The sequence below is a fragment of the Rhodococcus sp. P-2 genome (assembly GCF_016598535.1).
Taxonomy (GTDB): Bacteria; Actinomycetota; Actinomycetes; order Mycobacteriales; family Mycobacteriaceae; genus Rhodococcus_F; species Rhodococcus_F baikonurensis.
Window position 1 is genome coordinate 2,920,738 of record NZ_CP066779.1, and the last position, 57,671, is coordinate 2,978,408.

Genomic DNA, 57,671 nt, shown 5'->3' on the forward strand with positions numbered 1-57,671 from the left:
TGTCCGGCCAACGACCGGAAATGACGAACCCCTGCAACGATCCGGCTGCCTGGAACGGAGAAATGCCTATTGCTTCGTTTCTGTTCATTTCTGTTCCTCCCTCGGTGCTGGGGCAAATCTCGGGCAGACGCGCATGCGTCGGTCCGGCACACCTCGTTGGGTAATCGAAATATGCACCCATTCGGTACTGGCACACAAGACAGGGAGAGTGCCAGCCAGGTTTGCGCTGGTGAGGGCGGTGGTATGCGCAGGCATGACTCTGTCGAAGAACCGTTCTCGGCTGGAAGACCTGGCGACGCAGGCGTGGATCTTCGGATATCCACTGTTGATTGCGGCAGTATCGCGGGATGTCATGACGGCGGTGCCTTCGCCGGTGGCGATGAAAGCCCCGCTCAACCAGTTCGCTTACGCGCGAACGACGCCGGATGCGTCCTTCACCGACGTCGTCTCACCCAATGCGGACACTCTCTATTCGTCGGGCTGGTTGGACGTGTCGACGGAACCACAGGTGCTCTCACTGCCGGACTTCGGCACGCGGTACTGGCTTGTACCCATCCTCGACGCATGGAGCGACGTGTTCACGGTGCCGGGATCTCGGACGGTGGGGCGGACCGGAGGACCGTATCTGGTAGCCGGGCCGGATTGGAAAGGCAACGTGCCCAAGGGTTTGACGCTGCTGCGTTCTCCGACGGCGATGAACTGGATAGTCGCTCGCTACGCGACCTCAGGGGGAACGGATCTGGCAGAAGTGCACAGCCTGCAGGACCGGACGCGACTTACTCCTCTGTCGGAGTGGACGGGTGACCCACAGGACTACACGCCCGGGGAAGTGCCGGTGAACCCTGCCGTCGACACGCGCACACCGCCGGTGGACCAGGTGGCCGCAATGGACGGCGAGGCCTTCTTCACCACTTTCGATGCACTTCTCGACGACAATCCTCCGCGTCCGGAGGACACCGAGATGATGAAACAGCTCTCCGACATAGGAATCGGCTCCTCGTTGCCCTGGAAGTCGCGTCCGCAAGAGGTGCGTGATGCGCTCGACCGAGCGGCGCGAACCGGGATGGACGTGCTCAGTGAGATCGCCACAGAGGCCGAGGGCACTCCGAAGAACGGGTGGACGATGCACCGCGGCTTGGGGCACTACGGAACTCATTACGCTCAGCGTGCTCTGATCGTCTGGCTCGGTTTCGGGGCCAACCTCGACGCTGATGCCGTGTACCCGCACGCCACCACAGACGTCGACGGGAAGCCGCTGACCGGCACGAAGAAGTACGTACTGCATTTCGAGAAGGACGAGCTGCCGCCGGTCGAGGGATTCTGGTCGCTCACCATGATGAACGAGCGACAGTTCTTCGTGGACAACCCGATCGACCGATACGCCATCGGCGATCGAAGCGATCTGGTGTTTGCCGACGACGGTTCCCTGGACATCTACCTCCAGCACGAATCACCTGGTGGCGAGAAGGAGCGGAACTGGCTGCCGGCCCCGTCCGGTGACTTCAACGTTTTTCTGCGCCTGTACTGGCCGAAGGCTGCAGTCCTCTCGGGATCGTGGACCGCGCCCGGTATTCGGGAAGCAAATATCCGGGAAGCAGGCTGAAGGTCCTCTCGCTTCGTACCCGAAGAGCACAACTCGGTATCAGCCGCGCGTTTCGACGGGCGGAAAGGTCACGCTCGCCCTACGATCTGTCGGTATTGCCCTGTTTGAAGAGCTGTTGAATCGGTCAGAGACACCCGCTTGCTTCGGAGGCTACTGATGGTCACGCAGAACCCGTTCGTGCAGTACGGCAAAGAGATCTGGTGGATGATCCTGATCCGCGGAATCTTCGGCGTGATCTTCGGAATCATCGCACTCGTGTGGCCGGGAATCACCGTGGTGGCCTTGGTTTTCCTGTTCGGCATCTACTCCGTTGCCGACGGCTTGATCACGATCGTTCGGGCCATCAGGGACCGTGAACACCTGAGTTCGTGGGGATGGTGGGTATTCACCGGCGTCGTTTCGGTGGGCGCCGGTATCGTCGCGCTGGTCTGGCCCGGCATCACTGCGCTGGTCCTGCTGTACATAATTGCCTTCTACGCCATCATGTTCGGAATCTTCGGAATTGTCGGCGCCTTCAAGATGAAGGCGCTGCCCGGATCCAGTTGGGGTTGGTTGCTCGCCGCATCGGTGCTCGCGGTCATTTTCGGCATCATTCTCCTCATCGCGCCAGGCGAGGGCATCATCAGCCTCATCTGGTTGTTGGGTTGGTACGCAATCTTGTTCGGCCTCTTCATGATCGTGGGTGCATTCCAGATCAGGAGCCGGGCAAAGGAAGCCGGTGTTCTCTAAGAAGGGAAAGCCGGCCGTCGCGGCTCCCGCTCCGATCCCCACGCTGTCCGGCAGTGAGAACTGGTCGATCCCTCGTGGTTTGATCGTCCTCCTGGGTCTCGCGGCCACCGTGGTCACCGTCGGCGGAATGAAGGTGTTCGGTGGCATCCTCGGACCGGTGTTCCTTGCGCTGGTGCTGACGATTGCCGTTCAGCCCATTCAGGATTGGTCGCAGCGACGTGGGTGGCCCAAGTGGGTCGGAATGCTCGGCTCACTGGTCACCGTGTACCTGATTCTGCTCGGGTTGGCGGCGTCGTTGATCGTGTCGACAGCCCAGTTGGCGACGATCCTGCCGCAGTACTCCGAGGAGATGACCAACCTCCTCAACGAGGGCCGCGACAAGTTGGCCGACTTCGGAGTGAGCACCGAACAGATCCAAAGCACGCTCAGCAGTATCGATCTCACGAAGGTGGTGGGCGTACTCGAAAGCGGACTGGAGGGCCTGCTCGGCATTCTGTCGGATCTGGTGTTCATCCTCGCGCTGTTGCTGTTCATGGCCTTCGACGGCATGAGCATCCGCTCGCGCTTGCACGTGCTGTCCGAGCAACGTCCCGAAATCTCCTACGCGCTCTCCACCTTTGCCGCCGGAACCCGCAAGTACCTGGTTGTCTCGACGGTATTCGGCCTCATCGTTGCGGTACTCGACGGTGGCGCGCTGTGGCTCATGGGCATTCAGCTACCCGTTCTGTGGGCATTGCTGTCCTTCATCACCAACTACATCCCTAACATCGGGTTCGTCATCGGTGTGATTCCGCCGGCGCTACTGGGGCTCCTTCAGGGCGGGCCGTGGCTGATGCTGTGGGTGATCGTCGTCTACTCCGTCATCAACTTCGTCATCCAGTCCATCATTCAGCCCAAGTTCGTCGGTGACGCCGTCGGGCTGTCGGTGACGATGACGTTCCTCTCACTTGTCTTCTGGTCGTGGGTTCTCGGGGCGCTCGGAGCGCTGCTGGCGATCCCGCTCTCGTTGTTGGTGAAGGCCGTCCTGCTCGACATCGACCCGGCCACACGCTGGGCGGATATTCTGATCAGTGGGCCTCGGGACATGCCGAAGGAGGAACCCGAGGAGCCCGAAAAGCCGGCAACGCCCGCACACTAGGGCTCTCAGTGTTTCTACAAGTTGTTGCTTTATCGTCTCGCCCATGAGCGCCGAGAACACCACCGAAAACTCCCACCGCCGGCCGTCACGCCTCGGTCGACGGCTGGCGGTGGGCGGTGTGGCCGCGATCGTCGCGGCTGCGGTGGCGGGGATCGGGTTCGTGATCTTCGCGGGCGGTGGCGACACCTCGAACACCGTCGCGATCGTGAACGCCGACGCCGGAACCACTCTCGACGGCAAGGAACTTCGGGCGGGCGAGACGCTGGTGGACACCCTGGGCAAGAACGAAGATTTCGACTTCCAGGTGGTCGACAACCCCGGCGGCAACTACTTCGCGACGTTGACGGTGCCGGAGGACTTCAGCGAAACCGTCGCGTCGATGTTCGGCATGGATCCACGGCAGGCGAGCGTCGACCTCGAGGTGAAGGGCTCGGATTCGGAGAAGTCAGCCGAGCTGACTCGGGCCGTATCGGCGCAGGTCGGCGCGGACGGCATCAAGGGGTTGCTGGCTCAGACGTCGGCGGCCCGACGCTCGATCGATCAAAACCTCACCACCGCACAGATTCTGGTCGCCGGAACCAACGAGGCCGGAAAGTCCATCGATCAGGTGAAGGCGGGCGCAGGCACTCTGCTGCCTTACCTCGAGACCGCCCGCTCCGGGGCTCTGGAATTGATGAGCGTCGCGGATCAGGTGTCCGGTGTTGTCGATCAGGCGTCGGGATCGGCGGAAGAGCTGGCCACGCGCGCGGACTCACTGGGCCTGACGCTGGGGGAGGCGTCGTCGCAAACCGCGGAACTGAAGACACGAATCGACACGCTGCAGACTGCGCTGAACGGCCTTCCGATCCCGCCTGACGTGACAACGCAACTGGCCGGAGTGAGTTCGGATCTCGGTGCGCTGAATGCGCAATTGGGCACCGTTCCGGCGCTGTTGGGTGGCTCGGTCGGGCCCGACACGGAGCTCGGTGATCTAGTCCGCACCGCTGTCGGGCAGCTGCAAGGCGCGAGCGATCAACTGAGCAGTGCTGCCGGACAGTTGAACGACGGCCTCATCCCGATCGCCGATCAGGCGCCGCAGATGCTCGGTGACGTGACCGATCAGATCACCCAGGGATTCACGACGCTGCAAGGGATCGCCAAGTCATTGGTCACGGGCCTCGACGGGGCGAAATCCGGTATTCCCGCGATGACCACTCCGCAGCAGGTTCAGCTGACCTCGGTGCTGTCGGATCCGGTGGCTGTGAATCAGACCAGCGCGAGCAGCGGTGACTCCGGAACTCGCACACTGGCATTGGTCTTCGGAGCGACGACGGTTCTGCTCGGTGGTGCTTTGCTGACACGAACGGCGGCGCCCCTGGTGAGGCGCCGCCGTTCGCAAGAAGAACGTGACTAGACGATCAGACCTGCGGTCTGGGTACGTGCACGGTCGAAGCGAGCCGAAACGTCGTTCCAGTTGACGATGTTCCAGAATGCCTTGACGTAGTCGCCCTTGACGTTCTGGTAATCGAGGTAGAAAGCGTGCTCCCACATGTCGAGGAGCAGCAGCGGCGTGAGGCCGATGGAGATGTTGCCCTGCTGATCGTAGAGCTGGACGATGATCAGACGCTGTCCGATCGAGTCCCACGCGAGGATGGACCAGCCGGAGCCCTGGATGGCGTTGGCGTTCGCGGAGAAGTGAGCGCGGAAGAGATCGAACGAACCGAAGTTGTCGTCGATCGCTGCGGCGAGTTCGCCTTCGGGCTTGTCGCCACCGTCAGCGCTGAGGTTGTTCCAGAAAACGGTGTGGTTGGTGTGGCCACCGAGGTGGAACGCCAGGTTCTTCTCGAGCAGGTTGGCCTGCGCTGCGATGGTGTCGTTCTCACGAGCCTCGGCCAGCTTCTCGAGTGCAGCGTTGGCTCCGGCAACGTAAGCCGCGTGGTGCTTGTCGTGATGCAGCTCCATGATCTTGCCCGAGATGTGCGGCTCGAGGGCTGCGTAGTCGTAGGGGAGTTCCGGCAGCGTGTAAACAGACACGAGGGTCCCTTCTTTGCGGGCTGGTGAGCCCTGGTGCTTTAGAGTGCGTCGATCACCGGTCACGGCGTGACGTCACTCGCGTATGTGCAAATCATTCTTCGGGTTTCCACCCAATAACATTCGTACACCGTCCGCAACAGTCCGGCTCAGGTAGTAATCACCAAAGAATAAAGTTCGGGAAACCGAACTCAGTCCGATCTAAGGGTAAGCTAATATGCGCAAATTCGTCGTAAAGGTGAACGGAACCTTAAACTTGCGCGATGCCCGCACCAGTTTTCCTCCCGGAATCACCAGAGGCGGCCGCGCCTCGGGTGAATCTTCCGGGCGCTGACCTGCTGCGAGCCCTGGCGGTTGCCGCCGTGATCTACTCCCACATCTCTTTCTACGTCATCGACGATCTCGGCTCGGGTTGGTGGGTGATCGACGTCGTCTACGGCGTTTTGATCGAGCCGGCCGAACTCAACCAACATCTCTCTTTTGTCGGCGTCGCGGTATTCATGATGCTCACAGGTGCTCTGGTGACGCGGTCCGCGATTCGCGACGGTCCCGGAAAGTTCTTGACCAACCGATTCAGTCGACTGCTGCCCGCATTCTGGGTGGCAACCGCGATTGCCATTCTTCTGGTCCGCCTCGGAATCAACGGAATGTTCAGCGGTCAGGAAGGTATTTCCGATACCGAAGCGTTGATGAGCTTTTTTCTCGGCGGATTCTTTCTCAAGCCCGAGGTGGCAGTTCTCGGAGTGACCTGGACGCTCACCGTCCAATTCCTCTTCTATCTCGCTTGCGTCGCGGCTCGACCGATACTGCGCCTGCGCCCGATCGTCATGCCGCTCGCCGGTGGTGCGCTCTGCTCACTGGTTCTGCTCTACAACGTCTACGCGCCGTTGCCGTACACCGTGCCGATGCTGTCCAAGATCGCCGCGACGCTGCCTGCCGTCTTCCTCGGCCAGATCATGTACCTCGCATGGGCGAAGCTCGCTCCCGGCCGCTGGCTGATCGTCGCCGTCCTCGTCCAGATGCACGTCATCATCGTGGCGACCCAGTTCCGCGTGTACTGGGCCGGCGAGCACTATCTGTGGACCATCTCGGTAGTCGCCGCAGCGGTTGTCCTCATCGGCCGCTACGACGGCGTCCCGACGCGTTGGCCGGTCGTGACGTGGCTCTCGACGCGCAGTTACGTCATCTATCTCGTGCACACGCTGATCCTGTACCGCGTCGTCGAGAACACTGTTCTACACGTCGGACCGACGCTGGCGTTTGCATTATTCCTTCTGGCCACGGCCGCGGTAGCAGAAATCGGCTACCGGTGGGTGGAACTGCCGGGCGCCCGCGCGATCACGGCGTGGCGAAACAGTCGCTCGCGCGTAGCATCGAAGCATGAGCTGGTACGACGACATTCTGGGACGAGCGTCCGCAAAATCCACGCTGATCGCGCCTGAGGACGCTCTCCCCGGGCGAGAGCAGAAAATGCCGGTACCTACCGCGCACTACGTCAACGGGCATCCGTTGACGCCGCCGTTTCCGGCCGAACTGCAGACCGTCGTCGTCGGCATGGGTTGTTTCTGGGGTGCCGAGAAGGAGTTCTGGCAGCTTCCCGGTGTGTACACGACAGCTGCGGGTTACGCGGGCGGCTTCACTCCCAATCCGACGTACGAAGAGACGTGCTCCGGCCGTACCGGTCACACCGAAGTGGTACTGGTGGTCTTCGATCCCGCAGTGATCTCGTACGAGCAGATCCTGGCGCACTTCTGGGAGAACCACGATCCGACGCAGGGGATGCGTCAGGGTAACGACCAGGGCTCGCAGTACCGGTCGGCAATCTTCACGACGTCCGCGGAGCAGGAAGAAATCGCTCATGCGTCGGCTGTCGCTTTCGGGGAACGACTTGCCGAAGCCGGATACGGCGCGATCACCACCGAAATAGGTCCGCTGCGCGACTTCTTCTACGCGGAGGATTACCACCAGCAATATCTGGCGAAGAATCCCGGCGGTTACTGCCCGGTGCATGCCACCGGCGTCAGTTGCCCGGTCGGATTGCTCCGTCAGGACCAGGTCCCGGCGCAGACGGACATCCTTCCGCCGAGCGAATAACTGGAACAGGTGTTGGAGGACACATGTGATTCAGCTCGTTAACACTTGCAACTAGATCGAAACAAAGGGAATCTCGATGTAAGAGTGTGTCGTCGAGAGAACTGAGCTCATAATGTCAGGTAGTACGCGAGGAACTGCGTCGCTGCTCCGACGCACCATTCATGTAGGCCACGATCCGATGGTTCGCCGCAGTGATCGGATCGAAGGATTCATGTCCTTCGGTCTGATCATTTTCGCGATTCTTCTGCTGCCTTTCGCAGTATGGGCGGGCACTGCGACGGCCTCGAGCCAGAACGCACTGATCGCCAAACAATCCGCCGAATTGCACAGCATCACGGCGACGACGACCGCAGATTCGACGCAGACCACCGCATCGACAGCCGATTACATTGCGCCGACCACCGAAATGGCCAGCGCGCAGTGGAACTGGAACGGTCAGGTTCACACGGGTGACATCACCGTCGACTCCACGACGCCGGCCGGTACCGAGATCTCTATCTACGTCAACGACAAGGGCGACAAGACCGTTGCGCCGATCACTCAGAGCGCTGCCGACGTCGCAGCCGTGGTGACCGGGGTTTTCACCTGGTTCAGCGTGATGTCCTTGCTGGTCATCGCATTCATGCTGGTGCGGGTTTTTCTCGACCGGTCCCGCTCGGCCCAGTGGGACCGAGACCTACGCGCGTTCCTCGACGCGAACGCGCTGTAGATCCCGGCCCGTTCTTTACTGCAGTTGGGGCATGACCTCGCTTGCGACGAGTTCGAGATGATCCAGGTCGGCGAGATCGAGAGTCTGTAGATACACACGCTGTGAACCGGCCTCGGCGAAAGTGCCGATCTTGTCGACCAGCTCCGAAGGCGTTCCGGCCAGACCGTTCTCACGTAGCTCGTCCACGTCGCGTCCGATAGCCTCGGCGCGCTTCTTGATCTCCGCCTCGTCGCGGCCACAGCACAGGACGAGAGCGTTGGAGTACACCAATTCGTTCGGATCACGCTCGATGTCGACGCAAGCCTGACGTACCCGCGCAAAGATGTCCATCGTTTCCTCGAGGGACTTGAACGGGATGTTGAACTCGTTCGCGAACCGAGCGGCGAGCGCCGGAGTCTTCTTCTTGCCCGTGCCACCGATCAGGATCGGCGGACCGTCGACCTGGTGCGGTTTGGGAAGCGCGGGAGAGTTCTTGATCTGCACGTGCTTACCGTCGTAATCGAACGTCTCGCCCACCGGCGTACGCCACAGGCCGGTCACGACGTCGAGAGTTTCCTCGAGCAGTTCGAAGCGATCCTTGAGCGCCGGGAACGGGATGCCGTACGCCTGGTGCTCTTCCTCGTACCAGCCGGCACCGATGCCGAGGTCCACGCGGCCACCACTCATCTGATCGACCTGTGCGACCGAGATGGCCAGCGGTCCGGCGTGACGGAACGTAGCCGACGTCACCAGAGTGCCGAGGCGGATGGTGGACGTTTCGCGGGCGATTCCGGCGAGCGTGATCCACGCGTCGGTGGGTCCGGGAAGGCCGTCGGAATTCATGGCGAGATAGTGGTCCGAGCGGAAAAATGCGCCGTAGCCGAGTTTTTCGGCGGTCTGGGCAACAGTCAGTAGTTGTTCGTAGGTAGCGCCCTGCTGGGGTTCGGTGAATATACGCAGCTCCATGACTTCTACTCTGCCACTATTTCACTGGGTCGGGACGACGGCACCGACTTGTCCGGCGCCGAAACACAGGGTCAGTCCCGGCGTTGTCGGCGTGATCTTCACGCTGTTTCCGTGGCCGACCAGGCGCACGAATGCCGAGTGCAAACCCTGCGTCACGGGGACGGATACTGCGTCGCCGGCTTCCAACGCAACATCGATCGTTCCGTCGGCGCTCGCGAGGTAATTGAGCTGAACCGTCCATTCCCAGCCGGCCAAGGGACCGTCGAGGGGTAGTTCGGTCGGGCCTTCGGCACGGGTGCCGCAGTTCGGTGTCGTCCCTTCGAGAATCCTTCTCGTCCAGGTCACTTCGGCATCGACGATCTGGCCACTGTCGTCGATGGTGCGCAGAATCGGAGTGCTGGAAGAGAATTCGGGGCGATCAGGCAGCGGCGCGAAAACGTTGCTTGCCAAATTGTTCGGAAAGGCGACGGGAAGGAGCACCTGGATCGCGACGGGTTGCTCGAGCAGTGGAGCATCCTGATTCTGTGACAACGACATTCGCGCATTCGCGAGGTAGTCGCGAGTCGGGTTCTCGCGCCAGATGTCGACGAACGTGACGGTCGAGACGAGCGAACTGACAACGAAGAGCGCCGACAACCCAGCGGCGACTGCGACGGGTATCCGAGACGGACGCCGCCGAGGCGCAGCGAGTATCAGGGCGGCGGCGAGGGCGAACACCGTCGCTGAATCCGTGAAGTAACGCAAGGTCTGCGCCAACTCGTAGGTGGTGTCGGCGTCGGATCGGGTCGCGGTCATCGCCACCACGGAGGCCAGGAAGTACAGAGTGGCGGCGGCCCAGATCCAGGCAGCGCCGCGTCGGGCACGCACTGTCATCACGACCGTCGTCAGCAGCAAGGCCCAGGCCGCGACTACCAAGGCCGTCGGTGGATCGGCCCAGGCGGGGCTGGGGATCCACCGCTCCCAGCGCCAGGGGCCGCCGAGAAGAGTGGGAAGCATCCCCAAAGACGTGCCGTGATGCAGCAGTTCGGTGGACATCGAACGGCCGTATCCGGTGATCGGTGATTCGACAGTGGTCAGATACACCGGAATCCAGATCGCGAGCACGGCGGCGCAGGCCGTCCACAGGCGTCGGCACTTCGTGATCGCACTTCGTATCGGCGTTCCTTCACCTTGTGTGCGTAAGTACAGCACCAGGAAAGCGAGTGCCACGAAGGGAACGAGCACCGCCTTCTCGAAGAACAGCAAGGAGACGACAAAAACCGCGGTGCCCGAGAACACGTAGCGCACATGCCCGGTGCGGTACAGCTTGATTGCGTCGCCGCATGCCCAGGCCAGCGCGATCTGGAGCGGCAACGCATTGAGCGCGGCTGCCCACCACGAGAACGCCGGAAGCGTCAGCGGGACGAAGAGATACAGCACCAGCGGAATCAACAGCGCCGGTCGCCAACCGAGGACCAACCGAAGAGTGCGCAGAAGCGCCAGCGACGCCGCGGCCTGACCGATGACGAGCAGTGCCGTCGACAGCGCCCAGTTGTACGGCGCGATGCGGGTGATCAACCCGGTGAAGAAGAAGGCCGCGGGCATGAAGTGACCGTCGTGGTCGTAGAGCAGGAGTTCGCTCGAGAAGAGAGGGAAGCGTCCTCCGCGGCCCATCAAGATGAGGTCGTCCCAGTAGAAGTAATTGCTCGCGGCAACCCAGGCACGAATGACGAGCTGACATCCGATCAACACGAACGCGAGTTGCGCGACCCGTTTCGGGGTGAACGTCAGAGTTGGCTCGGGCTGTGGAGAAGTCATCGACGGCCATGCTTCCAGGTGTGTCAAAACCGGTCTTCGACAAAAAGGGGATAACGGTCTTTTCTGTCTTTTCGGGAGCAATTTCTGAATGCATTGTGAACTTTGCCGGGATAAATGACGCCGACGCCCAAAAGTTCACTGACCTGCGGTGTCAAATTCATCCTCGAGCCTGTGCATCGTTCGCTAACACCTGTCAGCAAATTCTCAGGGTCTTGCCCGTGACCTGTGGATAAAGCCCGTTTCATTCATCCAGAACTGTGGATGAACCTGTGGAAACTGTGGATAACTCGAGTTTTTAAGTGGCGGAGGTCACATTATTCGAACAATGCAGGTGAACGGGGTGGAGGTTCGATCACAAATCGGGAGTGAATCCATTTGCTGCCGTTACCGATACGGCGTGACAGAATCGAAGTTGTGAGTGTCGTTCAGGTCTGCGCCCGATGCGCCGCGCGCTGGCCCGTCCTCGGCGGCCCGACGCAGTGGTGCCCGCGCTGCAGCGGCGTCCTGCTGATCCCCACCCGCACCGAGATCTACCAACCGCCCAACCGTCGTGGCTTCCGCTGGATCGCGCGCTCCCCGTCCGATCCACGCGGAGTAGGGGACGCACCAGTGCGTCGTAACCTCGCCACGCCGCGATACGACGCCGTCCCGCAGTGGGGACTCCACGACGTCGTCGACACCGCACCGGTGCCGCCCTCGCGTGCGGACCGCATGGCCGACCGAGTCGGGCCGCTGCTGACGCTCGCGACCATCTTCTACGGACTGGCTGTGTTCGCCGAACTGGGCAGATACGCGATCCTGGTGCGTAACCGCACCACGCTGATCCCGCAGTGGCTGCTCACGGTCTCCGACGCTGCCGTCTACTTCACTCAGCTGGGTGGACTGCTGATCTCCGTCTTCGCGGCAATCGCCGCTGTGTGCTGGCTGCTTCGTCGGCGTCGTGAACACTTCGCGGGTGCCCGTGAATCCGATCCACGCACAGCGTCGGAAGTGGTCGTCGGCTGCGCTGTGCCGATCCTCAACCTGGTGATGCCGGCCGTTTATGTCCTCGAGTTGGTCCGCCGCGATCCGCGCGGAACACTGCTGGTGAAGATCTGGTGGGGCTTCTGGGGATTCAGCGCTCTGTTGCTGGTGGTCAACGCGTACTGGCGATCACGTCCGGGTATTCAGGCAATGGCCGACGGGGTACTGCTGAACGCCTTCATCGCACTGGTCGCTGCCGTCACCGCGGCGTTGACGCTCGTCGTGATTCGCCGGATCGAGCGCAAGAGCTGGCGCGGCGAACCCGAATCGGAAACCCGATGGGTGCCAGTGCCGCGCTCGGTGCTGGAAGAGAAATCGGTGCTGGAAGAGAAGGAGACCGCTGCCCTGTGAGTCCAGATCGTCGCGGTCCACTCGTCGTTGCGCACCGAGGTGCGTCGGCTGCGCTGCCCGAGCACACCCTCGCCGCGTACGAATTGGCTCTGGAGGAGGGCGCCGACGGGCTCGAATGCGACGTCCGGCTCACCCGCGACGGACACCTGGTCTGCGTTCACGATCGCAAGGTCGACCGAACCTCCAGCGGCACGGGGATCGTCAGCGAGATGACGCTCGACTCGCTGAACGCTCTGGACTACGGGTCGACGAGCGAACCGGCCGAACTGCTGACTCTCTCCGACCTCATCACCCTCGCCTTGGATTTCGCGCGGCCGGTGAAGCTGTTCATCGAGACCAAGCACCCCGTACGGTTCGGCGGCCTGGTCGAAGCAAAACTTCTCGCGGAATTGCACCGCTTCGGGATCGCGTCGCCGCCGTCGGCCGACCACTCTCGCGCTGTCGTCATGTCTTTCTCGGCTACTGCCGTCTGGCGAGTGCGTCGTTCGGCGCCGCTGCTGCCGACGGTCCTGCTCGGTGACGCGTCGCGGTACCTCGGCGGTGGTGCGTCGACGGCTGTCGGCGCCACGGCGATCGGGCCGTCGATCAAGGCGCTGCGTGAACATCCCGATCTGGTCGATCGAGCTGCCGCGGCGGGGCGCGCGACGTACTGCTGGACCGTCGACGACAAGGCGGATGTGGACCTGTGTCGTGAGCTCGGGGTCAGTTGGGTCGCCACCAACCATCCCGGGCGCACGAAGCAATGGCTGGGCAGCGTGTAGATTTTGCCCTCGTGGCCAAGAAGAGCAAAAGAAACAGTGGACCGAAGCAGGGCAGCGCACGCGCAGAGAAGCTGGCGGCACGCCAAGCAGAGCGTGAAGCCGCTGCCGGCGCAGTGAACCGCCCGTTCGAGGGCCTTGCCGCCGAGTGCGATCTGGTCGCGCTGCGCGAATTCGTTCCGTCCGCCACGGCTCCGTTGCCGGTCATCGGCTCCGACCGTCCCGTCACGTTGGCGACGGTCCTCCCCGGCGCTGTTGCCGCACTCGTTCGCGACGAGGGCGAGACGGCCACCGGATTTGTCGGTGTGCAGGTTCAGGCGCACTCTGCCGACCTCGGCGCAGACCTCGCGGCTTCGGTGAACTGGATCAAGGACGCAGCCCCCGGCGACGCGCTGTCTGCCGCGAACCCCGATTCCGAGACACCCGCAGTCACCGAGGTTGTCGATCCCTCGGCTCTGCTCGACATCACGGTGCACCAGGACTTCAACTGGTGGATCCCCGAGGGCGTCGAAACCGATCCCGAGGTTGCCGCCACCGTGCAGCACGCCAACTCGGCGATCATGCCGTCTGCACGCCTCGAAGGTGACGGCCTCGTTGCCGCGTGGTGGGTCGACGCCGGCGAGAAGGCGCACCTGCGTTGGGTTCGCCCCGAGAGCGAAGACGATCTGATGCTCGCGCTGGCGCGCGTGCACGCGACCGGTGGGCTGCACCTGGGTGAGGGCTCGCGCTACGCAGGCTCGTTCCGTACCCACGGCCTGTTGGTCCCGGTCTTCGACCTTGACCGCGAAAAGCATGCAAACGAGTGGGTAGCGGCAACCGTCGAGCTCGGTGAGCGTCTTGCCGAGGCGCTGGCCGTCGACGCTCCGCTGAACTCGGCCGAGTTGCGCTCGCGCGACGGCCTGCGCGGACGACAGGTCACGCTGCGCTGATTTTTTCGCCAGAACTATAGGCGTTACGCAAAGTTACGGTTAATGTTGGCGGCATGACTTTGTCGCACGACATCTCCGGTAGCGGTCCCACGCTTGTGCTCGTCCATGGCATCGTCCATCGACGGCAGGCGTGGGATTCGCTTGTGGACCAGCTGACGCCGTACCGCCGCGTCGTCACCGTCGACCTGCCGGGTCACGGAGAGTCGCTGCTGCCCGAACTCGGCCCGGATGTCATGGGACAGCTGATCGACGATGTGAGCGAGTTCGTCAAGGAGGTGACTCCGGCGGGGGAGCGCGCCCACGTCGCCGGAAACTCACTCGGCGGATGGATTACACTCTCGCTGGCAGCGCGCGGTGACGTCGCGTCGGCTACAGCTCTTTCGCCGGCCGGGTTCTTTGTCAATCACCTCGATCAGGTGCGTGCGATCAACACGTTCCGTGCACTGCGCGGCACGGCCAAGCTCATGGGTGATGGTCTGCCACGCGCATTGCGGTACAAGCTGATTCGCTATCCGGCGCTCGCCGCATTCTTCGCTCATCCGAGTCACGTCGGTTATGCGGCGGCGTTGGCCGACTGCCGTTCGCTCGTGTCCAACGAACTCGTCGATCTCGGTCTCGAGATGGACTTCGTGCTGCCGCCCATCGTGGATCCCACTGTGCCGGTGACGGTTGCGTGGGGTCGACGCGATCTCATTCTGCCCGTGTATCAAGCGCAGCGCGTGAAAAAGCCGTTCCCGCAAGCGAAGTTGATGGTTTTGCCCGGCCTGGGGCACGTACCGATGACAGATGCCCCCGAGCTGATCAGTTCGATCCTGCTGGCAGGAAGCGAACCGTTCGGCTCGAGGGCGAAATCTGTGAGTGCTGCAGGCTAGATGGTTCCGCCCGCTGCGTTCGGCGCACCAGTGGTGTCACCGACGGTGCTCATCTCGCGGGAAACGAAATCTTCGAGGTCGAACAGGTTGGCGCCTGCGCGGTCCGCGATGGTGAGAAGTGTTGTCATGCTTGCAACTTCCTCGACCTGTTCCTTGAGGAACCACTGCATGAACTGCTCGCCGAGGTAGTCGCCTTCTTCGCGGGCGGTGCTCGCGAGCTGGACGATCTGCTCGGTGACCGTCTTCTCCTGCGTCAGCGCGAGAGCGATGGGCTCACGAGCATCCTTGAAGTCGGCCTTCGCAGCGTCGACGCCGGTGAGTTCGACGTTGATGTCGCGATCGAGGAAATACTGAACGATCATCATGGCGTGGTTACGCTCTTCTACAGCCTGCTTGTAGAAGTGCTTTGCCAGCTGTGGCAGATCAGCATTGTCGAAGAAAACCGCTGTCGCGATGTACTGATGCGAAGCGTTGAACTCGTTGCGAATCTGGTCTCGGAGTAGTGCGTGGAATTTGGTCATGTGAGTCTCCCCAGAAGTCATGAATTCCAAGATAGTGCAGGTCAGGGGCCCTGTCACCCCAGTCTGACCTTATTGTGGTAAGCGTTCCCAAACTAAAGAAGACCTAATTTTTCTTCGAATTCGGTGCGGTTATCCATTGGTGTGAAATCGAATGTTTCATTGAGAAATATCCTTTTCACCAGGCGAGTTCCGCGCATTTACCGTCACTTCCCTGTAGTTCCACCTGGACGGTGGCATGCCCCAGTTCGAAATCCTCGGCCAGCAAGGTTTGGGTGGCCGCGAGCACGGTAGTGGGATCGGCGTCACTGACCGCGGTGACGTGAACGGAAGCAACTTCCATCCCCGAGGTGAGTGTCCAGACGTGCAGATCGTGTGCGTCGAGGACTCCCGGGAGTGCGTTGATCTTCTCGATGATCGAGGTGACGTCGATGCGATCGGGAGCCTGCTGGAGCAAGATGCGGACGGCATGGCGGCCCAGGTTGAAGGCACGTGGCAAGACGAAAAGTCCGATGGCGACGCCGATGACGGGGTCGGCGTAGCGCCAACCGAACGCGAGCGTGACCAAGCCGCTGACCAGGACGCCGATGGATCCGACCATGTCTGCCATGACCTCGAGGTAGGCGCCGCGGATGTTGATGCTTTCCTTCGCACCGCTGCGGAGCATCAGGAAGGCGATGACGTTCATCGCCAAACCGACGACGGCGACTATCGCGACGGGCAGGCCGGGGACTTCGGGCGGATCCGAGAAGCGGCTGGCCGCCTCGTAGAGCACCCACCCGGCGACTGCGAAGAGCAGGATCGCATTGGCCAGTGCCGCAAACACTTCCGTGCGATACATGCCGAAAGTGCGGTCGGGGCGCCGAGCCGCACGCTGTGCGACGAGGATTGCGGCGAGCGCCATGAAGATGCCGAAGATGTCGGTGAAAACATGCGCCGAGTCCGAGAGCAGTGCCAGCGACGAGGTGAAGAGGCCGACCGTCACCTGCAGCACGAACGTCACCAACCCGAGGCCGGCGGCGATCCACAGTTTGTTGACATGCTTGCCGCTGTTGCTGGTCGCAGCTTCGGCGGGGGAGATTCCGTGCCCGTGTCCGTGTGACATCGAAGGTCCTTTCGTCGACGTCAGCCTAGACACATATGCATATATGCGCAATAGTGCATGTCTTAAAAACTATGCAACATAGTTGTAAGGTTGCGGCGTAGACCTTCATTTGCCATCGACGCGAGGACCGAGAAGTGGGAAGACATCGAAAATCCGAGCCGATCAGACCCGGCGGGCGCATGGCTGCGGTTTCCGTGGCGACGGGCGCAATCCTCGCGTCTGGCACATCGATCGGGCACGCGTCGCCGCCGCCGGTTGCAGTCGAGGATGCATCTGCGGTGTCGGTGCCGGAGATTCTCGACCTTGTCCGGACGACGGATCTTGCCGGGATAGCCGAACAACTCGGTAAGACGAGACAACTCGAACCCGAGCGGGCGGTGTTCGAGGCCGAAAAGCCACAGGTGATGGCCCCCGTCAGCGGGACGATGACGTCCAACTTCGGTCCACGCTGGGGAACTACCCACTACGGTCTCGACATCGCGAACGCGATCGGTACGCCCATCGTTTCGGCGACCGACGGTGTCGTGCTCGAATCCGGACCCGCCGCGGGGTTCGGGCTCTGGGTCCGCATCCAGCAGGACGACGGGACCGTCGGCGTCTACGGACATATCAACGAGGCGCTCGTGGTCGCCGGTCAGAAGGTGCGGGCGGGTGAACTGATCGCGACCGTCGGCAATCGTGGACAATCGACGGGACCACACCTGCACTACGAGGTGTGGCAATCTGACGGGCAGAAGACTGATCCGCTCGCGTATCTGAATTCCCGGGGCGTGTCGTTCGGGGAGAAGACCGCGGGCGACTGAAGTTCTGTCACGACGCGATGGAGGAGCAATGCAGGGGCTGGGCGGACTCGAAGCCGAGGTCATGGATGTGCTCTGGCAGTCCGACGACGCGCTCTCGGTCAAGGATCTGGTCGAGATCTTGGGTGAGCGCCGACAACTCGCGTACACCACCATCCTGACCGTCGTGACTCATCTCTACGACAAGGGGTGGGTGAGTCGTGAGAAGAAGAGTCGCGCCTACTTCTATCGGCCGAGTCGCAGTCGTGAAGAAGCCACGTCCAGGGCTTTGCGCGAATTGTTGGACAGCAGCTCCGATTCCGCTGCCGTGCTGCTGCACTTCGCCAAGACCATGACGGACGCCGAGAACGAGGCCCTTCGCCGGGGTCTTTCCGGGGAAGGTGCGCAATGACATTGGCGTTGCCGATGCTTCTCGGTGCGGTGTTCGTGGGATTCCTGGTTCCGAGAGTGTTGCGAGCGGTCTCCTCGGCGTTGTCGCCGACAGTGCTTCTCGCGGCGTGGCTCGGCAGTATGGCGTCGGCGCTGTATCTCGCTCTCTCCGCGGTCTTGGTCCTGGTGTGGCCGAGCCACGCGCCGGTCGAGGGTCTGGTCGACGGTATCGCTCTGTGTTTCAGCGCCTTCGCGCACGGCACGAGTGCATGGGTGAGTGAACTGATCACCGGCACAGCCGTTGCTGTGGTGGGTGTGATCGCCGTTCGGATCGTGCTCGCCGGTCGCAAGCAGGCACGTGAGCACGCGCGGGTCCGGGATTTCCATCGTGATGTTCTCTCGATCGTCGCGCGCCGCGACAACTCGGAGTCCGACGTGTTGTGGTTGGATCATCCGCTGCCGATGGCCTACAGTGTCGCCGGAAAGCCGGGATTCGTCGTTGCGACGCAAGGCTTGTCATCCGCTCTTACCGGGGGCGAGCGTGACGCGGTCCTCGCGCACGAGCGTGCGCACCTGAGCGGCGGTCATCACCGAATCGTCGGTGCGTGTGAAGTCTTGGCCGCTGTTCTGCCACGCGTGCCGTTGTTCGCGGCGGCGCCCGCTGCCGTCGGTGCGATCGTGGAACTGTCGGCCGACCGGCACGCTGCCCGCGTCACCAGTCCGGCTGCAGTGCGTTCCGCCCTTGCCGTGGTGTCGAAATCGCCGCTTCCTCAGCCGGACTGGAGTTTGGGCGATCGCGGCGGTGCGACCGCGGTGCGATTGCGTTCCCTCGACAACGGCGAGGTGGCGTCGCCCCGGCGACTGACCTGCGCCGTGGCGGCGTGTGTGCCGGCCGCTGTCACGACGGCCGTTGCCGCAGCCGTGACGGTGGCCGTCTCCGCGGGTATCTGCGCTGTTCTGACCTGATCATTCTCCCAAAGCCGAGTCGATCTGGGCTTTCAGATCTTCGTAGGTCGGCATCTGGTCCAGCTTCACGTCATTCAGAAAGAGGGTCGGCGTGCCCTGGACGCCGAGGCGTCGACCTTCCTCGAAGTCGCGCTCGACCCGCTCGCGGACTCCGCGGCTGCTGAGGTCGGATTCGAATCGGGTCATGTCCAGGCCGAGATCTTGTGCGTAGGAGCGGAACAGCGCCTCCTGCGATTCGGCGGATTCACCCCACTGCGACTGAGTCTCGTACATCCGTTGATACATCTCGACGAACTTGCCCTGGCGAGATGCGGATTCGACGACCTGCGCCGCGAGAGCGCTGTTGGTGTGACTCGGAATCGGAAAGTATCTGATGCCGAAGGTGATTCGATCCTCGTACTCGGCTCTGATTCGCTCCATCGTCGGGTACAGCGCGCGGCAGGCTTCGCATTCGAAGTCGAGGAACTCGACAAGATTCACCTTGCCGTCGGCGGCCGAGGTCAACCGGTACGCGTCGTCGGTGAGGACGGCGGTGGATTGTGCCGCCCGATCGGTGCTCTCGTTGTCCGCCCTGATCGGATCGATGGTGATGAACGTGATCAGTGCTACCGCGAACACCGCGATCAGGGCGGCGGATATCTTCATACTTCTGGACACTGCTGTGCACCTGGACCTTCCGTCGAATTCCTAAATACTATCCAACATAGTAGTTAGGTGTAGAGTCGACGGTACCCGCATGGAGACGAAGGAGGGCCCGCTGGTGAAGCGTTCGTGAATGACACGCCGCCGCCGTCGATCGGGCAGATGCTGGAGTGGGATACTTCGGCCCTCCCGCTTCTTCCTGTGCTGGGAGTTGTTCTTGCACTCTGGTATTGGATCGGGGCTCAGCGAGTTCGCGCGAGTGGGCGACCATGGCCGTGGCATCGGACAGCGTGTTTCCTGGGTGGATGCCTGCTGCTGATCGCGGTAACCGGACTGAAGGTCGAGAGCTACGGCTACGAACTCTTCAGCGTCTGGATGTTCCAACACCTGACGCTCTCGATGGCGATCCCGCCGCTCTGGGTACTGGGCTCGCCGGGACTGCTGCTACTGCGTTCGACGCCGCACCGAGGGATAGGGAGAGGCGTTCTTGCGCTTGCCCTCTCGGCATTGCGTAGCCCGCCGGCGCGGTGGATGCTGCACCCCGGGTTCACGATCCCGGTATTTCTGTTCAGTTACTACGGGATCTACCTGTCGCCGATCTTCGACACCGTCTCGGCGTTACCGGCCGGACACGTCTCGCTCGAGATCTTCTTTCTCGCCAGCGGTCTGCTCTTCATCATGCCGGTGCTCGCCACCGGCCCACTGCCGGTGCGACAGAGCTACCTCGGCCGGTGTTTCGACCTGTTCGTGGAGATGCCGCTGCACGTGTTCATCGGCGTCGTACTCATGATGGCGACAAAGCCGCTGCTGACCACGTTCGTGGATCCGCCTCCGGAGTGGGGCGTGGACGTGATGCAGGACCAGCAGTTGGCCGGAGCCCTCGCGTGGTCGTACGGTGAGCCCGTCGCGCTGGTGGTGGTCGTGATCTTCGCGATGCGCTGGAACCGCGACGACAAACGGATGAATGCCGCCTTGGACCGTCGCGCCGAGATCGACGGCGACAGTGATCTGGAGGCGTACAACAATTTCCTCAGATCACTGAGCGCCGTCGAGCGGCCAGAGACTCGGTAGCCCGGTGGTCCTCAGACGCCGACGCCACCGGCGGGCGTCGGCGCCATTGCGTCGGCAGCGGCCGGGGTGTTCATCTCGCGTGCGACAAACGTTTCGAGGTGGAAGAGGTTGTCGCCGGCGCGGTCGACGATGGTGAGAAGTGTTGTCATGCTTGCAACTTCCTCGACCTGCTCCTTGAGGAACCACTGCATGAACTGCTCACCCAGGTAGTCGCCGGTATCGCGCGCGGTGCGCGCCAACTGCGTGATCTGCTCGGTGACCGTCTTCTCCTGCTCGAGCGCCAGTTCGACCGGGGCCCGGACACTGTCGAACTTCGTCACGACGTCGTCGATGCCGGGCACGTCCACGTCGAGGTCGTTGTCGAGCAGGTACTGGATCATCATCATCGCGTGACCGCGCTCCTCGGTGGCCTGGCTGTAGAAGCGCGCGGCCATCTGCGGAAGATCGTGAGCATCGAAGTACACCGCTACCGCGATGTACTGCTGTGATGCAGTGAACTCGTTACGGATCTGCTGACGCAGCAGAGTGGTGAATTCGCTCGAGTTCTTCGCCTGTGTCATCCCAACAGGTTACTGGGTCGTCGCCGCTGAGCGGGAGCTACTTCTTGTCGAGCTGATCGATGATGAAGCCGAGAGTTTCCGGTCGGTACCCGTAGACGAACGAGTCCGTTTCGCCGACGTACCAGTCGCCGCACTGGAACGAGCTGCTCTTCTCGACCCCCGCCGGCCACCACTGTGCGGACAGCGACGCCGGACGAGCTTCGACAGCAGGTAGTGCTGTGCAGACGTTGTGATCTATCTCTGCGATGTTCGCAGTCATGCGCAGGATACGTTCGTTGCCGGTGGTGCGGATGACCTCGTCGATACCCATCGCGCCGGCGGGAACCCAACTCGGCAGTGTGTCGATTCCGTTGGATGTCCGTGCAAAAGAGAAGGTTTCGGTCTTCTTGTACGCCTTGGAATCGTCGAACTTGTCGAAGGTTCCGGAGCAGGACGTTGCCAGTAGTGCCGCTCCGGCCGAGGCGGCGATGACGGCGACAGTGCGGAATCGGCGGTGCGCTTTATTCATACCTTCACGGTATTTTTCGGCCGCCGCTTTCGCGTCCTGCCGGAAAGCGATTTGTTCGCTCGGCCCGTCCTCCCGGGGTACTACCGAGACTTAGGGCGATCACCCGGTGGTGATCAGATCCTGCGGAATCTGCTGATCGTCGGCCAGGGCGTCGAAGAACTGCGAAGCGCGCGCCTTGTCCCACAACAACACGTTGCCCGACCCGTCCACGTCCTCGAAACCGGCGACCGGAACCGTCGTGGTGGTCATCCCGCCGCGAAGCGCCCAGGCGAGTGAGGCCAGATTCCAGATGTGATCGCCCTCGTCGACCTGCAGGGACTTGGCGGTATCGGAGACGAGCGGCCACAACCGGAACGGATTGAGGAATGTACTCGGACTTGTCGCCTTCGACAGCAACGCCGACATGAACTGGCGCTGGTTGTTCATGCGGTCGAGGTCGGCGAGTGCCGTCGCGCGAGTTCGCACGAACCCGAGTGCGTCCGAACCCTTCAGGTCCTGGCATCCGGCGGGGAGGTTGATCCCGGCCAGCGGATCGTCGATCGGCTGTGCGAGGCACACGTTGACGCCACCGACGGCGTCGACGATGCCGGCGAACCCGCTGAATCCGATCTCGGCGTAGTGGTCGATGCGAAGTCCCGTTGCTTCCTCGACGGTCTGCACCAACAAGGGGGCACCACCGAAAGCGAAGGCGGCGTTGATCTTGTCGGAGCCGTAGCCGGGAATCGGAACGTACGAGTCGCGGGGGATGCTGACCATGGTCGTCTTCCCACTCTTGGGGACGTGGACCAGGATGATCGTGTCAGTGCGCTTGGGGCCGGTGTCACCGCCCGTCGCGAGAGCTTGCTCCTGCTCGGGGGTGAGCCCCTCCCGACTGTCGGAGCCGACGATCAACCAGTTCGTGCCCGGAGTATCGGCGACGCGTCCCGCGTAGTCGGGCAGCGCGTCGATTCGATTGAGCGAACTGTCGACGTAATAGACCGCACCGGCCAGTGCGAGCAGCAAGACCAACAGCGTGATGCCGATACGTTTACCCCAGTTACGACGCTTACGCGGGCGTCGCTGCTTCGGGGGTTCAGACGGGCGCGGCGGGGCATTCGGCGGGGTTCGGCGCGGCGGCGCGGGTGCGTACTTGGCCTGGCGCTGCGGATCCCGACGGCGGGGGTCGTCCTGGAACGGCTGCGGGCGTTGGGTCGGTGCCCAGTCCTCACGCCTGGGTTGCTGCGGCGCTTGTGGTGGGACCTGTGACCAGGCCTGATTGGCCGGATTCTGCTGCGGTGGACGTCCGTCGCGGCGAATGACCGTCGGCCCTTCCGGCGGCATCGGTGGACGTCGCTGCGGGGGTGGGCCCTGGCGGGGTGGATTCTGGCGGGGCGGGTTCTGCCTCGGCGGCATCGGTCCACGCGGAGGTGGCCCTGGCGGCTGGCGCCGCGGAGGGCGCTGAGGATATTCGGAGTCGCCGGTCACCAGTTCACGGTACCGGTCACGGCAGCCAGGAGACGTGATCGCGCAGGAGGGCGTAACCGATGAACGCCACCATGTCGATGAGCGCGTGGGCGATGATCAGCGGCCACAGCTTGCCGGTGCGCTGCCAGTATCGACCGAACACGAGCCCCATGATCACGTTTCCGACACCGCCACCGAAGCCCTGATAGAGGTGATAACTGCCCCGCAGAAGTGACGACGCGAGCAGTGACTTGTTCTCGCTCCAGCCGAGTGTCCGGAGGCGAGTGATCAGGTAGGCGACAACCAGTACCTCTTCGGCGCCGGAGTTCGCGATCGCGGACAGTACGAGGATCGGAACCCGCCACCAGTGGTCGTCGAGCGCGCTGGCCTGGACGGTGAGATTGACGCTGAGCGCCTGAGCGACGAGGTAGAACAGCAGACCGGGGAGACCGATCACGGCAGCCAAGCCGAATCCCGGAGCTATGTCGCGCCCGAATCGAGGTTTGGGAGTCAAGCCCGCGGCACGTGGACCGATCCCCGAGCGCCACAGTAGATAGAGTCCCAGCGCTGCCCACGCGAGAAGCTTTGCGACGCCCAGTAATTGGCGCGCCAGGTCGATCCAGTCGATGGCGGCCCGCGACGGGTTGAGCGCAACAGTCTGATCCGAGAGCGCAACCGGCGTCGCCAAGGATTCGGCGAGCGAGAGGATTCCGGACAATCCGCTGAGCCCGAAGGTGACCAGCAGAACGATGGTGATCTCGATCCGAATTCCGCGTCTGGCGGCGGGATCGAGTTCCGGGCCGGTTCGAACGGGAGACGGCGGCCGTAACCAGGTGCGGACGGTTTCGCGGGCATTCACCCGCGCAACGCTAGCCGTTTGCAGCGCCTCCCGATCGGAGGCCGTTGAGGAAAGGGCACCCGACCAGCATGCGGATGGCGCGGCTCAGCGCGGGAGCGTCGTCGACGGGGTTGGCGAACGGCATCCACACGTCGCGGTCACCGGTGTGATCCTCGACCCGCAGGCGCAGTCCGTAGCGGTCGATGCCGAGTGGGCGAACGCGTCCGGTGCGCATGTACGGGGGAAGTTTGCGCACGAGCAGGTCCACGAGATCGCGGTGGTCTTCGTCGAGATGCTGCAGCCACGCCGTCTCCATTTCCCAGAAGGGATCGGGGCTGGCGTTCAGCAGTTCGTCCACGGCGACAGGTTCTGCCCCCGTCGAGTCGGCGACGACGGCCGAGGCCAGGCTCAGGCGAAGGAGAACCGAGGTGTGGCCGATGTCGAGGAGACCCGGGTGGGGGTGCTCGGATGCGACGTCGTCGGCGAGGACACGCGCCTCGTAGTCGGGCACGGCGTGCAACGAGCCGCGAAGCCACACGAGGGAGCGCACGGGCTCACGCAGTCGCAGTGGTGCGTGATCGGTGATCTCGAGGACGGCAGGCAAGCCGCCGCCACCCGAGTTCCAGGCCAGGGCCGCAGCTGCGGAGGCATGTGGGACTGCAACGACGACGTCACCGTTCGAACGCAGGTGATGCACCGACGTGGCGGTGGGATCACTGCCTTCGATGGCGAGAACTGCGTCCTGTGCGCGCACACAGGCGCTGCGGACGCGTTCAGCGGTGGACGGGCCGGTGCTGGTCTTCGTTGCCATGCTGCCCCCTTGGCGGGTGTTCTCTCGAACTCCATCGGATGATGAGGTAACCCTAACCTAAGGTGCTTCGGTGTGAATCGCAAGACTTTTGCGCAACTCGCGTGGAATCCGTCGACTTCGCCGGGGTTACGGTCTATCTGTGGCCATTCCTCTCTCACTCGGGCTGCCCGCCCCGAGAAACTCGCGCGGACTCCTCGAAGCACTCTTTCTCCCGGTCGTGCCGGCGTCCGCCCTGATCGGTGCCGAAGCGGCCGGCCGGGTTGTCGTCCGCCTCGATATCGATCCGGAAGAACTGCGCGCGGACACGGATGCGTCGTACGAGGCCGTCCGTTTCGACGTCGACGTCACCACCGACCAGATCGACGACGCGATCGCGCTACGTCTGCCCGCTCCGCTCGCGGTGTACGTCGACGGCGGCGAAGAGGATCTGACGCCGGCCGAAGCGGCGCTGCGCCTGTGTGAAGGTGGGCGGATCCCCGGACTCGCCGCCGGTCGTACGCCCACCGAAGTGGCTGATTTCCTCGCGGTACTCGCGCACGAGTCCGTCGGTTTCGTAGCCCGCGCGGCTGACGGCGACGAGGTGATCGCTCTGCTGTGTGGCACCGTCGCTGCACTGCGCGGCGACGACGTGCGCGCTGCGATGGTCGATCCGAAGCCGGAAAAACTTGCCGCCCTGATCCCCGAAGCCGCGTCGGCCATGCGCGAGGTGCTGCTCACGATCGAGGTCGCGGATCTGCCGGCGGTGGAAACGGCCTTGCGTGCCGCGGGTTTGCAGTGACCGGCGTGGGTCGGTGCGTAATCTTTTAGGCGTGCCAAGAATCGCGTATTTCGGTCCGTCGGGAACGTTCACGGAGATAGCTCTCGCCCAGTTGGAGGCTGAGGGCGCGTTCGGCGAAACCGTCGAGCGAGTACCGGCAGGCAGTCCGCCGGCGACTCTCGACATGGTTCGGGACGGCTCCGTGGACGGGGCCGTGGTTCCCTTCGAGAACTCGGTGGAAGGCGGCGTCGCTCCGACGCTCGATTCACTGGCTCTCGGTTCGCCCCTGCAGATCGTTGCCGAAACCGACCTGGACGTGAGCTTCTCGATTCTGGTTCGGGCCGGGACCACCGCCGATCAGGTCCGCACGATCGGGGCCTATCCGCACGCGGGTGCGCAGGTCCGCGGCTGGATTTCCGAGAACCTGCCCCAGGCCGAGGTGGTGTTGGCCTCGTCCAACGCCGGTGCAGCGCTGGATGTGCAGGCCGGAACCGTCGACGCCGGTGTGTCCACGGCATTGGCAGGTCAGATGCTCGGACTCGACAGCCTGGCGGACAACGTCGCAGACGTGGGCGGCGCCCGCACACGTTTCGTGCTGGTCACCAAGCCGGCCCCGGTTCCGGCACGGACCGGTGCCGATCGCACCGCGTTGGTGCTTCACCTGGACAACGCTCCCGGCTCCCTGGTGCGCGCACTCTCCGAATTCGCCGCTCGCGGTATCGATCTGACTCGGATCGAATCACGTCCGATGCGAACGGAATTGGGCACCTACCGGTTCTTCGTGGACTGCGTCGGGCACGTCGAGGACTCGCTGGTGGCCGAGGCGATGCGCGCGCTGCATCGTAAATCCGGAGTCCGCTTCCTGGGGTCGTGGGCGACAGCGAATTCGACCGGGCCACAACCTCCTTCGGACGAAGAAGCGATTCGGTGGATCGACGAACTCAAGCGTGGAGGGGGAGAACGATGACCGGAAGGCTCATCCTCGTTCGGCACGGTCAGACGGAGGCGAATGTCGCCAAACGCCTCGACACCGCCCTACCCGGAGCAAAGCTCACGCCGGAAGGGTTGGCGCAGGCCGAGACGTTGGGCATCGGCCTTGCTTCGGCGCCGCCGCTGGCACTCGTATCGTCCTTGGCATTGCGCGCCCGGGAGACAGCAGGTTTCGTGGAGCAAGCCGCCGGCGTATCCCTGGACGTGCGGGACGGATTGCACGAGGTCCAGGCCGGTGACCTCGAGGATCGCACCGACGAGGCCGCGCACCGATTGTTCATGGAGACGTTCCATCACTGGCACACCGGCAACCTCGGCGCCCGCATTCCCGGCGGTGAAACGGGATACGACGTCCTGGAACGGTACGTCCCCGTCGTCAATGCGTTGCGCGAAGAATTTCTCGAAGGCTCACGCGACGGCGGCGACATCGTCGTGGTGAGTCATGGTGCCGCGATCCGTCTTGTCGCCGCCCAACTTGCCGGTGTCCCCGGTCTGTTCGCCGCCAACAACCACTTGGCCAACACCGAGACCGTCGAACTGTTGCCTTCGGTCGACGGCGGTTGGGAGTGCCTGCGTTGGGGAACCGTCAACCCGCCGTTCGAGCACCGGCTCATCCCCGGTGCCGACGACGTGATGGGCTGACGGCCGGCTTCACCACCAGCCGGTCTGGACGCTCAGTTGGCGCCCGAGTTCAGCGGACAGCGTGCTCACGTAGCTGGCTGTCAGGTGGTGGGAATCGTGATACACCAACACATTTCCCTCCACGACCCGGCACAGTTCCGGCCCGCACACGCCGTCGCTGAGGTCGAGTAGACGGACGTTGGTCAGATCGGCAATTGCCGACGGCGCCGGATTGACGTCGCTGAGCATTTCGGACCGTGGCATCGCGCAGTGATCGGGTGACGTGGTTGTCGCCAGACAGTCGATCGCGCGATAGGCGACGCCGTCGTGGTGCAGCCAGGGGGTATCGCGGATGGCGAGTACGTCGATACCGTCGCGCCCCAGTTCCTGCCACACGTGCACGTACGACTCGGGCGTCACGTCGCCAGGGCCGTCGGAACTCGGCCTGGTTGCCGTCGTGAACACGAAATCGGGTGAGGCGTCGGCCAACTCGGTCAGCACGCCACGGGACCAGTCGACGCAATCCGGATAGTCGTTGTCCGACAACGTCTGCATGGAGTCGACAGTGAGCGGGCAGCCCATCTTCAGATACGTGTCGACGCGGAACCCGTGGCTTTTGCCGAGTTCGTCGAGCGCGGTGAGCCAGTGCTCGGAGTGCGAACCACCCGCGAGAGCGATTGTTCTGTCCGCGTCGGTGTCGCCGTAGGTGCAGTGGACGACGTCCCGCTCGAGAAAATCGGCGATACAGCCGTCGAGCGTGCTGGCCGGAAGGTCCAGCGGCGCATCGAAGATCGAGGGAACCATCGACGCCTTGGGCACCTCGGCACCGTCGGTGAGCGCGAGTGCGCCGGGATGGGTCGAGAGGTCGAGGGTATCGACCGCTCGATGGCCCGTCGTCTGACTGCTCGCGTACGACTGCCAGGCAACCGAAGCGGCGAGGACCACGGCAGCAGTGACGACGCAAGCCAGGACGGTGTACCGGCGCGAGCGGCCTCCACGTTCCACCGGAACCTCGATTAGGCGTCGGAGCGCAAGCGCCCCGGCGACGGAGAGAGCGATGATCAGTGCCCCGCCGAGCGGGCCGGCTTCGGGGCGTCCGGTGATCACGAGTGCAAACACCAGAATCGGCCAGTGAATCAGGTACAGCGCGAACGCGAACGAGCCGAGCCACGTCAGGGCAGGATGGGCAAGCGTCTTCGATGTCCAGGGTGTGTCGTCGCCGACTCCGGACAGGATCAGCGCAAGAGTGGCCAGCACCGGTACCAGCGCCCACGGGCCGGGGAACTGCTGGGCGCCGTCGAGCACTATGCCGCACAACAGGATCGACGAAAGACCCGCCCAGCCGATCGTCGCTCTGACCGAGAACGGCAGGGATGCGATCTGCCGACTGCGCGTGCTGGTCATCAGAACGGCCAGCAGACCACCGAGGGCCAATTCCCACAACCTGGCGCCGGAGTCGTAGTACGCCCAGGCTTGGTGACGCGAAGATTTGGCGAGCGCGTAGAGGAAAGATCCTGCAGCAAGAACGACGAGGGTGACCGCGAGCGAGGGTCGGAAGTAGCTCGGATTCACGCGTGAAGCCAGGTAGGCGATCACCGAGACGAGCGCGATGGCCAGGAGATAGAACTGACCTTGCACCGCCATTGACCAGAGATGCTGCAGGGGAGTGACCGAACCGTCGGCGGCCAGGTAATCGCTTGCGGTGCTGGCAAGCTGCCAGTTCTGGAAGAAACCGAGCACCGCGATCAGTTGATCACCCAGATCGGCCCAGCGTGTGCGTGGCAGCAGCAACGCGGTCCCCAGTGCGGTCAAAATGCTGACCACCGCGATCAGGGGGAACAGCCGCAGAAATACCCGCCGCAGTGCCGGTAGCGGATTCAGTGGACCCCCGGCTTCGGCGCGACGAACCAATGAGCCGACGAAGAAGTATCCGGACAGAACCAGGAAGACGTCCACCCCGCCCGATACCCGTCCGAACCACACATGGAACACGACCACCAAACCGATGGCGAGGCCACGCAGTCCGTTCAGGTCTTGTCGGTGCGGTGTTGCTGCCCGCTCTTCAGCCGGCCGGTCGATAGTGGCGACCGAGCCTTGTTCGCCCGGTGACGACGGTTGACGCGAGAACTGCATGCTGAAGAAAGGCTCCGGGCGTTGAAGGGACGCCCCGAGGTTACCTGGAAGGCTCCCGAGTAGATTCCTCGAGTTCGGTTACCAGTGCATTCACGGCTTGTCGCAGGCGATGGGGTGTTCCGGAACTGATGGACGTCCATTCGGTGCCGTCGGCAGCCCGAGTGGTCGAACCTACGAGTCGGCCGGCCAACGTGTCGTACACAGTCACTGCGCCGGTCATGAGCGTCGTCGCTCCCAAACTGTGTGGTATTCCGACCAATTCGACGAAGGTGGTACAGGTGACGATGGCACTACCCAGTTGGCGCGCGTCGTCTTCGGGTATCCCGGCGTTGATCAAGGCCGAGGTCACGCTGTCTGCATCCGGGGCGGCACCGAATGCCAGGCTGAGCATCTCGGTCGGTGCGTTGATCACGGCAATCGGCATTGCTTCGGTGCTGCCGAGCGCGGTGACAACGGGTGACGCCGGTTCGGCGGTGACACTCCGTAACGCTAACGAAGATTCGTTTGAAGTTGCTTCGACACAAAGGAATTCGCCCTGCGCGACGCAGAGGCGTGAAATTCTTCCACCGGCATGCCGACGCAGAGCCAACTCCCACTTGGGGTGGGTCAGGACGCGCAGGCGGGCACTGAGTTCGTGATGGATCTCCCCGCCGGGGAGGAGATCGCGCTCGGAGAGCGAATCTGCCGCGGACTGCATCGCCGTACGGTGAGCGCTCGCACTGCCGTGAACCGTCGCGCCACCGAGAACCACGGGAAGCGCATCGAGCCCGAGTCGCTCACGTACATAATCGATTTCGTTCTGTGACAGGGCGACGACAGGCAAATTCCACCCATCAGGTGAGGTGCCGAGGTCCACCATCAACGCTCTGCAGTTTCGAGTGCGCCACCGATCACGGACGGGATGACTGTTCGGCCGTCGGCGAAGTGCTCGAAGTGCTTCAGGTAATCGGGTGTGTCGTGCTCGGTCTCGTCTTCAGGCTGGACCGTATGACGGCCGCCGGCGATCGGCGCAGATCCGCCAGCGGTTCGGGCCGGATCCACCTTGACGGTATCCGCGGTGCCCTGAACCGGCGAGGTCACGGGGTTCTGGCGTGCGGCGCTCTGGCCGGTAGAGGGATCAGGAAGAGCATGCCGACCTGTGCTGCTGCTCGACGACGAGCCCGCGATTGCTCCGGCTCCGGTAGCCGCGGAAGCTGCGCTGACCTGTGCCGGTGCCCGACTTGCCGACGGGGTGCCGAACAGCGATGGTGTGGAAGCACCGAGTCTCGCGCCGCCGAGGCCTGCGCCGCCCAGTCCGGTGAGCCCTGCTCCGGCCGTCGCGAGGGCTGAGGTGGCAGTGGTGGCGCTCGTGACGGCGGCGGCCGTGGCATTGACAGCGGCCGACGCTCCACCGGAGATGGCACCGGCCTGTGAGGCAGCGGCGGCAAATGCCGGGTTGGACACTACGGATGCGACAGCAGCGGTTGCGGCGCGCACGGGATCTGCGACTGCGTCAGCGAGCGTTGATGCCGTTTGCACGACGGACTGTTGTGCGGCGCGCCCTGGGCTTTCGGCCGAAGCGGATGCCCCAGCTGTGGGTTCCGCGATGGACGGTGGTGAGTCGAAGTTCTGCTGCACGGCCAGATGGGCCGTTGCGGCGTCGTACGTTTCCATCGTGACCGCCGCTCGAATCTTGAGAGCTTCTTCGGCAGCCTCGGCGGCAGCGGCACCGCCGACCAGGGCACCGCCGACGGAGTACGCGGCGACCTTGGCTGCTTGAACTGCCGCGATCTCCGCCAAGGACGGCATGGCCAGGGTCGCGACGGTGTAGGAACCGGACTGCACTTGGGCTTTACCTGCGGTTTCTCCCGCGAGCAGCGCGGCAGCGGCAGCCCATTCCTGGAACGGTGCGAACTTGCTCAGTGCGGCATCCGCGGCTTCGCCTGACCACCCGGTGCGAAGGTCCGCCATCACGCGAGAGATGGACGCTGCGGTGTCGGTCAGTCCGGACGAAACCGTGGACCAGGCCCCGGCCGCCACGCCGAGAGGGACCGGCCCGGCCCCGGCGACCAGTGCTGCGGAGTTGGGTGCTGCGCCCCGTGGATACCAGATGACGCCGGTGATGCCGACCATTGTTCTTCCCCCCAGGAAGTGTGACTGTTGTGTCGCGCTCGAAGGTGTCGCGTTCGATTTCTGTCGATCAGATCGGTGCGGCGGCCAGGCTGGTCTTTGTGAGCTGGTCTTCGAGTTCGTAGGCAGCTGCATTCTTGCGCAGAGCGGCCGCAGCAGCGGTGAGCTCCTCGATTGCCCGATCGGTGGACGAGGCAAGGCTGCCCGAGATGGTGTTGAAATAATTGGCCGCGCTACCGGACACTTCTTCGGATCCCGCTGGGAGAACTCGTAGCGTCGGCTGCGCAGTAGAGACGATTCCGCGCAATCGCGTCGCCGCAGACTCGAGTTCCATTGCGGCGGCGACTAGGGCTTGAGGGTCGACGTACATAGTGCCGAACTCCTTCCTGACCAGGGCGGATAAGTGGTCGGGAGGTCGTGCACACAGCCGTCGAAATCCCCCCCCGCACATAGTTTGATGCATACCGGCCGCTTTCGGTTCCCCCCGAAATCGGACGACTTTGCAATCAGCCCCAGCCGAGTTCGTGCAACCTGTCTTCTTCGATTCCGAAGTAATGCGCGATCTCGTGAATGACGGTCACTGCAACCTCGTGAACAACCTCGTCCTCCGATGCACAGATGTCGAGTATCGAATCGCGGTAAATGGTGACCGTGTCCGGCAGGTACCCGCCGTAGTGAGAATCGCGCTCGGTCAGAGCGACGCCCTGATACAACCCGAGCAGCCCCGGTTCTTCCTCGTCACGTGCTTCGACAAGCACCACGACGTTGTCGATGGCCTTGGCAAGTTCAGGCGGAATCAGATCGAGTGCTTCGCCGACCAGTTCCTCGAACCGGTCGGGCGTCATAGTCACCGTCATGGCTTACGACGGGGGAGCTGCGCCGGGCAACGGCGTCGGCAACGACCGACCTTCCGGTGCAGCGGGTGGCGGGACCGGGGCGGCGCCGTTGATCAGGATGTCGCCCTTTGCGCTTCCGGTGATCGCGGCGAACCCGCCGGTTTCGACCTCTTTGCCGATCGAACAATTGACGCGACGGCTACCGGCCAACCAGCTTTCCAGTGAAATGTTGTCCCAGAACAGCGTCAGCGTCTTGTCGCGAAGTGCGTCTGCTGAACCCAGGTACTCGTTGGACGCCTGAGTGCAGACGCCCTCGAGGTAACGGTCCTGATCTTCGACCGACGGCATTGCGCCCGGGAATTGAGTGCCGAGGTCGATAACCGAAATGACCTCGTATGCATGCGGTTTCGCGCAATCGACCGGATCGGTCGGTAGGTTCTGGTTGATGCCGATGCACGTGCCGACGTCCCACACGTTCGACTGGTCCTGGTCCGCCACGCGGCCCACGAACGGTTGAAGTTCGCCGGTTGTTGTCGAGAACTGCAAGCCGCAACGCAGTGCGCGCTCGCCCGAAGCCCAACCCGATTCGCTCGGGAACATCAGGCCGACGCTGAACTTGCCCTTGGGGTCGAATTTCGAATCGAGGTAGGACATGACGATGGGTGTGCAGTGCTCGTCGCGGAGTTCGGCGAATCGAAGGGCGCCCGGGTACCGGGAACCGGGGCCGAACTCGGCGCCGGGGAAGACCGACAGGTCGAGTGGTCCGGCTACCTCGAAGCGGTGTTCAGTTCCGCACTGAACCTTCGACATGTCCGTGCGGTCTCCGCCCGACTCGGTCGCAGGCGTCCAGTTGAGGCAGTCGCCGGCGGCCGCCGCGGTGAAGGCGTCGTCGCGAGTGGATCCCGTCGCTGCTGGACCGCCACCACTGACACTGACCGAGGACGAGTCGTCCTTGTTCAATCCACCGGAAATCGCGATCGTTGCGATCGCGGCGACCACCGCACCGACCGCCACAGCAGCCAGGACCCGACGGGTGCGACTCGCTGAGACAGTTTTCTTCGCCGGCGTCCCCTGGGGATCTGCCGGATCTGGCGACTTCTCGATCTTGTCTTCGGACATCGATTCCATCATGCCTGTTGCCGTGGCGATATCGAACCTTCACTACAAAACTCACAAACGCGTCTGTGAGTATTTGTAGTCATGAGCGAAAACACCCCACTCGATCCCGAGGCTGTCGAGCTGGCGGGCCGGCTCTTCGACATGGCACGGACCGGCGACGCGGCCGGCTTGGCGTCGTACGTCGATGCCGGAGTTCCCGTCAATCTGACCAACGAGAGTGGCGACACGCTCGTCATGTTGGCGGCGTACCACGGTCACGCTGACGCCGTCATTGCCTTGATCGAGCGCGGTGCCGACGTCAACCGGCCCAACGACAAGAACCAGACACCCCTCGCCGGAGCCGTCTTCAAGGGCGAGGACGCGGTGGTAAAAGCGCTGGTGAGCGGGGGAGCCGACCCGAAAGGTGGACACCCGACTGCCGTCGACGCGGCTCGGATGTTCGGACGCGAGGACTACCTGAGTCTGCTCGAATCGTGATCTCCCCCTCTCCGACGTGGACGTGACCGTCGGCGAGCTGCGGTGAGTGGGTAAAGTTCGAAGTCGTGATTGACCTCAAGTTTCTCCGTGAGAACCCCGAAATCGTCCGCGAGTCGCAGCGCACCCGTGGAGAAGATCCAGGACTGGTCGATGCTCTGCTCGAAGCCGATGCGTCCCGACGCGCTGCCGTCCTGACCGGAGACAACCTCCGCGCAGAGCAGAAGGCCTTCGGCAAGAAGGTCGGCCAGGCATCTCCGGAGGAGCGCCCCGCGCTGCTCGAGGGTTCCAAGGAACTGGCAGCCAAGGTCAAGGAAGCCGAGGCCGCGCAGCACGAAGCGCAGGCCGCGCTCGACGCCGCACACCGCGCGATTTCCAACGTCGTACAAGAAGGTGCGCCGGCCGGAGGCGAGGACGACTACATCGTGCTCGAACACGTCGGGGAGATTCCGAGCTTCGACTTCGAGCCGAAGGATCACCTCGAGCTGGGTGAGTCGCTCGGCCTGATCGACATGGAACGCGGCGCCAAGGTTTCGGGTTCGCGCTTCTACTTCATGACCGGCTACGGAGCCATGCTCCAGCTCGGACTTCTGCAGTTGGCTGCGCAGAAGGCGATCGCCAACGGATTCACGATGATGATTCCGCCGGTACTCGTACGCCCGGAAATCATGGCGGGTACCGGCTTCCTCGGCGCTCACTCGGACGAGATCTACCACCTGCAGGATGACGACCTGTACCTCGTCGGAACTTCCGAGGTGCCCATGGCCGGCTACCACTCGGGCGAGATCCTCGAACTGAACGAAGGCCCGAAGCGCTACGCCGGTTGGTCCTCGTGCTTCCGCCGCGAGGCCGGCAGCTACGGCAAGGACACCCGCGGCATCATCCGTGTCCATCAGTTCGACAAGGTCGAGATGTTCACGTACTGCCGTCCAGAGGATGCCGACGCCGAACACCAGCGTCTCCTCGGCTGGGAGCGAGACATGTTGGCCGCCATCGACGTTCCGTACCGCGTGATCGACGTCGCCGGCGGAGACCTCGGTTCTTCGGCCGCGCGTAAGTTCGACTGCGAGGCGTGGGTTCCGACGCAGGGCACCTACCGTGAGCTGACATCGACGTCCAACTGCACGACCTTCCAGGCCCGTCGCCTCGGAGTTCGGTACCGCGACGAGAACGGCAAGCCGCAGACGGCCGCCACTCTCAACGGCACCCTGGCCACGACGCGCTGGATCGTGTCGATTCTCGAGAACCATCAGCAGGCCGACGGCTCGGTGCGAGTGCCCGAGGCATTGGTGCCGTTTGTCGGCACGGATGTGCTTCGCTGACACACTGAACAAACACAATCAGGGCCGCGACGGACTCCGTCGCGGCCCTGATTCGTACTTTCGTACTGGTAGGTTTGGAACTTTTTCCGAACTGACGGAAAATCAACTTTTTCCCGCCGATGGGCGCGGTGGCCACCAAAAGCGTTGTCGATAGGCCGCTTTGGCGATAGTTTTGCGTTCAATCGGATTTCCATACCCTGCTTTTCCATCCCGCGTCTGGTGATACGAGGGTGAGTCCGGGGTGAATTGGACAAGTGTCTTGCCAAAAGTAGTACGCGTACTAGTTTTTTCGTTATGTTGTGACGGCGCGCACACGTTTTGTCCGAATCCACTGCTCATGTTTGCCCTTCCGAAGGAAGTGCCCATGCCCCAAATCTCTCAGTTGCGGCGATTCGCCGTGCCCATAACCGGAACCGCCATGGTTGCCGGAATGCTGCTGATCGGGTCCCCAGCCTCAGCAGTTCAAAGCCAATTCAACTTCTCCACCTCATGCCAGGCGAAAGCACTCATCACTGTCGACAAAGTGACTACGAGTTTTGTCACCGTGGATGCCCCCACATCAGTTGCTCCGGGTGAAACCTTCACCATCCGAATGCAATCCAATGGCCAGTCCTTTCCGAACTCGGATTCGGGCGCCACAACAACCAATTTGTCGCGCTTGAAGAACGATTTCGATGTCCCGGCAAATGCCACCTTCATCAGTGCGGCGATCGTGCCCGGAACCTCGTTCAACTTGGAGAACGTCGCCCCCAGTGTCATCCGCATCAACGAGGCTGGAAGCCCTGACGCGGCGGGTCCATATCTCCGAATCTCGGGTAACAACGAGGTGATCGGAAACAGTCCCAGTACCAGCACGAACAGTGAGGGTGGGATCCGCGCACCCAAGACGAAAAAGAACCTCGACGGCAGCACCAACACCAACGGTGACAGTTGGTTCAGGATGCCTGCAATCGATATTACGATGATCGCCGGCGCATCCGGTGTGATTCAGCCGAAGGTCAGAACTGCCGGTGATGCTGCTACATACGGCAACGACAAGAATTTCAATACACAGCTTGCAAAAGCGAGTCTCCTCGGCACGCAATGGGCCCCGACCAGATGCACGCCTCGAGATGCGAAGGGTAGCGCTCTCAACGCTGGTGCAGGTCCGCTCGCGACAATCAGCATTGCTTCGGCTCCGGTCGATGTCGAGACCACGACGTCGCTGTCGGTTCCGGCGACGGCGATCACGGGCAGTGCGGTTGATCTGACGGCGACAGTTGCTCCGAACAATGCTGTCGGTACGGTGCAGTTCAAGTCGAACGGCACGGCGATCGGTTCCCCTGTCACGGTGACTGGCGGCGTTGCGACATTGAGCCATGCGTTCGATGCTGCTGGTGCGCAGAGTGTTACGGCTGATTTCACCGCTGGCGCTGGCTTTGTGAGTTCGTCGGCGTCGGCGCAGACGGTGACGGTGTCCGATCCGGCTCCGGTCGATGTCGAGACGACGACGTCGCTGTCGGTTCCGGCGACGGCGATCACGGGCAGTGCGGTTGATCTGACGGCGACAGTTGCTCCGAACAATGCTGTCGGTACGGTGCAGTTCAAGTCGAACGGCACGGCGATCGGTTCTCCGGTGACAGTCTCCTCAGGTGTTGCGACTCTGTCGCATGCGTTCGATGTTGCTGGTGTACAGAGTGTTACGGCTGATTTCACCGCTGGCGCTGGGTTTGTGAGTTCGTCGGCGGCGGCGCAGACGGTGACGGTGTCCGATCCGGCTCCGGTGGACGTGGAGACGACGACGTCGCTGTCGGTTCCGGCGACGGCGATCACGGGCAGCGCGGTTGATCTGACCGCTACCGTTGCTCCGAACAACGCCGTCGGTACGGTGCAGTTCAAGTCGAACGGTGCCGCGATCGGTTCACCGGTCACTGTTTCCGGTGGGACCGCGACTCTGTCGCATGCGTTCGATGTTGCTGGTGTACAGAGTGTTACGGCTGATTTCACGGCTGGCGCTGGGTTTGTGAGTTCGTCGGCGTCGGCTCAGACGGTGACGGTGTCCGATCCGGCTCCGGTGGACGTGGAGACGACGACGTCGCTGTCGGTTCCGGCGACGGCGATCACGGGCAGCGCGGTTGATCTGACCGCTACCGTTGCTCCGAACAACGCCGTCGGTACGGTGCAGTTCAAGTCGAACGGTGCCGCGATCGGTTCACCGGTCACTGTTTCCGGTGGGACCGCGACTCTGTCGCACACCTTCGATGTTGCTGGTGCTCAGAGTGTTACGGCTGACTTCACCGCCGGTGCAGGATTTGTCAGCTCCTCGGCGTCGGCTCAGACGGTGACGGTCTCCGATCCGGCTCCGGTCGACGTGGAGACGACGACGTCGCTCTCGGTTCCGGCGACGGCGATCACGGGCAGCGCGGTTGATCTGACGGCTACCGTTGCTCCGAACAATGCGGTCGGCACGGTGCAGTTCAAGTCGAACGGCACGGCTATCGGTTCCCCTGTCACGGTGACTGGCGGTGTTGCGACGTTGAGCCATGCGTTCGATGTTGCTGGTGTACAGAGTGTTACCGCTGACTTCACCGCTGGCGCTGGCTTTGTGAGTTCGTCGGCGTCGGCTCAGACGGTGACGGTCTCCGATCCGGCTCCGGTCGACGTGGAGACGACGACGTCGCTCTCGGTTCCGGCGACAGCGATCACGGGCAGCGCGGTTGATCTGACCGCTACCGTTGCTCCGAACAACGCTGTGGGTACGGTGCAGTTCAAGTCGAACGGCACGGCGATCGGCACTCCGGTGACGGTTTCCGGTGGGACGGCGACTCTGTCGCATGCGTTCGATGTTGCTGGTGCTCAGAGTGTTACGGCTGATTTCACCGCTGGCGCTGGGTTTGTGAGTTCCTCGGCGGCGGCTCAGACGGTGACGGTCTCCGATCCGACTCCGGTCGACAAAGCGACGAAGACGGTTCTGAGCGTTCAGGGTGAAGCCAAGGTCGGACTCCCCGTCGATCTCTTCGCGACAGTGTCCGAAGATCCCTCGGACGCTCTGGTGCCATCCGGCGGAACGGTCCAGTTCAAGATCGGTGGAGTCGATCAGGGCGCCCCGGTCGCGGTTGTGGACGGAGTTGCCAAGCTCCCGCACGTGTTCGGAGCTGAAGGCACCTTTGCAGTCACGGCTGTATTCAGTGGATCCGGTGTGTTCACGTCGTCCACTGCGGAATCCGTCGACGTCAATGTCACCGTTCCGGCCCCGTCGGATGTCGAAAGTTCCACGTCGTTGACGGCTCCGTCTTCGGCAAAGGTCGGCACGTCGGTGGAGCTGAAGGCTGTGGTCAGTTCTTCCGGCGCGACGTCGGGAACCGTCCAGTTCTTCGACGGAACGACTCCGATCGGTGCTGCCGTCGATGTTGTCGGTGGGCAGGCTGTGTTGAGCCACACCTTCACCACGACGGGCAACCATTCGATCACCGCGGTCTACAGCGGAGCCCAGGGCGTTACGGGTTCCACGTCGACTGCGTCGGTTGTGAACGTCGGTAACGGGGGCGGTGACTTCGGTTCGCTCGGATCGTTGTCGCTGCCGTTCGGTTCCTGATTCTCCGATGACGTGATGCCCCTTGCGCCCACGGGTGCAAGGGGCATCGCTCTTCGCAAATCGATGATTGGTCGTTAGCGGAACTACCGGCAATTCGCGAATATTTGTCTGAAATTACTGATACAAGTATTACTTTTGACGGGTACTGTACGAGCGTCCAGCTCCATTCCGATTCCGCCCTGTTCGAGTGACCTCCTTCCGTGCGGTTCCCGATCCACGTCTGTTGCTAGCTGAGGAGAGTTCGTGTTGGTGAGAAGAAGTTCCGCGGTTGTGGTGGCGGCGTTGGTCGGTGGCGTGCTGGTGGCCGGCGGTGTTGCTTCGGCAGCTCCGACGTCATCTCCCGCAGTGGAGAACTCGATCGGGTTCAAGCTGGGTTGCGATGGTTACGAGCATCCTGGCTTGGGCAGCATCTCCGACGAATTCCACTCCACGGGCGTGACGATCTCGGCTCCGGAGAAGGTCGTGGCGGGGTCGACGTTCACCTACCGAGTTCAGCCAGGCGCGATGACTGTTCCCACGAGTGGTCATGCGGGGCGTTCGGCGATCAGGTGGACACGGATGAAGTACGACTTCGACATTCCTGCGGGGGTGTCTTTGGTTGACGCTCAGGTAGTGGCGGGTACGTCGTCGAATTTGTCGGGTGCGGCGCCCTCGGTGATTCGAATCAACGACGGTGGTTCGCCGGATGCTGCAGGTACTCACTTGCGTATTGCTGGGAACAACCAGACCGCTGACTCCAACGGCGGCGGTGGAAACGGTCCGAGCACAAGTAAGAACGATGATGGCGGCATCGGCGCGGAGGCTGGAAAGACATTCCGGTTGCCGGCGATCGATGTGACGGTGATTGCCGGTGGTGCGGGTAGCACTGTGCAGCCGAAGTTAAGGGTGACGGATGGCAATTCGGGATCCTTTGATTCTCCGAAAAATGCCTTCACCTTCTTGCAGCGCGAGAAGGACTTCTTCACCGTCGCATACTGGGAGAGATACAACTGCTCACCGCATGATTCACGCAGCGCGGGATTGAATGCGGGTGGTCAGGCGTTGGCCACCGTCAACGTCGTCGCGCAAGCCGGGACCACGACGGCAGTGACGTCCGGCGGGTCGGCAACGATCGGTCAATCGACGGATTTGGTTGCGCAGGTCTCCCCGGCACCGACAGGCGGCACCGTTCAGTTCAAGGACGGCGGGACTGACATCGGCGCCCCCGTGACCGTTGTCAATGGCGTTGCCACACTGCCTCATACATTCACCGTAGCGGGAGATCACTCCATCACCGCTGTGTACGACGGAGTACTCGAGTTCCTGACCTCCACGTCGGCGGCGCACACAGTCAGTGTGGCTGCTGCCGATGTGCAGACGACCACGTCGCTCACGGTGCCGAGCAGCGCTGTCGAGCAGACCTCGGTCGCGCTGACCGCAAACATTGCACCGGCAGCCGAAGGTGGAACGGTCCAGTTCAAGGACGGTGGCGTGGACATCGGCGGACCCATCGCGGTGACTGCCGGAGCAGCGACCCTGGATCATACGTTCAGCACGACGGGAACACACTTGATCACCGCGGTCTATTCCGGCACTGCAGGTTTCGGCGGTTCGAGTTCTCAGGCTCAGTCCATTGAGATCTCGAGCTCAGCGCAAAGCACAACCACGACGCTTCAGGTTCCGGCTACGGCAGTTACGGGTAGTGCGGTTGATCTGACGGCGACAGTGGCTCCCTCGAATGCTGTGGGTTCGGTGCAGTTCAAGTCGAACGGTGCGGCTATCGGTTCTCCGGTTACAGTGACCGCGGGTGTTGCGACGTTGAGCCATGCGTTCGATGTTGCTGGTGCGCAGAGTGTTACCGCTGACTTCACCGCTGGCGCTGGGTTCGTGAGTTCGTCGGCATCTGCTCAGACGGTGACGGTGTCTGATCCGGCTCCGGTGGATGTGGAGACGACGACGTCGTTGTCGGTTCCGGCGACGGCGATCACGGGCAGCGCGGTTGATCTGACCGCTACTGTGGCTCCCTCGAATGCTGTGGGTTCGGTGCAGTTCAAGTCGAATGGTGTTGCTATCGGTTCACCGGTGACAGTCTCCTCGGGTGTTGCGACGTTGAGCCATGCGTTCGATGTTGCTGGTGCGCAGAGTGTTACCGCTGATTTCACCGCTGGCGCTGGGTTCGTGAGTTCGTCGGCATCTGCTCAGACGGTGACGGTGTCTGATCCGGCTCCGGTGGATGTGGTGACAACGACGTCGTTGTCGGTTCCCGCGACGGCGGTCACGGGTACTGCGGTTGATCTGACCGCGACGGTTGCTCCGAACAACGCTGTCGGTACGGTGCAGTTCAAGTCGAACGGTGCGGCGATCGGTTCTCCGGTGACGGTGTCCGGTGGGACCGCGACTCTGTCGCATTCCTTCGATGTTGCTGGCGCGCAGAGCGTTACGGCTGATTTCACCGCTGGTGCGGGGTTTGTCAGTTCGTCGGCGTCGGCTCAGACGGTGACGGTCTCTGATCCGGCTCCGGTGGATGTGGAGACGACGACGTCGTTGTCGGTTCCGGCGACGGCGATCACGGGTACTGCGGTTGATCTGACCGCGACGGTTGCTCCGAACAATGCGGTCGGTACGGTGCAGTTCAAGTCGAACGGCACGGCAATCGGTTCCCCGGTGACGGTGTCCGGTGGGACCGCGACGCTCTCGCACGCGTTCGATGCTGCTGGTGCGCAGAGCATCACCGCGGACTTCACTGCTGGCTCCGGATTCAAGAACTCGGTTGCGAGTGCGAAGTCCATTCAGGTCAGTGTTTCCGATCAGGAATCCGTAGTCGAACTGAATATCCCCACTGACGCCAAAACTGGTGTGGCGACCGACTTGTGGGCCACCGTCCGCACTTCGTCGGATGACGCTGTCGGTGTCGGTACCGTGCAGTTCTACGACGGTGGCGTCGCAATCGGCGGTCCTGAAGCGGTGACGGCCGGAGTCGCTGGTCTATTGCATACGTTTACCTCCGCGGGTGCGCACAGCATCACGGCGGTGTACTCGGGTGGAACTGGTGTAGTCGGGTCCTCGGCTCCGGCCCGGACGGTGAACGTTACGGACCCTGCACCTTCGGATGTCACCACGGAGACTGTGGTGACGGTGCCTACCGATGCCGTAGTGAATAAGTCGGTGACCCTGTCGGCGACCGTGACCTCGGTGCAGAACGGTGGAACTGTGCAGTTCATGGATGGGGCTACACCGATCGGTGACGCTGTGGCAGTGGTCAATGGGATTGCGGCGCTCAACCACACCTTCACCACCACTGGTGCGCACTCGATCTCGGCAATCTTCAGTGGCGCAACCGGATTCACGGGATCGACCTCGACGGCCCAGGCAATTCAGATCAAAGCGGCAACCGGCGGTGGCACGGGCAGCCTCGGTTCAGGCAGCGCTGGTTCGAGCGATTTCCTTCCGTTCGGTTCCTGACCGGAACAGTTCAGGTCGCGGCCCCGAGGCAATAACCCTCGGGGCCGATCGACAGAGTGAACTGCATCGAGCGTGAGTTACCCGTCCCGTCGGTGACGGGCAGCGTGACACGGACGTAGTCGCCTCGAACCGGAGTGACTGTTGCAGCGTCGGCGTCGAAAGACTTGATACCGGCCAGCTGATTCGGATCGAGCTTGAGTGGCGGCTGGCCGGTGGCGCCGGTGCCGTCCGGATCCCACGGGCTGTTGCCTGGGCAGATCAGCGGATAGAACGTCTCGACGTCACGGGTGTTGACCGGCCGCCCCGTTGCGCGCGAGAGAAACCTGACGACGGCGTGGGAAGCGTCGGCCGGAGTGTAGAAGTTGGATTGCCCCGCAGGGAAGACGAACGGGCAGGCATAGCCGGAAGCGATCTCCGAGCGCTTGGCGGCGACGGAGAGTCCGCCGCCGCTCCAGGTGACCGCGTACTGGCCGTCGACACCTGGCGCGGCGATGGCCGTCAAGATGGCGGGCACGTCCGAGTATCGGTCGGCGATCGTCGTGGGCGGCATCGTCCAGCATGCGTTCGTGAGCGCGTCGACGTCCAAAGACACCAGGTCTGTCGCCCAGGCCGCCAGCGCCGGCGCAGCAGCCGGATTGCCGGGCACGTCACCAACCGGAGGCGTCGCGACCGGCGCGGCGGGGGCAGTGGTGGTCGTGGGCGTGAGAGTGGTTGTCGTCGTGGTTTCAGTCGTCGGCGGAGACGGTTCGTCCGTCAGGATTCCCGTCCGTCCGTCGTCCTCACATGCGGTTATCGCCAACGTCATGGCGAGTGCGACTGCCCCCACTGCCGCTCGTCCTGCCGACTTCATTCGTTCGTACGCCCCTTTTGCGACATTCTGACCAACATCCACCCCATAACTGCTGCGGGTCAGATCACGGATTCCCGTCTACGCTAGCGAACTGTGGATCCCGTTTACAGAACAGTCATCGGCATCGCCCGTACCGTCTTCGCTTTCGAGGGCCTGAAGTTCTCCGTCAAGGGAGAGCAGAACATCCCGGCGTCCGGTGGCGCCGTGATCGCGATCAACCACACCGGATACATGGACTTCACGTATGCGGGACTGCCGGCGCGGACCCCCAAGCGCTACATCCGGTTCATGGCGAAGAAGGAAGTCTTCGACAACAAGATTTCCGGACCGATCATGCGGGCCCTCAAGCACATCCCGGTCGATCGCGGGGCAGGCGCCGACTCCTACAAGGCCGCCGTCGATTTCCTGAAACGCGGCGAATTGGTGGGCGTGTACCCCGAAGCCACGATCAGTCGGAGCTTCGAGATCAAGGAATTCAAGTCCGGCGCCGCTCGGATGGCGATCGAGGCCGGAGTGCCGATCGTTCCCGTCGTCATCTGGGGCGCTCAGCGAGTCTGGACGAAGGGCTATCCGAAGCGTTTGGGCCGCACCAACACTCCGATCTCCATCGCCGTCGGCGAGCCGATCGCGCCTTTCGAACCGGCGAGTGAGCTGACGGCGAAGCTGCGGTCGACGATGCAGGAGTTGCTTCTCGATCTGCAGAAGAGCTACGACCATCCGGCCGGAGAGTACTGGGTGCCTGCCCGCCTCGGTGGCAGCGCGCCGACGCTCGAGCAGGCCGACAAGATGGATGCCGACGAGGCTGAGGCGAAAGCCAAAGCACGCGAGGCACGGAAGTCCGAAGGCTGACCCATGTCCTTCGAACCCGTTTACACCGCCGTCGAGGTAGTCGCGCGTGGTCTGAGCGGTTTCCAGGGCGTGAAAGTCACCCGCACCGGGACGGAGCACGTCCCGGTGTCCGGCGGTGCCGTCATCGCGATCAACCACACGAGCTACCTCGATTTCATCCCGGCGGCTCTGGCGGTTGGGACCGCAAAACGCAAGCTCAGGGTGATGGCCAAGGCTGAGCTTGCGGACAACAAGGTACTCGGCTTCCTCATGCGTGGATGCGGCGTCATCGAAGTCGATCGCTCTGCCGGAGCGCAGGCGTATCGAGCCGGAGTCGACGCCCTCGAGCGCGGCGAATTGGTTGGCGTCTACCCGGAAGCGACGATCAGCCGGAGCTTCGAGATCAAGGAAATGAAATCCGGCGCAGCTCGGATGGCCATCGACGCCGGCGTGCCGATCATTCCGCTGATCGTCTGGGGCGCCCAGCGGATCGTCACCAAGGGCGGACCGAAAAATCTGGGCCGCAATCATTTCCCGATCTCGGTGGAGGTGGGTGCACCGATCGATCCGGTCGAACCCGCCGAAGCGCTGAGCGAGATCCTGCGCATCGAGATGGATGCGATCCTGCGCCACGTTCAGGACGGGTTCGTGCACGAGCCCGGGGCGTACTGGGTGCCTCGTCGACTCGGCGGTGGCGCGCCGACACCCGAGGAAGCCGCAGCCATGGACGCACAGGAACGCGCGAAGCGGGCGCGCTGAGCGAGACCGTCGTAGCCAACAGGCACAATGGCGGTGTGAGCCCAGACCGTCGTATCAGCCCTGACCGCCCGACCTTGGTCGCCTCCGACGTCGACGGGACCCTCATCGATCACGACGAGTTGGTCAGTGCCCGCACCCGCGCCGCCGTGCATGCCGTCGTCGAATCCGGCACGCCGTTCCTGCTGGCAACCGGGCGTCCTCCGCGATGGATTTCGCCCGTCGTCGAAGGTCTGGGATACGCGCCACTTGCCGTCTGCGCCAACGGAGCCGTTGTCTACGACAGTTACGCCGACCGCGTCCTCAGCGCAGCGACCTTGTCTGTCGACGCACTCACCGAGCTCTCCGAGCTGGCTCTGGTCGCGCTCCCCGGGGCGGGGCTGGCCGCGGAACGGGTGGGGGAGAGCGCACACGATGCCGCCACTCCACAGTTCGTCAGCTCACCGGATTACGAACACGCCTGGCTCAACCCGGACAACACCGAGATGTCCGAGGACGAAGTGCTCGCAGCGCCGGCCGTCAAACTCCTGATTCGCCGCCCGGGCATGACCAGCACGGCAATGTACGACGCTCTTGCTCCGCACGTCGGTGCACTCGCCGACATGACGTACTCCACCGAGAACGGACTGATCGAACTCTCGGCACCGGGAATCACGAAGGCGTCGGGGCTGGTTGCCGCGGCGGAAAGGTTCGGCTTCGACCTGTCGGGTCTGGTGGCCTTCGGGGACATGCCCAACGACATCCCGATGCTGGGCTTGGCGCGGCTCGGCGTGGCCATGGGTAACGCTCACCCCGAAGCCAAAGCCGCAGCCGACGAGGTCACCGACGCCAATTCGGAGAACGGGGTCGCAAAAGTCCTCGAGCGCTGGTGGTCGTAGAACCCACCAGCGCCCGAGGACGTGTACTGCTCGAGCGTCAGCCGACAGGCGCGCTGTTGGCCATTTCCTGGGCAAAGGTCTCGTTGTAGGTCTTGAGGATCTTCGTGACCATGCCGGTGATCTGGTTGAAGATCAGCGAACCGTTCTCGAAGTCACTGCGCAAGCCGTCCGGGATCGAGTACTCGTCCGAGATCGGCAATCCGAGTTCACCCGCGTCAGAACCGAAGCTCTGCCACGACTTGAAGATCTCGCCGAGCACGGTGAACACTCCGCCGTTCGGCGAGGTGTAGACAGCACCGTTCTGGAACAGCGCACCCTGGTTGCCGAGCTTCGCCTGCAGAATTCCGGACAGAGCCTGGCCGAGGCGGCCGATCTCGCCACCTTCGGCGATCCACTTCTGCGCGAGCGGTGAATTGTCGGTGATCTGCAGAATCTGGGTGACCAGATCCGGGATCGACGAACCGGTGCCACCGGTGACCGTGTCGACCGGAGTGGTCGGCTTGGGCGCAGGCGTCGACGGATTGGAGGGGTTCGAGGGGTTCAACGTTCCCCCGATATTCGCGGCCGCGATGTTCCGGATGTCGTTCATGTGTGCGTACGCGGCATCACCCGGGCAAGCGGTGTTTCCGACGTCGCGGTGCGCGAAGATGATCGGCAGGTCGACTGCTGCGCCCTGCGGGTACGGCGTGAACTCGGTGCCCTCTGAGTACATCGTCGTTCGGCCCTTCGGGTCGAGGCCGGCCATGCCGAGCTTCCATCCGAGGAACTTGCCGACGGAGTTCAGCGTCGCCTGCGAAGGCTCGACGGTGGAGTAGTCGCCCATCATCGCGATACCGGTGGTGTTCTCGTTGAAGCCGCCGGCGTGTGCACCCTGAACTGCCTTGTCGAGTCCGCCTGCGCGGCCTTCGAAGGTCTGACCGTACTTGTCGACGAGGACGTTGTATCCGACGTCGCACCAGCCGAGAGTCTGTGCGTGGTAGGCGTAGATCGAGCGGACGATTCCGGCCGATTCGGCCTTCGTGTAGTTGTTGCTACCTGCGGTGTGGTGAACGGTCGCGCCACCGATGAAGTCGTCGTACGTGGGGGAGTCACAGCGAAGTGACTCGTCAGCTCCCCACTGTGCGCGGGTGATGACGGAAGGCCCGCTGCCGCCGAGCGGTGCTGCGACGGCCTGCAGATTGCTGTCTGCCTCGCTGGCACCCGGATCGATCAACACGGCGGTGACGGCGTCTGCTGCCGTCGTCGCCTGGCGAAGCGGCTTGGACACCGAAGCTGGGGTGTATCCGAGTTCGCCGGTGGCTGCGGGGGCTTCAGCAGGTGCAGGTGCTTCAGCAGGCACCGGCGCTTCAGCAGGTGCGGGGGCGGGGACAGCTTCCGGCGCGGGAGCCGGCACAGCCTCGGCGGCGGGAGCCGCGACGCCCTGCGGGGTGAGGATCTGAATGGACTTGGTGGCGCCGACGAAGACGGGTTCGGTGGCGGTACCGGCGTTGGTGGCCTGATCCGAACTGGCGGAGTCGATGGCGTCAGGGGTGAACCACGGGCCCCAGGTGCCATCTTCGGCCAGGGCGCGGATCTTGGACTGCGCCGAGGCGATCGTGTCCGAGGTCAACGCGACCATGCTGAACGGAGTGTCGCGGGTGACTTCCTTGACCACTGCGCCTGGCTCTTCCTCGGAAGGAACCGGAGCGGTTTCGGTCGGGGCGCCGGGCGCAGCGGGTGCCGGGAAGAGTTCGGTCGGCAACGTGATCCCTGGCGGAAGCGGAATTTCGGTCGGGAGCTTGAGGTTTCTGAGATCGCCCAGGTTGATGTCGGGCAGATCGAGACCGGTCAGCTCCTTGACCGGGATGATGATGTCGGGCACCGACGCGAGGAGCACCTCTGCGATCTGGGTCGGCACTGCTACTGACGTCGTTTCGTTCGCGGAACGTACATCGGACGTAGTGCTCGTGAGGCCGTAGACCGCAAAAGGACTTGCGACAGCCACTGCGGCTACAGCCCCGAGTACGAGCGAGGGCTTCGGTCGACGGTGTGGCAAGGGATTACTCCTCGGTTGTAGTTACTTGCGAGCGAACTTCAGGGCCGATGACGGCCGTGAACGGAATCCTTCAAAACCGGATCCGAGCAGGTCGGATGCCATGTTCTGGGGTTGAACTCCAGTTTTCGGACGCGTACGTCTGCAACTCGTGATGCTGGTGTGACTCGTGTGACTGGTGTTGCTAACTCCAAACACTCTTGCCACACTAGTCACAAAAGTCCATAACGCTCAACCTTAGGGTGAGACTTTAGTTAAATCGTTGTGGACTGGCCTGCGCGCGGAGTACCGACTTCGCGGACTCGTGAGGCCGGTAGCGATGAGGAGAGCATTGATGGCGAGAAGCGGAAGAAGCGGAACTGCAGGTAAGAAGCCTGCATCCGGTCGCGCAGGTCGCTTTCTGGTGGGCGGACCCGGGAGGCGGACCTCGCTGATGCGGGTCTCGGTCCTCGGGCTGGTTCCAGCTCTCGCACTCGGCGTCGCGATAGGAGGTTTCACGCAAATCCGTGCTGACGAGCCGTCGATTTTGCACGCCGTCGCCGCCGACACGCAATTCACGCTCTCCGGTCACGGCAACGGGCATGGCCGCGGAATGGGTCAGTGGGGCGCTTACGGTTACGCCAAGAACGACGGCTGGTCCGGCGAGCGAATCCTCAGTCACTACTACGGCGGAACAGTCCTGGACTCCATGCCGCCCGCGCAGATGAGTGTGCGGCTCACCGCTCAGGACAACTCGACACTCGACGTCTACTCCGACGCCGGCCTCGTGGTCAACGGTCAGCGCACCGCGCCCGGCGAGGCTGCCCATCTCACCGCGCTGCCTGGCGGCGGTGCACAGGTGGTTGTCACCAGTGGTTGCGGTGGCGGAGTCGTCTGGGAAGCGGTCACCGATCATCCGTGGGTGGATCCGGTGGATCTCAGTCCTGATCGACCCGCCGACCAGTTCCTGAAGCTGTGCGACAACGACGCGCCCTACAGAGGTGCCCTCGGCGTGGTGCTCGACAACGGCTCGGCGCGGACGGTGAATCTTCTCGACATGGAGGACTACCTGCTCGGCGTGGTGCCGGTCGAGGCCAAGGCGGAATGGGCCGATTCCGGTGGGGCCGAAGCACTACGGGCGCAAGCGGTGGCAGCACGTTCGTACGCTGCAACCGAACATCGGTCTTCGTACGCCGACACCTGCGATACACAGGACTGCCAGGTGTACGGGGGAGCAGGTAAGGAAGATCCCCGCACCACCGAGGCCGTTCGGTCCACCGCCGGCGCCGTTCTGTCGCGTGACGGCAAGATCGTGGCCACCGAATTCTCTTCGTCCACAGGAGGTTACAGCTCCGGCGGTGAATTCCCGGCCGTCGAGGATCTTGGTGACGCCCTGTCTCCCAATCATGACTGGACCGTGAATCTGACCGCAGGGCAGATTGCGGACGCTTTCGGTGTCGGCGAGCTGCAGTCGCTCAAGATTCTCTCGCGCAACGGCTTCGGTACCGACGGTGGGCGAGTGACGGCAGTCGAGGTAGTCGGTACGGGGGCAACTGTCGGCGCTACCGGTATTCAGTTCCGTCAGAAACTCGGCCTCAAATCGGACTGGTTCACCATTGGTGACGGGGCTGGTGTGGTAGTGGCGCCTGATTCGGAATCGACAGTGCCGGAATCCAATTCGCCATCCGAGGATCCATCGGGTACGGTTACGGAGACGCAGATCGAGAAGAAGTATCGGGAGCTCGGCGGTGAAACCGGCACTCTCGGTGCTCCTGTCGGCCCGGAGATGCAGTTGCCCTCCGAAGCAGGCACTTTCCGTGTCTACGAAAACGGAACCATCATCTGGACAAAGGTTTTGGGTGCGCAGGTAGTTGATGCCAACGTGCTCCGCGAGTGGATACCGACGGGCGGAAGCTAGGGGAAGGTCGGTCGGTAACAACTCGCACGTATCGACTCTGAAGGGTCTCCGCCGCAATCCGGTGGGGGCCCTTCAGGTCGCTTCGGGTGTTGTATCGGTTGACGATCAGATGGTCGGAGCGTCACCGAGCAGGCGGTACTCGAGCCACAACTCCGCACGTTCGGTGGGGGAGCCGAGGTCGAGCTGGAGAAGGCTCTCGATCCGAGCGAGTCTGCTGCGCAACGTATGCCGGTGAATGTTGAGTGCAGTGGCCGCGGCGTCGCCCACCCCGTTGTGTGCCAACCACATGGCCAAGGTTCGGTAGAGATCGCTACCGCCCTTCGCTTCCAGAAGCGGGCGCAAGTGTGCCGCCGCGAATGCCGTCGAGCGATCCTGATCGAGAAACGCGGACAATCCACTCTCCGAGAGTTCGGCGAACCGCATCGAAGGCAGGTTGCGGGCGCCGGCCTCGGCTGCTGCCTGCGCGGCTTGGCGTCTGGCGCGCGAGAGATCGTCCCACCACAACATGTCCGACACGCCGACGGTTACGTCGATTTCGTTGACACGGGCGAGGATTCGCCCGCTGTCCGTGGCCGAGACGACGGCGATCAGCGCGCCGTCGGTGATGCCGAATGCCAGATCGCGGCTGAGACCGTCGAGCAGTGAGACGGACACGCTCTCGAGCAGTCCGCTCGGGCCCGCCACGTGGAAGACCTGGAAAGGCTCGACCGGAAATCCTCCCCACAATTCCCCGGAGATGTTGCGGGCGAGCGCATTCTGTCCCTCGAACAGCTGATGCATCGCAACGGTACGAAGGTGGTTCATCGTCAGTTGCGCGTCTCGGGTTCGAGCCGTCATCAAGGTGAGCAGAGACGCGGCTGCGATGACGATGCCCTGATTCAGAGAACCGACGGCGCCGGGGCAGCCGGCAACGAGGTATCCCATCAGCTTTCCCCTCGACGTCAGCAGAGGGTGGGAGATGACGTCCTCGTTCTCGCTCGTGAGGAAACTGACTTCCATCGGGCGGGCGTCGCGCTCGGGGGCCGTTCGCTCGATTCCTGCGGCCGCGGCGGTGTGTGAGATCTCGACGGTATGTCCGGCCGAGTCCAGCAGAGCCGCCCATCCGCCGATCAATTCCGCCACCCGTCGTACGACTGCCCGGGTGCCGTTGACCGTCACCGCAGCTTGAAGCAGCCGCCGCAGGCTTTGGTAATTGCTGCGCAGCGCTTTCATGTCGTCGTCGGATTGCGCCTTCGACACCGCTTTGGTCAGGGCGATGAAAGGTGTTCGCAATGGGACGTCGAGAAGGGGCACACTGAAACGGGTGGCCGCATCCACCAGAGTCTGTGGCGCCTGCTCGTATCCGAGGCCGGTTCCGAAACCGATTCCGGCAATTCCGGCCGCCACCAGGGTCCGTACGAATCGGGTCGTTTCCGCGTCCGTCGTCGGTAGTGACACCCCGGTGATGAGGAGCAGTTCACCGCCGTCGAGGAAGGGCGTCGGGTCGGGAAGTTCGGAGACATGTGCCCAGGTCAGGGTGCGATCGAGCTGGTCGTGCCCAGCCAGGACGCGAAGGCCGAACTGTTCGGTCGCACAAAGCTGGCGGAGCGTGATGGGCATGGGTCCAGTCTGACACCTCGGACTCGCCACTTTGTAGTGCCTGCGGTCACGTTTGTACAAAGTGGAGCCTGACGCGAGCTTGCCGAAGGTCCGACACTGGCGCTATCGAAAATGCGCTCCAGAAGAGCGTCACCGAGATCCACGTCCCGAACAGCCCACAAGGAGTACTGATGTCCAGTACAGACCAGCCGGCACTTCAGCACACGCTGAAGAAGCGGCATCTGTCGATGATTGCGATCGCGGGCGTCATCGGCGCCGGACTGTTCGTCGGCTCCGGTGTGGCGATCCAGGAGACAGGACCGGGTGTCCTGATTTCCTACGCGCTCGCCGGCGTCGTCGTCATCCTCGTGATGCGCATGCTCGGCGAGATGTCGGCAGCGTCGCCGGAAACCGGCTCGTTCTCCTCGTACGCCGACAAGGCCATCGGCCGCTGGGCGGGCTTCTCGATCGGCTGGCTGTACGCGTGGTTCTGGATCATCGTGCTCGGCATCGAGGCCACCGCCGGTGCCCTCATCATGAATCGTTGGGTTCCCGGCGTTCCCCAGTGGACCTGGGCCTTGATTCTGATGATCGTGCTGACGCTGACCAACATCATCTCGGTCAAGTCGTTCGGCGAGTTCGAGTTCTGGTTCGCCTCCATCAAAGTCGTCGCCATCATCGCGTTCCTCGGCATGGGCATCGTGGCGATCTGCGGCTGGATGCCCGGCGTCGAAGCACCCGGAATGACCAACCTGACCGGTCACGGCGGTTTCCTGCCCAACGGCACGGGAGCCATGCTCGCCGCAGTCCTCGTGGTCGTGTTCTCGTTCTTCGGCGCCGAAATCGCCACCATCGCCGCCGGTGAGTCGGCCAACCCGCTCGAAGCCGTTCGCGCTGCCGTCAAGTCCGTCGTCTGGCGAATTCTCATCTTCTACATCGGCTCGATCGCCGTGGTCGTCACCCTGCTTCCCTGGGACAGTGCGTCGGTCGCGCTCAGCCCGTACGTCGCCGTCATGGACTCCTACGGCATTCCGGCCGCAGGCAACATCATGGACGTCGTCGTCCTCACGTCGGTTCTGTCCTGCCTCAACTCCGGTCTCTACACCGCCAGTCGCATGATCTTCTCCCTCGCCGGCCGCGGCGACGCCCCCAAGTCGCTCTCACGCATCGAGAAGACCGGCGTCCCGATGCGCGCCGTCCTGGTCTCGACGATCGTCGGCTTCCTGACCGTCGGCATGAACTACCTCTCCCCGGACAAGGTCTTCCTGTTCCTGGTCAACTCCTCCGGAGCGATCGCGCTGTTCGTCTGGCTCGTCATCTCGGTGTCTCAGCTGCGCACCCGCCGCAAGCTCGAAGCCTCGGGCCAGGAACTCGAGCTGAAGATGTGGTTCTTCCCGTATCTGACCTACGCCACGATCGCCGCCATCATCGCGCTCTGCATCGGCATGCTCACCCTGGACTCGACGCGCAGTCAGATGATCGTGTCCCTGGGACTCGCAGCGATCCTCGTGGGTATCGGGCTCTACCGCTACCGGAACCACAAAGACACCGAAGCCGAGGTCGTGCCGGTAGCCGAGAGCGCTCCCACACCCTGACACCAACGTCCCCATCTGCGAGATACTTCGATGTCCTAGTATCGGCCACGGACAGAGAAATCGACGTGAGCACAGCAGATGGGGACAATCATGACCACACCCGAACCGATCGTCATCGTCGACGGGGCCAGGACCCCAGTCGGTAGCTTCGGCGGCGTCTTCAAGGACGTACCCGCGCACGAGCTGGGTGCCGCAGCAGCCAAGGCCGCGCTGAGCCGCGCCGGCGTTGCCCCCGAAGACATCGACGAGGTCGTCATGGGCTGCATCGGCCAGGTCGGCCCGGACGCCTACAACGCACGCCGCGTCGGCATTGCCGCCGGACTGCCCGAGAACGTCCCCGCCTACACCGTCAACCGCCTCTGTGGCAGCGGCCTGCAGGCCGTGTGGTCGGCGGCGATGCAGATGCGCTGGGGCGCAGCTGCCATCACGCTCGCCGGCGGTGACGAGAGCATGTCCCGCATGCCCTTCTACGACTTCGCCGCCCGCTCGGGCTACAAGCTCGGCGATCGCAGCCTCGTCGACGGCACCGTCGCCATGCTCACCGACCCGTTCAGCAAAGCCCACATGGGCCGCACCGCCGAAGCCGTCGCCCGCAAGTACGGCGTCAGCCGCGAGCAGCAGGACGAGTTCGCCGTCGAATCTCAGCGCCGCGCTGCAACCGACGCAGCCAAGGCAGCATTCGCCGAGGAAATCACTCCCGTCGAGACCGGTGGCCGGCGCTCGGTCACCGTCACCGAGGACGAACACCCCAAGCCCGGAACCACCGTCGAAACCCTCGCCAAGCTGCGCCCCGCATTCGAAGAGGGCGGATCCGTCACCGCCGGTAACGCGTCGGGCATCAACGACGGCGCCGGCGCACTCGTCCTCGCGACGGGCACCGAGGTAGCCAAGCGCGGCCTCACCGGACTGGTCACGCTCGAAACTGTCACGACGGCAGCCATGGAGCCCGGCCTGATGGGCTACGCGCCCGTGCTCGCCCTCGAAAAGCTCTTTGCGCAAACAGGATTGAAGCCGTCCGACATCGGCACCGCCGAGGTCAACGAGGCGTTCGCTTCGCAGGCCATCGCCGTCATCCGTGACAGTGGCCTGGATCCGGAGAAGACCAACCCGTACGGCGGAGCAATCGCCCTCGGGCACCCGGTCGGCGCCACCGGAGCCATCCTGACCCTGCGCGCCGCCCGTGACATGGTCCGCCGCGACCTCGAATTCGGCATCGTCACCATGTGCATCGGCGGCGGACAGGCACTCGCGGCCCTGCTGAAGCGGGTCTGATCATGGCGACCAAGCGCAAGCCGTCGTGGCACGACGACGAGATCACGGCAGTGGCCGAACTGGCCCGTGGTTTCTTCGACCGTGAACTGATCGCCAAGCGTGAGCAGTGGGACGCCCAGCATCGTGTCGACCGGTCCGTGTGGCTCGAAGCCGGCAAGCTCGGCCTGCTGTGCTGCTCGATTCCCGAGGAATACGGCGGGGGCGGTGGAACTTTCGCACACGATCTCGCGGTCTTCGAGGCGCAGGGCTACTGCGGTGACTATGCACTCGGTAACTCCGTGCACAGTGGCATCGTCGCCCACTACGTGCTCGAGTACGGAAGCGAAGAGCAGAAGAAGGCATGGTTGCCAGGGATGGCGACGGGCGAAATTCTCGGCGCCATCGGAATGACCGAGCCGGGAACAGGTTCCGACCTCAAGGCAATCACCACGTCCGCGATCCGCGACGGTGACCACTACGTAGTGAACGGGTCGAAGACCTTCATCACCAACGGTGGCAGCGCAGACATGATCGTGCTCGCCGTCAAGACCGATCCCAAGGCCGGCGCCAAGGGTGTCTCGCTCCTGATCGTGGATCTGCGTGACTGCGAAGGCTTTGCCGTCGGCCGCGTCCTCGACAAGGTCGGTCAGCACGGCGCCGATACGTCCGAGCTGTCCTTCACCGATGTCCGCGTTCCCGTCTCGAACCTCCTCGGTGAGTCCGAGGGGCTCGGTTTCGGTCAGCTGATGGCACAGTTGGTGCAGGAACGCCTCATCATCGGCGCGCAGGCCATCGGCACCATCGAGCGCGCCGTCGAGGAGACCGTCGCGTACACCAAGGCGCGTCAAGCGTTCGGGCACAGCCTCTTCGAGTTCCAGAACACCGCCTTCGAGCTGGCCGAGTGCCAGACGATCGCACGCACCTGCCGTGTCTTCCTCGACAACTGCATCGAGGATCACCTCAACGGCGAGCTGGACGGCGCAGACGCCGCGATGGTCAAGTACTGGCTCACCGAGCAGCAATGCGCCGTCGTCGACCGGTGCGTGCAGCTCTACGGCGGATACGGCTACATGCGTGAGTACCCGATCGCGCGCATGTACGAGGACTCCCGCGTCCAGAAGATCTACGCCGGCGCCAACGAAGTGATGAAGGGCATCATCGCGAAGAGTCTTTGATCACCGGCGTCGAAAACCATTGACACCGAACAGGCACCCACCGAGCATTTCGGTGGGTGCCTTTGTGTGTGCCTACAAGCGGTATCGAGCTGTTCGGAAGGCAATCACTGATGAGCTTCACCATCGACGTCGGATCGGCGCGCGTCACCCAACTGACAGAGCTGGCGCACTGGCCGTTTCCGCCGCGAGAGCTTTTTCCGCACGCGGGTGAGGCGGAGATCGAGGACGCGTCGGCACGGCTGACACCGGAGTTCTTCGACGCCGGTAGCGGTGACCTCGTACTTGCCATCCACACCTACCTGGTGGAGATCGGCGGCAAGGCCATCGTCGTCGACACCGGCAACGGCAACAGCAAACACCGGCCGAACCTTCTGCCGCATCACATGTTCGGTACCGACTACCTCTCACGCTTCGCAGCCACCGGTGTGTCCGTCGACGACGTCGATCTGGTGGTCAGCACACATCTGCACCCCGACCACTGTGGTTGGAACACCGCCCTCGACGCCGAAACCTGGCGGCCTACCTTTCCCCGCGCGACCTACGTTTTCGATCGCACTGAACTGGCCGCGCTCGAACAACTCGCCGCCGACGGTCCACACGAAGGAGTGGTCTCGGATCTCGCGCAGACCTTCGAGGACAGCGTCCGTCCCGTTCTGGCCGGGGCGAAGTGGGAGGCGGTCGGCGACGGTCACGTCCTGGCCGAATCGGCAGGCACAAGCGTCGTCGTGCACAGCGCGCCCGGCCACACTCCGGGCCATATCGTGATCGAGATCCGCACTGCAGACGGCGGCGCCGTCATCTCCGGCGACGTGATCCACCATCCGATCCAGTTTCTGTACCCGGACCTCAGTCAGGGCGGCGACGCGGATCCCGAGATCGCGAGGGTCACCCGCCGCGAACTTCTCGAACGCTGCGCGTCGGAGGGACTCCTTCTGCTTCCCGCACACTTCTCCGTCGACGAACCGATCACGGTTCGGTTCGACGCGGACGGTCTGCCGACGGCACCTTCGATATATGTTGCGAGTCCTGCATAGAATGGGGCCATGCCTGCGACCGAATCGACGCCATCGCTCTCCGGCAGGCCGCTTTCGAGTCGAATCGGGTACGGCTTGGTCAAAGCCGCACTCCGCGTGAGGCAGTCGTACGCAGAGGCCTTGTCTCACGCCGGACTGCTGCCCAATCATCACGCCATTCTCAGCACACTTGACGAGCTCGGCCCATGCCATCAAAAGGAGCTTGCTTCCCGAGTGGTGGTCGACCCCGGTGACATAGTTGCCTATCTCGACAGTCTGCAGGAGTCAGGATACGTTGTGCGCGAACGTGATCAATCTGATCGGCGTAGGCAGGTCGTCTCGATCACGGACTCCGGAGTAGCGAAGTTGATCGAGGGCGATGAGGCCCTCGACGCCGTCGAACAAGAGGTTTTCGAGTCGTTGACCGATCAGGAACGTGAGACATTGACGGTCGTATCCGCCAAGCTCACGGGGCCGACGGCGCGGCCGTCAGAGGCCTGATGATTCCGGGTATTCTTTTGCTCGTCTTGGCTGGACGCTTGTGGCCCCAATAACTCGGTTGGTTGTAAGTTCTTGCCACCCAACTCAGATCGTCAACGGTGAGTCCACCGAACCCGTACTCGATCTGGAGACCGGACGGGCTGCCGATGTAGATCGATGTCATCAGGTCGTTGGTGTGGCGCCCCAGTGTTTGCATGACCTCGGTGTCGTGGCTGTCGAGAAGATCGATCAGGCGTCCGAGATCGTCCATGCATTCGACTTCGAGCATGAGGTGGTTGAAGCCGACGTGGCCGGGATATTCGGCCAGCGCGAGTGAATGATGACGTCCGTTGACGTGATAGAAGCGCACGGTGAATTGATCGTTGGTGACCCGGTCCGAGAGTCGAAATCCCAGCACGTCCACATAGAACTTGTTGGCTTCCTCGATATTCGGTACCTGTAAAACGATGTGGCCCAGGCCTTGATCTCCGGTCACGAATCCGCCGCGCATGACACGACCCGGTGTGAACGACAGTGGCGTCGATGCCTTTCCCCACGAGATTTCGTGGCGAGTTCCCCATGGGTCGGTGAACCACACGAGTTCGGCGACTTGCCGCTCGGCGAGCAGGTCGGGATTGCCGTAGTGCAGCGTGATGCCGCTCCGGTCGAGGTGTGCGGCAAACGAGTGAAGATCGGATTCATTGGCCATTGCCCAACCGGCATACAGGAATTCGTCTACCTTGCCGGGGTGGATGGCAATTCGATAGTTGACGTCGTCTACTGCGAGCCGGATTGCGCCATCCGGTCCGTCTGGTGACAGTTTCGCGCCCAGAAGTCCGGTTCCGTACTTTCTCCAGTCCTCAGCTCTGGGTGACGCGACTCCGATATACGACAGTTCCTGGATCACGATGATCTCCCTCGAATTCTCTTGATGGTCACTGTTCCCAAAATACAAGCAGTGTGACCAATGATTGGCAAGCCAATCGTTGGTATTGCCAAGTAATTCGCGAGCAGTACCCGCCAAAGATGCTGAAATCAGGAAGCAAGGGCCATAGTCCCTGGTGACGCATCCAACCCTCGGCTTCCGAACAGGTCCGATACCCTGGTTCATCGTGACCGCTGCAAATTCAGAGACCGCCCGTGCCCAGTACGACCTGATCGTCGTCGGCTCGGGATTCTTCGGGCTGACCATCGCCGAGCGTGCCGCTACCCAGCTGGGTAAGCGCGTGCTGGTGCTGGATCGCCGTCACCACCTGGGGGGGAACGCATACTCGGAGGCTGAGCCGGAGACCGGCATCGAGGTCCACAAGTACGGTGCCCACCTGTTCCACACCTCCAACAAGAAGGTCTGGGACTACGTCACCCAGTTCACG

The 57,671-nt window shown here is 63.1% G+C and carries 54 protein-coding genes (2 of these 54 only partly in view); 32 read left to right on the forward strand and 22 right to left on the reverse strand.

Annotated features, from left to right (window positions below):
- Positions 1-88, reverse strand: partial view of a hypothetical protein gene (locus I7X09_RS13920; RefSeq protein ID WP_003944138.1) — the beginning only. Its footprint begins 440 nt before the window's first position; only the first 88 of its 528 coding nucleotides appear in the window; it begins with the start codon at positions 86-88; the stop codon falls past the left edge of the window.
- Between the two features lie 165 nt (positions 89-253).
- Between I7X09_RS13920 and I7X09_RS13925 the strand changes: the two genes are divergently transcribed.
- The 4 genes from I7X09_RS13925 (at position 254) to I7X09_RS13940 (ending at position 4,863) form a co-directional block, all read left to right on the forward strand.
- Positions 254-1,603 (forward strand): DUF1254 domain-containing protein, encoded by a 1,350-nt coding sequence (locus I7X09_RS13925; protein WP_200317367.1) that lies wholly within the window; start codon positions 254-256, stop codon positions 1,601-1,603.
- 156 nt (positions 1,604-1,759) lie between these two features.
- Complete coding sequence (locus I7X09_RS13930) at positions 1,760-2,332, forward strand: HdeD family acid-resistance protein (protein ID WP_095969444.1); 573 nt, start codon at positions 1,760-1,762, stop codon at positions 2,330-2,332.
- Positions 2,322-3,470 (forward strand): AI-2E family transporter, encoded by a 1,149-nt coding sequence (locus I7X09_RS13935; protein ID WP_095969445.1) that lies wholly within the window; start codon positions 2,322-2,324, stop codon positions 3,468-3,470. Before I7X09_RS13930 ends, I7X09_RS13935 begins: the two co-directional genes overlap by 11 nt.
- 43 nt (positions 3,471-3,513) lie before the next feature.
- Entirely contained in the window at positions 3,514-4,863 is a 1,350-nt protein-coding gene (locus I7X09_RS13940; protein ID WP_200317369.1) for a hypothetical protein, read from the forward strand.
- Here I7X09_RS13940 and I7X09_RS13945 read toward each other — a convergent pair.
- Complete coding sequence (locus tag I7X09_RS13945; protein ID WP_003944189.1) at positions 4,860-5,483, reverse strand: superoxide dismutase; 624 nt, start codon at positions 5,481-5,483, stop codon at positions 4,860-4,862. The two genes, I7X09_RS13940 and I7X09_RS13945, sit on opposite strands and share 4 nt — an antisense overlap.
- Positions 5,484-5,743: 260 nt before the next feature.
- Here I7X09_RS13945 and I7X09_RS13950 point away from each other — a divergent pair, with 260 nt between their 5' ends.
- The 3 genes from I7X09_RS13950 (at position 5,744) to I7X09_RS13960 (ending at position 8,283) form a co-directional block, all read left to right on the forward strand.
- Positions 5,744-6,922, forward strand: a complete 1,179-nt coding sequence (locus tag I7X09_RS13950; protein WP_200317370.1) for an acyltransferase family protein — start codon at positions 5,744-5,746, stop codon at positions 6,920-6,922.
- Entirely contained in the window at positions 6,861-7,574 is a 714-nt protein-coding gene (gene msrA, locus I7X09_RS13955; RefSeq protein ID WP_020905733.1) for a peptide-methionine (S)-S-oxide reductase MsrA, read from the forward strand. Before I7X09_RS13950 ends, msrA begins: the two co-directional genes overlap by 62 nt.
- Before the next feature lie 211 nt (positions 7,575-7,785).
- Complete coding sequence (locus tag I7X09_RS13960; protein ID WP_234036913.1) at positions 7,786-8,283, forward strand: Rv1733c family protein; 498 nt, start codon at positions 7,786-7,788, stop codon at positions 8,281-8,283.
- Between the two features lie 15 nt (positions 8,284-8,298).
- On the opposite strand, the gene I7X09_RS13965 is transcribed toward I7X09_RS13960, so the two are convergent.
- The gene (locus I7X09_RS13965) at positions 8,299-9,228 is read right to left on the reverse strand and encodes an LLM class F420-dependent oxidoreductase (protein WP_200317372.1); all 930 of its coding nucleotides are present in this window, start codon (positions 9,226-9,228) and stop codon (positions 8,299-8,301) included.
- Between the two features lie 21 nt (positions 9,229-9,249).
- The gene (locus I7X09_RS13970; RefSeq protein WP_200317373.1) at positions 9,250-11,025 is read right to left on the reverse strand and encodes a hypothetical protein; all 1,776 of its coding nucleotides are present in this window, start codon (positions 11,023-11,025) and stop codon (positions 9,250-9,252) included.
- 414 nt (positions 11,026-11,439) lie between these two features.
- Here I7X09_RS13970 and I7X09_RS13975 point away from each other — a divergent pair, with 414 nt between their 5' ends.
- The 4 genes from I7X09_RS13975 to I7X09_RS13990 are packed head-to-tail and all read left to right on the forward strand — an operon-like array spanning position 11,440 to position 14,958.
- Complete coding sequence (locus tag I7X09_RS13975; protein ID WP_200317374.1) at positions 11,440-12,399, forward strand: DUF4328 domain-containing protein; 960 nt, start codon at positions 11,440-11,442, stop codon at positions 12,397-12,399.
- Positions 12,396-13,160, forward strand: coding sequence for a glycerophosphodiester phosphodiesterase (locus I7X09_RS13980; protein ID WP_095969452.1), 765 nt, complete (start codon positions 12,396-12,398; stop codon positions 13,158-13,160). Before I7X09_RS13975 ends, I7X09_RS13980 begins: the two co-directional genes overlap by 4 nt.
- An 11-nt stretch (positions 13,161-13,171) precedes the next feature.
- Positions 13,172-14,086: a DUF5926 family protein gene (locus I7X09_RS13985; protein ID WP_124566877.1), complete on the forward strand. Its 915-nt coding sequence runs from the start codon at positions 13,172-13,174 to the stop codon at positions 14,084-14,086.
- A 53-nt stretch (positions 14,087-14,139) separates the two neighbouring features.
- Positions 14,140-14,958 carry an alpha/beta fold hydrolase gene (locus I7X09_RS13990; protein ID WP_200317375.1) on the forward strand — a complete coding sequence of 273 codons (819 nt, stop codon included), beginning with the start codon at positions 14,140-14,142 and terminating at the stop codon, positions 14,956-14,958.
- Here I7X09_RS13990 and I7X09_RS13995 read toward each other — a convergent pair.
- Both I7X09_RS13995 and I7X09_RS14000 read right to left on the reverse strand, forming a co-directional pair.
- The gene (locus tag I7X09_RS13995; protein WP_200317377.1) at positions 14,955-15,500 is read right to left on the reverse strand and encodes a ferritin; all 546 of its coding nucleotides are present in this window, start codon (positions 15,498-15,500) and stop codon (positions 14,955-14,957) included. The genes I7X09_RS13990 and I7X09_RS13995 overlap by 4 nt on opposite strands.
- A gap of 154 nt (positions 15,501-15,654) precedes the next feature.
- Entirely contained in the window at positions 15,655-16,581 is a 927-nt protein-coding gene (locus I7X09_RS14000) for a cation diffusion facilitator family transporter (protein WP_095969455.1), read from the reverse strand.
- 179 nt (positions 16,582-16,760) lie between these two features.
- Between I7X09_RS14000 and I7X09_RS14005 the strand changes: the two genes are divergently transcribed.
- The 3 genes from I7X09_RS14005 to I7X09_RS14015 are packed head-to-tail and all read left to right on the forward strand — an operon-like array spanning position 16,761 to position 18,716.
- Positions 16,761-17,384, forward strand: a complete 624-nt coding sequence (locus tag I7X09_RS14005; RefSeq protein WP_200317379.1) for a M23 family metallopeptidase — start codon at positions 16,761-16,763, stop codon at positions 17,382-17,384.
- Between the two features lie 28 nt (positions 17,385-17,412).
- Positions 17,413-17,772, forward strand: coding sequence for a BlaI/MecI/CopY family transcriptional regulator (locus tag I7X09_RS14010; RefSeq protein WP_019746375.1), 360 nt, complete (start codon positions 17,413-17,415; stop codon positions 17,770-17,772).
- Entirely contained in the window at positions 17,769-18,716 is a 948-nt protein-coding gene (locus tag I7X09_RS14015) for a M56 family metallopeptidase (RefSeq protein ID WP_095969457.1), read from the forward strand. Before I7X09_RS14010 ends, I7X09_RS14015 begins: the two co-directional genes overlap by 4 nt.
- On the opposite strand, the gene I7X09_RS14020 is transcribed toward I7X09_RS14015, so the two are convergent.
- Positions 18,717-19,373, reverse strand: a complete 657-nt coding sequence (locus I7X09_RS14020) for a DsbA family protein (RefSeq protein ID WP_419183455.1) — start codon at positions 19,371-19,373, stop codon at positions 18,717-18,719.
- Between the two features lie 114 nt (positions 19,374-19,487).
- Between I7X09_RS14020 and I7X09_RS14025 the strand changes: the two genes are divergently transcribed.
- Positions 19,488-20,429: a cytochrome c oxidase assembly protein gene (locus I7X09_RS14025; RefSeq protein ID WP_200317381.1), complete on the forward strand. Its 942-nt coding sequence runs from the start codon at positions 19,488-19,490 to the stop codon at positions 20,427-20,429.
- Between the two features lie 11 nt (positions 20,430-20,440).
- On the opposite strand, the gene I7X09_RS14030 is transcribed toward I7X09_RS14025, so the two are convergent.
- The 5 genes from I7X09_RS14030 to I7X09_RS14050 all read right to left on the reverse strand — a co-directional run bounded on the left by I7X09_RS14030 (position 20,441) and on the right by I7X09_RS14050 (position 24,589).
- A complete protein-coding gene (locus I7X09_RS14030; RefSeq protein WP_095969459.1) occupies positions 20,441-20,989 on the reverse strand; it encodes a ferritin in 549 nt (182 codons plus the stop codon).
- Between the two features lie 37 nt (positions 20,990-21,026).
- Complete coding sequence (locus I7X09_RS14035; RefSeq protein ID WP_200317383.1) at positions 21,027-21,497, reverse strand: hypothetical protein; 471 nt, start codon at positions 21,495-21,497, stop codon at positions 21,027-21,029.
- Positions 21,498-21,596: 99 nt separating this feature from the next.
- Entirely contained in the window at positions 21,597-22,817 is a 1,221-nt protein-coding gene (locus tag I7X09_RS14040; RefSeq protein ID WP_200317385.1) for an LCP family protein, read from the reverse strand.
- 160 nt (positions 22,818-22,977) lie between these two features.
- A complete protein-coding gene (locus I7X09_RS14045; protein ID WP_095969462.1) occupies positions 22,978-23,799 on the reverse strand; it encodes a CPBP family intramembrane glutamic endopeptidase in 822 nt (273 codons plus the stop codon).
- A gap of 10 nt (positions 23,800-23,809) precedes the next feature.
- Positions 23,810-24,589: a DUF2470 domain-containing protein gene (locus tag I7X09_RS14050; protein WP_070796761.1), complete on the reverse strand. Its 780-nt coding sequence runs from the start codon at positions 24,587-24,589 to the stop codon at positions 23,810-23,812.
- A gap of 139 nt (positions 24,590-24,728) precedes the next feature.
- On the opposite strand from I7X09_RS14050, the gene I7X09_RS14055 reads away from it, so the two are divergent.
- From I7X09_RS14055 to I7X09_RS14065, 3 genes are read left to right on the forward strand one after another with little or no spacing between them, the layout of a single operon-like run.
- Positions 24,729-25,367, forward strand: coding sequence for a hypothetical protein (locus tag I7X09_RS14055; RefSeq protein ID WP_124566870.1), 639 nt, complete (start codon positions 24,729-24,731; stop codon positions 25,365-25,367).
- 31 nt (positions 25,368-25,398) lie between these two features.
- Positions 25,399-26,313: a prephenate dehydratase gene (gene pheA, locus I7X09_RS14060; protein WP_200317387.1), complete on the forward strand. Its 915-nt coding sequence runs from the start codon at positions 25,399-25,401 to the stop codon at positions 26,311-26,313.
- Complete coding sequence (locus tag I7X09_RS14065; RefSeq protein WP_200317388.1) at positions 26,310-26,978, forward strand: histidine phosphatase family protein; 669 nt, start codon at positions 26,310-26,312, stop codon at positions 26,976-26,978. Before pheA ends, I7X09_RS14065 begins: the two co-directional genes overlap by 4 nt.
- A gap of 9 nt (positions 26,979-26,987) precedes the next feature.
- Here I7X09_RS14065 and I7X09_RS14070 read toward each other — a convergent pair whose 3' ends face one another.
- From I7X09_RS14070 to I7X09_RS14095, 6 genes are all read right to left on the reverse strand, one after another.
- Positions 26,988-29,090 (reverse strand): acyltransferase family protein, encoded by a 2,103-nt coding sequence (locus I7X09_RS14070; protein WP_200317389.1) that lies wholly within the window; start codon positions 29,088-29,090, stop codon positions 26,988-26,990.
- A gap of 40 nt (positions 29,091-29,130) precedes the next feature.
- A complete protein-coding gene (locus I7X09_RS14075; RefSeq protein ID WP_200317390.1) occupies positions 29,131-29,949 on the reverse strand; it encodes an ESX secretion-associated protein EspG in 819 nt (272 codons plus the stop codon).
- Positions 29,949-31,202 (reverse strand): PPE domain-containing protein, encoded by a 1,254-nt coding sequence (locus I7X09_RS14080; RefSeq protein ID WP_200317393.1) that lies wholly within the window; start codon positions 31,200-31,202, stop codon positions 29,949-29,951. The genes I7X09_RS14075 and I7X09_RS14080 overlap by 1 nt, the downstream gene beginning before the upstream one ends.
- A 67-nt stretch (positions 31,203-31,269) precedes the next feature.
- Positions 31,270-31,569, reverse strand: a complete 300-nt coding sequence (locus tag I7X09_RS14085; protein ID WP_095969468.1) for a PE family protein — start codon at positions 31,567-31,569, stop codon at positions 31,270-31,272.
- A gap of 136 nt (positions 31,570-31,705) precedes the next feature.
- Positions 31,706-32,056, reverse strand: a complete 351-nt coding sequence (locus I7X09_RS14090; protein ID WP_124566866.1) for a metallopeptidase family protein — start codon at positions 32,054-32,056, stop codon at positions 31,706-31,708.
- A gap of 3 nt (positions 32,057-32,059) precedes the next feature.
- Positions 32,060-33,166, reverse strand: coding sequence for a septum formation family protein (locus I7X09_RS14095; protein ID WP_003945397.1), 1,107 nt, complete (start codon positions 33,164-33,166; stop codon positions 32,060-32,062).
- A gap of 69 nt (positions 33,167-33,235) precedes the next feature.
- Here I7X09_RS14095 and I7X09_RS14100 point away from each other — a divergent pair, with 69 nt between their 5' ends.
- From I7X09_RS14100 to I7X09_RS14115, 4 genes are all read left to right on the forward strand, one after another.
- Positions 33,236-33,631, forward strand: coding sequence for an ankyrin repeat domain-containing protein (locus I7X09_RS14100; protein ID WP_095969677.1), 396 nt, complete (start codon positions 33,236-33,238; stop codon positions 33,629-33,631).
- A 65-nt stretch (positions 33,632-33,696) separates the two neighbouring features.
- Complete coding sequence (serS, locus tag I7X09_RS14105) at positions 33,697-34,950, forward strand: serine--tRNA ligase (protein WP_095969471.1); 1,254 nt, start codon at positions 33,697-33,699, stop codon at positions 34,948-34,950.
- A gap of 364 nt (positions 34,951-35,314) precedes the next feature.
- On the forward strand, positions 35,315-38,524 hold the full coding sequence (locus I7X09_RS14110) for a beta strand repeat-containing protein (protein WP_234036915.1): 3,210 nt from the start codon (positions 35,315-35,317) through the stop codon (positions 38,522-38,524).
- A 249-nt stretch (positions 38,525-38,773) separates the two neighbouring features.
- Positions 38,774-41,965: a beta strand repeat-containing protein gene (locus I7X09_RS14115; RefSeq protein ID WP_200317397.1), complete on the forward strand. Its 3,192-nt coding sequence runs from the start codon at positions 38,774-38,776 to the stop codon at positions 41,963-41,965.
- Between the two features lie 10 nt (positions 41,966-41,975).
- On the opposite strand, the gene I7X09_RS14120 is transcribed toward I7X09_RS14115, so the two are convergent.
- Positions 41,976-42,815 (reverse strand): hypothetical protein, encoded by an 840-nt coding sequence (locus I7X09_RS14120; protein WP_200317399.1) that lies wholly within the window; start codon positions 42,813-42,815, stop codon positions 41,976-41,978.
- Between the two features lie 93 nt (positions 42,816-42,908).
- On the opposite strand from I7X09_RS14120, the gene I7X09_RS14125 reads away from it, so the two are divergent.
- Genes I7X09_RS14125 through I7X09_RS14135 form a run of 3 tightly spaced genes read left to right on the forward strand, consistent with a single transcriptional unit; the run spans position 42,909 to position 45,277 of the window.
- On the forward strand, positions 42,909-43,664 hold the full coding sequence (locus tag I7X09_RS14125) for a lysophospholipid acyltransferase family protein (protein WP_042921233.1): 756 nt from the start codon (positions 42,909-42,911) through the stop codon (positions 43,662-43,664).
- 3 nt (positions 43,665-43,667) lie between these two features.
- On the forward strand, positions 43,668-44,402 hold the full coding sequence (locus tag I7X09_RS14130) for a lysophospholipid acyltransferase family protein (protein WP_095969475.1): 735 nt from the start codon (positions 43,668-43,670) through the stop codon (positions 44,400-44,402).
- Positions 44,403-44,455: 53 nt separating this feature from the next.
- Entirely contained in the window at positions 44,456-45,277 is an 822-nt protein-coding gene (locus I7X09_RS14135; RefSeq protein ID WP_095969678.1) for an HAD family hydrolase, read from the forward strand.
- Between the two features lie 37 nt (positions 45,278-45,314).
- Here I7X09_RS14135 and I7X09_RS14140 read toward each other — a convergent pair whose 3' ends face one another.
- Positions 45,315-47,312, reverse strand: a complete 1,998-nt coding sequence (locus tag I7X09_RS14140; protein ID WP_200317401.1) for an N-acetylmuramoyl-L-alanine amidase — start codon at positions 47,310-47,312, stop codon at positions 45,315-45,317.
- A gap of 331 nt (positions 47,313-47,643) precedes the next feature.
- Here I7X09_RS14140 and I7X09_RS14145 point away from each other — a divergent pair, with 331 nt between their 5' ends.
- Positions 47,644-49,206 (forward strand): SpoIID/LytB domain-containing protein, encoded by a 1,563-nt coding sequence (locus I7X09_RS14145; RefSeq protein WP_095969477.1) that lies wholly within the window; start codon positions 47,644-47,646, stop codon positions 49,204-49,206.
- Positions 49,207-49,311: 105 nt separating this feature from the next.
- Here the strand turns inward: I7X09_RS14145 and I7X09_RS14150 are convergent, their stop codons facing one another.
- Entirely contained in the window at positions 49,312-50,805 is a 1,494-nt protein-coding gene (locus tag I7X09_RS14150; RefSeq protein ID WP_200317403.1) for a PucR family transcriptional regulator, read from the reverse strand.
- 170 nt (positions 50,806-50,975) lie between these two features.
- On the opposite strand from I7X09_RS14150, the gene I7X09_RS14155 reads away from it, so the two are divergent.
- From I7X09_RS14155 to I7X09_RS14175, 5 genes are all read left to right on the forward strand, one after another.
- Positions 50,976-52,379 (forward strand): amino acid permease, encoded by a 1,404-nt coding sequence (locus I7X09_RS14155; protein WP_095969479.1) that lies wholly within the window; start codon positions 50,976-50,978, stop codon positions 52,377-52,379.
- Between the two features lie 90 nt (positions 52,380-52,469).
- Positions 52,470-53,651: a thiolase family protein gene (locus I7X09_RS14160; RefSeq protein ID WP_200317405.1), complete on the forward strand. Its 1,182-nt coding sequence runs from the start codon at positions 52,470-52,472 to the stop codon at positions 53,649-53,651.
- Between the two features lie 2 nt (positions 53,652-53,653).
- Positions 53,654-54,805, forward strand: a complete 1,152-nt coding sequence (locus I7X09_RS14165) for an acyl-CoA dehydrogenase family protein (protein WP_007731824.1) — start codon at positions 53,654-53,656, stop codon at positions 54,803-54,805.
- A gap of 110 nt (positions 54,806-54,915) precedes the next feature.
- Positions 54,916-55,839 carry an MBL fold metallo-hydrolase gene (locus I7X09_RS14170; RefSeq protein ID WP_200317407.1) on the forward strand — a complete coding sequence of 308 codons (924 nt, stop codon included), beginning with the start codon at positions 54,916-54,918 and terminating at the stop codon, positions 55,837-55,839.
- A gap of 9 nt (positions 55,840-55,848) precedes the next feature.
- Entirely contained in the window at positions 55,849-56,319 is a 471-nt protein-coding gene (locus tag I7X09_RS14175) for a MarR family winged helix-turn-helix transcriptional regulator (protein WP_095969481.1), read from the forward strand.
- Here I7X09_RS14175 and I7X09_RS14180 read toward each other — a convergent pair.
- On the reverse strand, positions 56,285-57,205 hold the full coding sequence (locus tag I7X09_RS14180; RefSeq protein ID WP_200317409.1) for a VOC family protein: 921 nt from the start codon (positions 57,203-57,205) through the stop codon (positions 56,285-56,287). The two genes, I7X09_RS14175 and I7X09_RS14180, sit on opposite strands and share 35 nt — an antisense overlap.
- 205 nt (positions 57,206-57,410) lie before the next feature.
- Between I7X09_RS14180 and glf the strand changes: the two genes are divergently transcribed.
- Positions 57,411-57,671, forward strand: the start of a protein-coding gene (glf, locus tag I7X09_RS14185; RefSeq protein ID WP_200317411.1) for a UDP-galactopyranose mutase. 954 nt of this gene lie beyond the right edge of the window; 261 of the gene's 1,215 nt are visible here — the first part of the coding sequence; it begins with the start codon at positions 57,411-57,413; its stop codon lies off the right edge, out of view.

Coding starts and splice junctions, on each gene's coding strand:
- I7X09_RS14155 (WP_095969479.1), top strand. CDS start 50,976: ATGTCCAGTACAGACCAGCCGGCACTTCAGCACACGCTGAAGAAGCGG.
- msrA (WP_020905733.1), top strand. CDS start 6,861: ATGAGCTGGTACGACGACATTCTGGGACGAGCGTCCGCAAAATCCACG.
- I7X09_RS14175 (WP_095969481.1), top strand. CDS start 55,849: ATGCCTGCGACCGAATCGACGCCATCGCTCTCCGGCAGGCCGCTTTCG.
- I7X09_RS13950 (WP_200317370.1), top strand. CDS start 5,744: ATGCCCGCACCAGTTTTCCTCCCGGAATCACCAGAGGCGGCCGCGCCT.
- I7X09_RS14030 (WP_095969459.1), bottom strand. CDS start 20,989: ATGACACAGGCGAAGAACTCGAGCGAATTCACCACTCTGCTGCGTCAG.
- I7X09_RS14070 (WP_200317389.1), bottom strand. CDS start 29,090: ATGCAGTTCTCGCGTCAACCGTCGTCACCGGGCGAACAAGGCTCGGTC.
- I7X09_RS13965 (WP_200317372.1), bottom strand. CDS start 9,228: ATGGAGCTGCGTATATTCACCGAACCCCAGCAGGGCGCTACCTACGAA.
- I7X09_RS14130 (WP_095969475.1), top strand. CDS start 43,668: ATGTCCTTCGAACCCGTTTACACCGCCGTCGAGGTAGTCGCGCGTGGT.
- I7X09_RS14040 (WP_200317385.1), bottom strand. CDS start 22,817: ATGCCGCCGGAAGGGCCGACGGTCATTCGCCGCGACGGACGTCCACCG.
- I7X09_RS14100 (WP_095969677.1), top strand. CDS start 33,236: ATGAGCGAAAACACCCCACTCGATCCCGAGGCTGTCGAGCTGGCGGGC.
- I7X09_RS13960 (WP_234036913.1), top strand. CDS start 7,786: ATGTCCTTCGGTCTGATCATTTTCGCGATTCTTCTGCTGCCTTTCGCA.
- I7X09_RS13925 (WP_200317367.1), top strand. CDS start 254: ATGACTCTGTCGAAGAACCGTTCTCGGCTGGAAGACCTGGCGACGCAG.
- I7X09_RS14150 (WP_200317403.1), bottom strand. CDS start 50,805: ATGCCCATCACGCTCCGCCAGCTTTGTGCGACCGAACAGTTCGGCCTT.
- I7X09_RS14080 (WP_200317393.1), bottom strand. CDS start 31,202: ATGGTCGGCATCACCGGCGTCATCTGGTATCCACGGGGCGCAGCACCC.
- I7X09_RS14075 (WP_200317390.1), bottom strand. CDS start 29,949: ATGGTGGACCTCGGCACCTCACCTGATGGGTGGAATTTGCCTGTCGTC.
- I7X09_RS14010 (WP_019746375.1), top strand. CDS start 17,413: ATGCAGGGGCTGGGCGGACTCGAAGCCGAGGTCATGGATGTGCTCTGG.
- I7X09_RS13990 (WP_200317375.1), top strand. CDS start 14,140: ATGACTTTGTCGCACGACATCTCCGGTAGCGGTCCCACGCTTGTGCTC.
- I7X09_RS14035 (WP_200317383.1), bottom strand. CDS start 21,497: ATGAATAAAGCGCACCGCCGATTCCGCACTGTCGCCGTCATCGCCGCC.
- I7X09_RS13930 (WP_095969444.1), top strand. CDS start 1,760: ATGGTCACGCAGAACCCGTTCGTGCAGTACGGCAAAGAGATCTGGTGG.
- I7X09_RS14120 (WP_200317399.1), bottom strand. CDS start 42,815: ATGAAGTCGGCAGGACGAGCGGCAGTGGGGGCAGTCGCACTCGCCATG.
- I7X09_RS14170 (WP_200317407.1), top strand. CDS start 54,916: ATGAGCTTCACCATCGACGTCGGATCGGCGCGCGTCACCCAACTGACA.
- I7X09_RS13940 (WP_200317369.1), top strand. CDS start 3,514: ATGAGCGCCGAGAACACCACCGAAAACTCCCACCGCCGGCCGTCACGC.
- I7X09_RS14015 (WP_095969457.1), top strand. CDS start 17,769: ATGACATTGGCGTTGCCGATGCTTCTCGGTGCGGTGTTCGTGGGATTC.
- I7X09_RS14000 (WP_095969455.1), bottom strand. CDS start 16,581: ATGTCACACGGACACGGGCACGGAATCTCCCCCGCCGAAGCTGCGACC.
- I7X09_RS13970 (WP_200317373.1), bottom strand. CDS start 11,025: ATGACTTCTCCACAGCCCGAGCCAACTCTGACGTTCACCCCGAAACGG.
- I7X09_RS14050 (WP_070796761.1), bottom strand. CDS start 24,589: ATGGCAACGAAGACCAGCACCGGCCCGTCCACCGCTGAACGCGTCCGC.
- I7X09_RS14090 (WP_124566866.1), bottom strand. CDS start 32,056: ATGACGGTGACTATGACGCCCGACCGGTTCGAGGAACTGGTCGGCGAA.
- I7X09_RS14145 (WP_095969477.1), top strand. CDS start 47,644: ATGGCGAGAAGCGGAAGAAGCGGAACTGCAGGTAAGAAGCCTGCATCC.
- I7X09_RS14085 (WP_095969468.1), bottom strand. CDS start 31,569: ATGTACGTCGACCCTCAAGCCCTAGTCGCCGCCGCAATGGAACTCGAG.
- I7X09_RS14005 (WP_200317379.1), top strand. CDS start 16,761: ATGGCTGCGGTTTCCGTGGCGACGGGCGCAATCCTCGCGTCTGGCACA.
- I7X09_RS14165 (WP_007731824.1), top strand. CDS start 53,654: ATGGCGACCAAGCGCAAGCCGTCGTGGCACGACGACGAGATCACGGCA.
- I7X09_RS14095 (WP_003945397.1), bottom strand. CDS start 33,166: ATGATGGAATCGATGTCCGAAGACAAGATCGAGAAGTCGCCAGATCCG.
- I7X09_RS13995 (WP_200317377.1), bottom strand. CDS start 15,500: ATGACTTCTGGGGAGACTCACATGACCAAATTCCACGCACTACTCCGA.
- I7X09_RS14110 (WP_234036915.1), top strand. CDS start 35,315: ATGCCCCAAATCTCTCAGTTGCGGCGATTCGCCGTGCCCATAACCGGA.
- I7X09_RS14065 (WP_200317388.1), top strand. CDS start 26,310: ATGACCGGAAGGCTCATCCTCGTTCGGCACGGTCAGACGGAGGCGAAT.
- I7X09_RS14160 (WP_200317405.1), top strand. CDS start 52,470: ATGACCACACCCGAACCGATCGTCATCGTCGACGGGGCCAGGACCCCA.